This is a genomic window from Pedobacter sp. D749 (assembly GCF_019317285.1).
Classification (GTDB): Bacteria; Bacteroidota; Bacteroidia; order Sphingobacteriales; family Sphingobacteriaceae; genus Pedobacter.
On record NZ_CP079218.1, the window covers coordinates 1,211,097 to 1,268,767 of the forward strand.

Here is a 57,671-nt window from a genome sequence, read left to right on the forward strand (position 1 = left end):
CTTTTCTGATGGGCGCAGTTCGTGTTTTTCAACGCCCAATGAAATGGCCAGGGCGATTTTCTTGTCAGCTAATTTATACCCACTTTTGCTGCCATAGGCCCAGCCATGAGTGAGAACCTCATCCATCCATTTTTTTAAAAGTGCAGGACAATTGAACCAATAATAGGGGAATTGGAATACAATTTTATCATACTGTTCAACCAGTTTTTGTTCTGCTGATACATCAATATGTTCGTCAGGATAGGCCTCATGCAGTTGATGGACCAGATATTTGTCGGGGTATTTATTTAATTCTTCAATCCACCTTTTGTTAATTACGGAACTTTTAATATCGGGATGTGTGACGACGATCAATGTTTTCATTTTTACAGATTTTGATGATTATAAAGCACAAAAATAGATGCATAACCGCTTAATTTGTACATTAGCCACCAATTGTAAGGTACTATAAAAAATGTAAGTATGTCTAAAATCAAGGAAACCTCTACCAACTATGCCAATAAACAAGCTTTAGCTGATGAGTGTTTAGAAGTTTATACGGCCAACATTATCGGCGGCCAATGGGCTTTGGTGATCTGTTCGTGGTTAATGAATGGTAAACTCAGATTTGGAGAGTTAAGAAAAAATTTACCTAACATTACCGAGCGCATGCTCACCTTACAGCTCCGTAAATTAGAAGCAGCTAAAATTGTTAAGCGAACCGTTTACGCTGAAGTTCCGCCACGGGTGGAATATGAACTAACTGCCATTGGCCTTGAATTGAGGCCGATTATTAATGCACTCGAAAGTTGGGGTGTAAAACATAAAAATTTGTTAGGGGAGTAGCTAGCCTGGTTGTCATCTTGAGGTACGAAGGATCTTTTTATAACTGACCATTAAGATCATTTATTCACTACCGTTCATTTCTTTGCCCTTCGCGTAGTCTTGCCTCGGTTGGCCACCGAAGGGCTTTTACTTTTTCCTTGATGAAAAAGTAACAAACCTGAGCGCAGCGAAAGCATGCCTACCTTTAAAAACAACAAACACTAAGGCATAACTGAAAGGCTTTGAACTGATGTCGGATAAATTCGTCAAAGCTTTTTTGGTCGCCAGCACAAGCCCCCGATGAAAAATCGGGGAGGGCGTGCTGCCTAGGGGTAGTGGTTGGTTGAAAGGAGGTGCTAAAGCTTTAACGTTTTCTCCTTCCATCATTTCCCAGGCCGGATAGCATGGAGCAGATAGCATGATGCAGATAGCGAGGCGCCTATTGCAGGGTGCAATAATTTGTTTTTTAGCCTTTTCCCTTTCAGGGGAAAGGTGCCAATAGGCGGATAGGGTTAAGGCGCTCGCTATAGTAAGGTCGTCATTGCGAGGCACGAAGCAATCTTAATGCGCTCGCTATTTTCTAGCCCTTCGCGCAGTCTTGCCTCGGCTACCGATGAAAAATCGGTACAGGTCCGCCGCCGCCGAAGGGGCTCTTACCTTTTTCTTGATAAAAAGGTAACCAAAAATCAAGGCTTGGAACTGATGTCGGATAAATTCGTCAAAGCTTTGAGGTCGTCAGCACAAGCCCCGATGAAAAATCGGGGAGGGCGTGCTGCCTCGGGGTAGTGGTTGGTTGAAAGGAGGTGCTAAAGCTTTAACGTTTTCTCCTTCCATCATTTCCCAGGCCGGATAGCGAGGGGCCTATTGCAGGGCGCGATAATTTGTTTTTCAGTCCTTTCTCTTTAAGGGGAAAGGTGCCGATAGGCGGATAGGGGGTTAAGGCGCTCGCTATAGTACGGTCGTCATTCTCGCGCATGCGGGAATCTTAAACGGTTGTTATTCTCTTTGTCTACCTGCGAAAATTTCCTAGGCCGGATAGCATGATGCAGATTGCAATGAGCAGAGACAACATCCATGGATTGATCCCTTTGAAACTATGAGGGGAACTCCCCTCCTAATTTAGGAGGGGTGGGGGTGGTATGAGGAGAATTCTCTTTGATTTCTATTCCCTTAGGGTAAGGTGCAGATAGGCGAATAGGGGCTCTGTGCCTCTCTGTGTTTACTTGGTGTCCTCTGTGGTTAAATTGTCTTCTGTAGTTAATTCCTGAGTTTTAACCGATTTCAAAAACACAAAACCCACCACACCCGAAAGGATAGAAGCCGTTAAAATTGCAAACTTCGCTTCTGATACATGCAGCACTTCGCTAAAAGAAAGCAGGGCAATAAAAATCGACATGGTAAAACCGATTCCGGCGAGCATGCCCAAACCTAAAATGTGTTTCCAGCCTGCTCCGGTAGGTAAATCGGCCCATTTCAGTTTCACGGCTAACCAGCTGAAAAAGGTTACACCAATGGTTTTCCCTACAAATAAACCCACGATAATGCCGAGACCTAGAGGAGAAATCAGCCCCGTAAGCATTTCTTTCTGGAAAGTGATATTGGTATTGGCCAACGCGAAAACCGGCATAATGAGGTAATTCACAGGTGTGGTTAAAAAATGCTCCAGTTTTTCTAAAGGCGATTCAACATCGGTTTCGTTGGTAGGGATGGTGAAAGCCAGTAATACGCCTGCAACGGTGGCGTGGATGCCCGAGTGGTGGATGAAATACCAGAGGAATATGCCCGGGATAAGATAAAACACAAGTTTCTTTACGCCGAAATAGTTCATTAGGGTTAGAAGAACAAGGATACCTCCGGCCATTACCAGGTATTCGAAATGAATCTGGTTGGTATAAAAGATTGCGATGACCAGGATGGCGCCAAGATCGTCGACAATGGCTAAAGCCGCCAGGAATATTTTTAAACTGGTTGGTACGCTTTTACCTAACATGGCGATAATGGCGAGGGCAAAGGCAATGTCGGTAGCCATAGGGATGCCCCAGCCTCCGGCGGTTTCTGTACCTTTATTAAACACTGAATAAATTAAAGCTGGAACCAGCATGCCGCCCAGGGCGGCAATTACGGGTAAGGCTGCACTTTTAACAGAAGATAATTCGCCTTCGAGCAGTTCGCGTTTGATTTCCAATCCTACCAATAAGAAGAAGATGGCCATTAAGGCGTCGTTTATCCAGGCTAAAATGCTGTAGTTGATGGCACCAAAGCCTAATTTGGTTGCTAAAAAGGTTTCGAAGCTTTCTTTTGAAGCAGTATTGGCGATGATTAAGGAAATGGCTACGCAGATCAGTAATAGGAAACCGCCTACTTGCCCCGAACGGAAGAAACGCTGAAATACTTCTAGGTTGATGAGTTTAGCCATAGCGGTAAAAATAGGAAAAATGAAGGGGGAAGGGGAAGTTTTTGTGAGGAAATCTTTATTTTAATGGTATGAATTTAGGTTCTATTGGAAGTTATTTAATATGGTTGCCATTCTACTACAACAATAAATCCGTCATTGCGAGAAGGCTTTTTCAGCCGACGAAGCAATCTTACAACGATTGCTACTAGCGTGCGCATTAAGATTGCTTCGTTCCTCGCAATGACGATTTTTCTATTGGAGTCTGTTTACGGTAGGCACGAAGGATCTTTTACCGAAAGATTCTTCACTGTGTTCAGAATGACAATTGTAAGTTTTTACCCTTGCTCGGGCTTGCCTCGGCTCACCGCCGCCGAGAGGCTCTTTCTTTTGGCTTGGCCCAAAAGAAACAAAAACCCAAGGCTTGCATCCTTCCTTGTAAAAACCTACGGAAATCTTAATTGCGACAGCATCGAGGCTTTTACCCTTGCCTTATCCCACCGCTCCCGCTTGATCCTGCCTTGGGCTGTGGGGTAATGAGGGGAACTGCACAGATTTCCGTGCTTTTTCCGGCGGAAATATGCGAGGCCGGATAGCAGGGAGCAAATAGCGAGGGGCCTATTGCAGGGTGCGATAATTTGTTTTTTAGTCCTTTCCCTTTCGGGGTAAAGGTGCCGATAGGCGGATAGGGGGTTAAGGCGCTCGCTATAATACGATCGTCATTCCCGCGCAGGCGGGAACTTTAAAGCAGTCGCTATTCTTATCCTACGCGCGGTCTTGCCTCGGCTCGCCGCCGCCGAGGGGGCTCTTTCTTTTGGCTTGGCCCAAAAGAAACAAAAACCCAAGGCTTGCATCCTTTCTTGTAAAAAGCTACGGAAATCTTGATTGCGACAGCATCGAGGCTCTTACCCTGGCTTATCCCAGCGCACCCGCTTGATCCTGCCTTGGGTTGTGGGGTAGTGAGGGGAACTGCACAGATTTCCGTGCTTTTTCCTGCGAAAATCTGCTAGGCCGGATAGCATGATGCAGATCGCATGGAGCATATTGCAGGGTGCGGTAATTTGTTTTTAGTTCTTTCCCTTTCAGAGGAAAGGTGCCGATAGGCGGGTAGAGGTAAGGCACAGAGCAATAAAAAGCCACAGATTTTTTAAATCTGCAGCTTTTCGTTTTTCGTTATCTATTGCATTAAGATCCCCGCCTGCGCGAGGATGACGAACGTTCTTTAAAACTTAAACGAGTTCAGTATAACGCATATTGTTGCATTAAGATCCCCGCATGCGCGAGGATGACGGAAAATCGCTTAAATTATGGTTTCTTGCCAATGTTTACACGGATATTGACTTCGAAATCGCCATCGGTATAACCGCTGATGGCGGATGTTGCAGTATTGTAATAAGCCATGAAATATAAGGTTGATTTGTAATTCATGCCAAAACCAACGGTAGCGTTTTGCGTATTGTGGTACATGGCCATTACGTACAATTTATCGTTGGCAAAATTGGCATTCAAGCCAGCATCCCATAAATTATCGTAATTTTTAATTCCCCTGAAAACACCTTTGGGCTCCAGACTGATTCCGTTAATGCCCGATCCCAGCATGAACTTATAACTTACCGCCGAATAAAATGTAGGTTTGTTGGCAAAGTTTAAATCGTCTTTTCTGAAAACGGAACGCATGTTTGGAACGGCACCCTCTACGGTTAATCCTTTCGAGGTATAAGAGATCCCGAAATCACCATCTAAGTAATAACCCCGATCGTTAAAACGGGCGATGGATGGATCGTTAATATCGCTGTTTTTTACACTGTTCAAATCCAGTTTATCCTGACTTGCACCGAATGAAATCCCAAAGTTTAGTTTCTGATCGTCACTGTTCAAGGGAAGGTGATACGCAAAGGTTCCAACGGCTTTGGTGCGCTGGATCCCTCCTGATTTCTCGTTGTAGATGTTTACGCCCCAACCCACTTTGTTTACCTGCTGATCTAAAGTAACACTCTGGGTAATGGGTGCACCGGGAATGTTAGACCACTGCTTGCGGAAACTTCCGTTGATGTTAAAGCCTTCGGTAATACCCGCCATTGATGGATTAACCAGATAGCGGTTCTGGAAATATTGTGCGTTAAGTGGAAGGATCTGTGCTTTTACCGACCCTAAAAATAATGTGCTGGCTGCAAATAGAAACGTTACGCGACGCATTTGCTTTATGTTTTTGGTAATTGCTCTCATGTCTGTAATTAGTCTCTAATGATGTTGATAAAACCTTTGAATGTACCGATGCCCTTACCGAGATCGATGATGTAGTAATAGGTGCCTTCGTTTAGCGGGCTTCCGTTTATAGTTCCATCCCAATCATTGGCATAAGTTTGCCTGGTATATAAAACCCGCCCGGCCTTATCAAATATTCTTAAGGTATTGTTTGGATAATAATCGATGTTTTTTACGATAAATTTATCATTATACCCATCACCATTAGGTGTGATTACTGTACTGGCTTCTAACTTATAGTCTTCGGTTACGGTAATTGAAATCGTTTGATCGCTTACGCAACCACTGGCATTGGTAACGGTTACTTTATAGGTGCCGCTTTGTTTAGGCCTGATGGTTACCGATGCGGTGTTTTGCCCGCTGGTAATTTCTGCACCTGTCCAGCTGTATTGTACTCCGCCTGCAGCGGTTAAAACCAGGGCATCGCCTTTAGAGATGCTTACGCCTTTATTGCTGCTGATGGAAACTACAGGTAAAGCATTTACGGTTACAGTAGCGGCCCCTGTTTGCGCCTGACCACAATTTGCATCTTTAACGTTTACTAAATTATAAGTAAAAGTTCCTGCTACATTAGTGGGTGCCGAAACAGTTACCGATGTGCTTGTTGCGGTTGTTGTTGCCGTTTTACTTGTTCCGCCGTTAATGTTATAGGTAAAAGTATAAGGTGCAGTTCCGTTTGCCCCGGTAAAGGTGATGGTTTGAGCGGCTCCGTTTAAGCAGACTGCTGATGTGCCGGCAATACTTGCTGTAGCGGTTGAAGTAACCGTTAATTTGAACGTTTTAGTGGTTTTATCTACACCACCAAAATCTGTTCCGCCATTATCCATTACGGTAACGGTAATATTGGCAACACCGCTTGCATTGTTTTTTAAGTGATAAGTAATCGTTCCTTTATCGGCACCGTTTGCTGCTACGGTTAATACATCGAACAGGTTAGCGTTATCTGAAGTAACCGATAGTGTAGTGTTTTGTATGGTTTCAGGACCAGCAGAAATTCCGGTTAAGGCAATACTTTGGTTTTCTGGTGAATAACAAACTGCCTGGTTGGCCACTGCATCTATTGTGGGCGTACCATTGCCGAATAAATATCTCGTTTTAATCGGATAGTGATCTGTTGTGGTAGAACTGTAATTGGTCACCAGGTTTTTAACGGCATCTAAAACCTCGGCCGAGGCGGGTATGTAGTTGAGGTTTAGGTTTTTCGTGATGATGACGTTATCGATTACGGTATTAAATCCGGCGGTAGATTGTTTTCCTGCCAAACTTAGTGGTAAGGTTACAGGGAAATAATTAGCTGCATCCTGGGTGAAATCGGAATATGAAGTGCCGGTACCTGCAGGCATTGGCGCGATGGTTTTATCAGCATCCAGTACATCGTTAAAATCGCCAAGAATAATTACTTTTTTACCAGCGAGGTTAGCGTCAAGCCAATCTTTCAATTGTTTATTTCCGCCTTTTCTACGGTTATAGGCATCAATCTGATCGGCTGTTGGTCCTGTGTTTGCTTTGGCATGAATTTCGACAAAATAAACCGTATCCAATTTATTGTTGATTTTCACCTGCGCCTGCATCATGTAAGGGAAACGGCCTGACGACCAGTTTTTGTAGGCGGTACCATCAACACTGGTTGCGGGTACAGCAGGGTTATAGGTATCTCTTAAAATGCCTAAAGTAGAAATAGGCTTAATGAGATCGGTGCGGTACATAAAAGCCAGTTTTTGTGCCAATGGATAATCGGCATCGGCTTTATTATCGGCATAGGATCCGAACTCGCTGAATAAAACATTGTATCCGGCGGGTAAAATGGTGTTTCTGAACAAAGTGGTATCTACTACCTCTGCAAAACCATAAATATCTGCATTGAGGTTGTTCACTACGGTTTTAACGTTAGCAGCCTGTAATACATCGTTCGATGGATCCTGAGCCGGACTACCAAACCATTCGATGTTCCAGTTCACTACTTCTAAAGTGTTGGCAATATCGAAGGTATTTCCGGTTAAGGCCACGGTTTTATTTGCCGAACCGGGAGTAGCAATGCTTACATTGCCGTTATAACTGGTGTTAACCACCGTTGGCGAAAATTTAGCATAAACTGTTGGCGAAGTATTGTTGATGTCGGCTTTTGGGTAAGTGATGCTACTGCTATAGGTTCCGGTACTTGTTTTTGATAAGGTAAAATTAGCCGGAGCAGTTAAGGTGACATCGCCTGTTAGGTTGCCCGCAGAGAAACCAAAGCTATTTGCAGCAGAAGTAGTATTAACTGCCTGGAAACCGAAAGCAAGGCTTGATGGCGAAGTGGTGATGTCAACCGCTGGTGGCGTGCTCGAATTGGTTACCGCAAAATCATCAACCGTCCAACGGCTGGCTGATGAAGTAGTAGAATTATACACAATGGCTACATAAACCGGTGTGCCCTTGTATGCCGATAAGTCTATATTGTCTGATTTGGTCCATTTATCGCTACCTGTTTCAGGGAATTTACCATCTAAACTGGTCCATGTGGCCAGTGCAGGGTTACCCGAGCCGGTATAGTTTGTAGAAATTTTGAGTTGTAATTTATCTCCCGCGAAAGCTGATCTCGTCCAGAAAGATAAAATGGCATAATTAAATGAAGCAATATTTAAGGCCGGCGAAATCAGCCAATCCTCATTTAAAATATTACCACCCGCATAACCATTAATCTGGAGGGCGTTTCCTGCGCTGGCTACACCAGTCGGGTCGCTGGCATCATGTCCGAAAGTAGTGGTACAGCCCCAGGTTTGTGCACCGGCTACGCTGTATTGATAAAAGCCATCAGACAAGGCAGAACTGCCTACTGTTGTACAGTTCTCAAAGCTGAAAGCCGTTTGGTTAGGGTCAACGGCTGCACCGGTTAACGAAAGTGAAACCGAAGTTGCGCCAGCACTGGCATGTAAAACGGCGCCGGTTGAATTGCCCACAGCGGTTGGACTAAATTTTACGTACACCGTTTGGTTGGTGGCTAAATCGGCTACGCTATAACTTAATGTAGTAGAAAAAGTAACATTATCTTTAGAAATAGAATAAGGAGCTGTTGTTGTTAAAGTAGTGGTATTGGTTAAGTTTCCGGCAGAGAGTACATAACTTTTTGAAGCTGATGTGGTATTTAATGCCTGGTTGCTGAAAGCCAGGGTTTTTGGCGTAACAACTAAATAGGGGCCGGTGGTTGAAGCAGGCTCGGTTACCGAGCTGTTTTGTGGATTTGGTGCCCTCACAATAAAATCTGACGAATTTTCATCGCTATCGTATCCATTACCTGCAAATTCTTCTGTACCACCAATGCCCATGGTGGTGGCGTTTGAAGTTGCACTTGCTTTTCTTTCAATTGATGTGGTGTTGGTTGTAGCAGGTGCAGGGGCAGTACCTTCGTAGCCATTTGCCGTTCCAAAGCCAACTTTATCAATAATATTTGCATTAACCGGGTTTGCACCTGTTTGTGGGGTAGCCGAATTGCTTAACAATATTTTTCCGGTTGTACCCGATAAAGTGAGCGTGCCAATTTTATCTGGTGTTGGTAAATCTAATGTACCACCTGTGCCCGCTGATTGTTGGATGAGGTAAAAACCTTTGGGAGCGATAGAACCCGATAAGGTGGTTGCTGCCCAGCTGCCTATACCGGTAGCACTTGCATACTGAACGCTCCAGCCGGTTAAATCTACAGCTGAAAGGGTTGGGTTATATAATTCGATAAAGTCGTTTTTATAGGTAGCGCCGCTGTTGCCACCACCACCATAAACTTCAGAAATGACCACATGGTTTGCTCCTGTTGGTTCTTTTATCGAAGTATTTTGTGGATTTGGGGCCGTAACTACAAAATCGGTACTGTTGTTGTCGGTATCGTAACCGTTTCCATTAAACTCTTCGGCACCCCCAACGGCTAAAGTTGCCGCTGTTGAAGTTGCACTTGCCTTACGTTCAATTGAAGTTGTATTGGAGATTACGGGGGTAGGTGCGGTTTCGAAACCGGTGGCTGTTGGGCCAAAGCCTACTTTATCAACTACCACAGTGGTTGATGGGTTGGCACCGGTTAAAAGCACATTTGAATTGCTTAAAATTACTTTTCCGGTTGTACCGGATAAGGCTAAAGTCCCGGTAGCATCGGGTGCAGGCAAATTAACGGTTCCGCCGGTTCCTGCAATCTCCTGAACCAAATAGAAACTTTTTGCAGGGATACTGCCTGTTAAATCTGTTTTTGTCCAGTTGCCTGTTCCGGCAGCATTTAAATACTGCACACTCCAGCCTGTTAAATCTACTGTAGTGTTACCTGGGTTGTATAATTCGATAAAATCATTTTTGAATGTTGCACCAGTATTTCCGCCACCACCGTAAATTTCGGAAATGACCACGTGGGTTAGGGTAGCAGGTGGTGTTGTGCCCAGGCCTGTAAGCGCAATGTTCTGCGTGCTTGCGCCGGTGCTTGCAATACTGATATTGCCCGAAACTGCTGTAGGTGTTGTTGGACTAAAACGTGCCGAAACTGTTTTGCCTGTGGCAAGCTCTGCTACGGTGTAAACCAAAGAAGTGCTGTAGGTCACATTATCTTTCGAAAGCGTAAAAGGTGCTGTTGTGGTAATATTTACCACATCGGTTAAGCCTGTTGCACTGAGGTTGAAAGTTTGTGCTGCCGAATTGGTACCTGTATTTTGGGAGCCAAAATCGAAAGCCGTTTGGTTTACCGTTAAAATGGTTGATAATCCATTTCCGCTTACCGCAACATTAACAGGGCTGGCACCAGTGCTGGTATTGGTAATATTGCCACTGGCATTGCCGCCTGCAGTTGGACTGAAACGTACATAAACCAATGGAGATGCAGCAACCTCGCCTGAAGTATAACTGATGGAATTGCTGAAAGTAGTATTGTCTTTAGAAACAAAGAAAGGTGCTGTTGAATTTACAGAAACAGCAGCCGTTAAATTGGCTCCTCCTAATGTATAACTTTGAGCTGTAGCATTTGAATTGATGTTTTGATCGCCGAAAAGCAATGAAGTATTTGATGCCGATAAAACAGGGGTAGCTGTAGTACTGCCTTTTGGTGTGATGCTAAAATCGTCGACAGTGTAAGTGCCGTCACTCCCTAAATCGTCGGTGTCTGTCCAGCGGATATAAAGCGTAGCGCCCTCTGCCCAGGTAATTGTGGTGATGCTTCCCGAAATAGCGGTTTGATTTGCAGGTAAGTTGCCATCAATGCCGGCTGCTGTGGTAGTTGTAGTTAATTTTTCGTTAAGGTCCATACCGGAGAGTGGGAGCCAGGTGGCCGATGCATCGGCAATACTTGTGGCATTGAAACTGTATTCGAAGTTTAGTTTTTCGTTAACAGTAGCATTTGAACCAGTTCTCCACTGCTCCATTACGCCCGATAAATCAATTGAAGTTACGGTTGCACCAGTGTTGTTTTGGAAACCAGCGCCAAACCTCGGCGTTAACGAACCAGAGGCGAGACTTCCTAATGACCGGTCGGCCGCTCCGGCTGTACCCGCGTTATAGGCAGCGCCACTATTTGACGAAGCGGTGTAAACCGTTAATGCTAAAGCTGAGCCAATGGCTGCTGTGTTTGTGCCGCTCGCTTTAACGGCACTCCATCCGGCAACTATAGAAGTTCCTGTTGCGGTGATGCCGTCAAAATTTTCTGATTTTGCGGTATTTAATGCAGTTAATGAAACCTGTGCAGATAAATAGTTTGAGAAAACCATAAAAATTAAAATGAGAAGTAAAGGTCTTTTCATATGGTAAGTTTTGTTTATAACAAATGTATAGGCAAAAGCCTTATAATCAGATTAACTTAATGTTAATTTGAATGATTGTGGAAAAATAGATGTGATAAGGAATAATTTTTTGATTCTGCAGACGTTGTTGCGCTTTTTTGAATTTCGGTTTAAAGATTCTTCAGGAGAAATCATTAAAGAAAGGTCGTCATTGCGAGGAGGAACGACGAAGCAATCTTTCGTGCCGGTAATCCCTGCCATAAAGATTGCTTCGTCGGCTGAAAGAGCCTTCTTATAATGACGTTTATGTAAATAACTGATATTTAGTGTTATTTTTTTGACCATATAAGACACTTAAGGACCATATAAGCTTACATGTTCTTATATGGTGTGAAAGCCTAAAGGATTATTTAATGAATTAGATGTTCTTAGGTGTCTAAGGTGGTTAATTAAACAGCGTAGTCTTTAATTTTTATGACCACCTTAGACATCTTAGCTCAATGAGTTTTGCAGGATGCAAAATCTTAAACCTAATACGTTAGAAAGCGTATATAGGACGTCATTCCTATTTTTTTCAGGCCACAGACCTGATGGTTACTCGTAATGACGACAATCAGGAGGTTTATTGTTTAAATTCTCCTGTTATTTATATCGTTTTTATGAAACAAACCATCATCATGGCTTTGGTTGATGGCATACTATTGATGTTTCCCGCTGATTTAAGCGGGTAAACGCAGGTCTTATCATCTAAAGGTTTGCGCCTGGTGGTAACAGACTTTGTTATTAAGCCTGATTGAAACGAAAAGCCCGCAATCCGATCCTTTATCGGATGAGGACTTGAAGAGTAAAGCAGGGCAGGAGGCTGCCACAGCGCACCAGAACCTTCACTTCCAAAAAAAATAACGCTAATATATGCCTGATAGACAGGTTGTCTACTTTATAATGCAGAAGATCTACAAATACTCTTCAATATTTCCTTTACCCTCACGGATGATTTCAAACTCACCTGTGGTACAATCAATTACAGTAGAGGCTTCGTTATCGCCAAAACCACCATCAATTACCAGGTCGACCAGATTTTCGTATTTTTCGTGAATCAATTCCGGGTCGGTAGAGTATTCAATAACATCATCATCGTCTTTTATGGAGGTTGATAGGATCGGATTGCCGAGTTCTTTCACAATACAACGGGCAATGTTATTATCGGGCACACGGATACCGACCGTTTTTTTATTCGAACTCAACAACTTGGGTACATTGTTATTGGCGTTAAAAATAAAGGTAAATGGTCCTGGTAAAGCTTTTTTTAATACCCTAAAAGTAGTGTTATCAATTGGTTTGATATAATCAGAAATGTGCTTTAAATCATGACATATAAAAGAGAAATTAGCTTTCTCTGGTTTGATACCCCTAATGCGGCAAATTTTTTCGATCGCTTTCGGATTGGTAATATCGCAGCCCAAACCATAAATGGTATCGGTAGGGTAGATGATTAAACCGCCTTTTTTCAGCACTTCAACAACTTGTTCAATAGCCCTTTCGTTGGGATTCTCTGGATAAATCTTAATAAGCATAGCGTAAAAATAACAAATTAATGGTGTCAGTTGTTTAATAATCCTAATCTTTGTACCAACAAAACATACGCTAATCTATTATTATGAGAAAAGCTTTCGTCGCGATTGCCGCATTTTTAATTGCCCTAACCATTATGCTGGGCTTATATCATCCCTTTTTATGGTGGACCTTCATTTTTACAGGTCCTTTTGTAATTCTTGGTATTTACGATTTGTACCAGCCCAAACATAGTATTGTAAGGAACTACCCGGTTTTTGGCCGTTTAAGGTATTTTATGGAAGAATTGAGACCGAAAGTTTACCAGTACTTTGTAGAAAGTGATACCAACGGTACGCCTTATAACAGGTTAAACCGTTCTTTAATTTACCAACGCGCTAAAAAAGATAACGATACGATTCCTTTTGGAACGCAGTTAAATGTTTACGATAATGGCTACGAATGGTTAAGCCATAGTATTGCTGCTATTTCTCACCACGAATTAAATTTAGATCCGCGTGTTACCGTTGGCGGACCAGATTGCAAAAAACCTTACTCAGCCAGTATTTATAATATTTCGGCCATGAGTTTTGGCTCCTTAAGTCAGAATGCCATTTTAGCTTTAAACGGTGGCGCTAAAATGGGCAACTTTGCGCATAATACCGGTGAAGGCGGAATCAGCGATTACCACCGTAAGCCAGGAGGCGATTTAATCTGGCAGATTGGCACCGGGTATTTTGGCTGTCGTAATGCCGATGGTACCTTTAATTATGATGCTTACGCCGAACGGGCACAAACCGATCAGGTAAAAATGATCGAAATTAAACTTTCTCAAGGTGCCAAACCAGGGCATGGTGGGATGTTGCCAGCTAAAAAAGTGACTTCGGAAGTCGCCAGGATTCGTTTGGTGCCCGAAGGTAAAGATGTATTGTCGCCACCGGCGCACTCGGCTTTTAATACACCTATCGGTTTATTGGAATTTGTTAAAAAACTTCGCGATTTATCAGGTGGTAAACCCGTAGGATTTAAATTGTGTATCGGTCGTAAAAGCGAGTTTTATGCCATTTGTAAAGCTATGATAGAAACTGGAATTTACCCCGATTTTATTACTGTTGATGGTGGTGAGGGTGGTACAGGTGCCGCACCACAGGAGTTTTCGAATTCGGTAGGTATGCCTTTGCGCGAAGGTGTGGCTTTTGTATATGATGTTTTAAATGGCTTTGATCTGAAAAAGCACATTAAAATTATCGCCTCTGGTAAAGTGGCAACAGGTTTCGATCTGGTTAAAAATATCGCCCTGGGTGCTGATATGTGTAATGCTGCCCGCGGAATGATGTTCGCTTTGGGCTGTATTCAGGCTTTAGAATGTAACAGCAATACCTGCCCAACAGGTGTAGCCACACAGGATCAGAGTTTAATGAAGGGCCTTGTGGTAGAAGATAAAACCGTTCGTGTTAAAAATTTCCATAACTTAACCGTAGCCAGTGCGGTAGAATTATTAGGTGCTGCGGGTTTAAGAGAAACGCATCAGTTAAGCAGGGCGTACATCAACAGGCGTGTAAGCCCAAGTGTAATACAGAGTTATCTGGAGACTTTTCCTTATATCCCGGCAGGTAGTTTGTTACAAACACCTTATCCAACCCGTTACGAACTAGGCATGGCGCTGAGTACTTCAGCCAGTTTTGCGCCAACAGATTATAAGGTCTCGGCGGTAGATTATGCACATGCCAATCCGTACGGAGATACGATGCATGATGATGGCAGATAAATGTAGGATGACTTCCGAAGTTTAAAGAGGCTGAGTATAGGCAGAACTTCGTAAGTCTTTCCATGGCACTAAAAGAAGTCAAGCTTTTAAAGCTTGACTTCTTTGGTTTTGGGCTATTTTTTTAGAAAGGCAGGCTAGTAGTGCTTTGTTTGTTCAGTCCTGCTTTTTGCTACAAGTCCTCTCCCGATGAAGAATCGGGATGCGGGCTTTCCGCGTCAATCAGGTTTAGGTGGCCAGTAATGAAGAGGTATTAATGGTTTAATCACCAAACGTTCCTACGGAACGAAAACGCCGATTGTACAATCGGCTACCCATCAGGCGTCCCGCTGGGACGATTGTTCAAAATCCTTGAATGATGTAGGTTTATATTGATCCGGTCTGTCACCCTGAGCTCAGAGTCTTTGTGCCGAAAAAAGTTGCCATTCACATAATCCAATAAAAAAATCGTTATTGCTGAGGAATGAAGATAACCGAACGAAGCGAGATCATGAATGCCTTTAAAAACATATGCAAAAATGAATAATCTTAATGCACACGCTAATAGCGATCGTTGTAAGATTGCTTCGTCGGCTGAAAAAGCCTTCTCGCAATGACGATTTCTTATATTGGAATCTTTCAATGGTAGTTTATCTCAGGGCCTTATAACGCAAAAGAAGTCAAGTTTTTAAAACTTGACTTCTTTGATAACGGGTTATTTGTTTTCCCTAAACCCTAAACCCTAAACCCTAAACCCTAAACCCTAAACCCTAAACCCTACTAAAACTCTGCGTTTTTCGGGAATCTTGGGAAAGCGATTACGTCACGAATGTTGGTCATTCCGGTTACGAACAATACCAGTCGCTCAAAGCCTAAACCAAAACCCGAGTGTGGTGCTGATCCAAAACGGCGGGTATCTAAATACCACCAAAGTTCGTCTTGTGGAATGTTTAAATCTTCCATACGTTTGGTTAAACGGTCTAAACGTTCTTCACGTTGCGATCCGCCAATCATTTCGCCAATACCCGGAAATAAGATATCCATAGCTGCAACGGTTTGTCTGCCTTCAGCATCTGGTTCATTCTGGCGCATGTAGAACGATTTAATATCAGCAGGATAATCGGTTAAGATTACCGGTTTTTTAAAGTGTTTTTCTACCAGGTAACGTTCGTGCTCACTTTGTAAATCAGCACCCCATTCATCAATCAGGTATTTAAACTGTTTCTTCTGGTTTGGTTTAGAAGATTTTAAAATCCTGATTGCCTCCGTATAAGTTAAACGTTCAAAATCGTTGGCTAAACAGAAATCCAGTTTCTCTAACAAGCTAAATTCGCTGCGTTCGTTCTGTGGTTTTTGTTTATCCTCTTCAGTTAAACGGGTATTTAAGAAATCTAATTCATCTTTGCAGTTGTCTAAAGCATATTTTATAACATACTTCATCATGTCTTCTGCAAGCTGCATGTTGTCTTCTAAATCTGCAAAAGCAACTTCAGGTTCAATCATCCAGAATTCGGCCAGGTGACGTGTAGTATTCGAGTTTTCTGCCCTGAAGGTAGGACCGAAAGTATAAATCTGTCCGAAAGCCATTGCTGCCAATTCGCCTTCCAGTTGTCCGGATACGGTTAAGTTAGTTGCGCGTGCAAAGAAATCCTGTGAGAAATCTACTTTACCGTCTTCCGTGCGTGGTGTATTGTCGAAATCTAAAGTAGTTACCTTAAACATCTCACCAGCACCTTCTGCATCACTTGCAGTAATTACAGGGGTATGCATGTACACAAAACCACGTTCGTTGTAGAATTGGTGAATGGCAAAAGCCAAGGCATGGCGTACTTTAAAAACGGCATTAAAAGTATTGGTACGGAAACGCAGGTGAGCAATCTCACGTAAAAACTCTAAACTGTGTTTCTTTGGTTGTAATGGAAACTTTTCAGGATCGCTATCACCCAAAATTTCTACCGTTGTTGCCTTAATTTCAACAGATTGACCTTTACCTAAAGACTCGATCAATTTACCTGTTGCAGAAATGGCCGCGCCGGTTGTTATTCTTTTTAACAGCTCATCAGGTAAATTATTAAAATCGATCACAACCTGGATATTGCCCATGCAAGATCCGTCATTTAAGGCAATAAACTGATTATTACGGAAAGTTCTAACCCATCCCATAACCGTTACTTCTGTGTCAAATGCTGTCGACTTTAATAAATCTTTAATTTGCTGTCTCTTAATCATATTGTTATTTGTAAAAGGCGCAAATTTAGAAAAAAAATGTATCAGTTAGCAGTTTTGGGTATACAGTTTTCAGTTTTTTAAGATGAATCATTTGCCAAATGAAGATTGCCGACTGTTATTTGGAAACTGAAAATTGTCAACTCTCATCGTAAATTCTTATCTTGAAAAGATTTATAGATAAAACAATTTTAGCATATCCATCCTACAGCGCCTCATGAATAAGTTTGATATAGATAAACAAACCCTAACTGATTTAAACATATTTGAGGTTCATGGCTTAAATAAAAGTATTTTTTCGCTGTTCAACTTTACTTTCACCATTAAAGGCAATGATAAATTATCTGAAATTTTCAGAATGCCTTCCACAGATATTCAGATCATTACCGAAAGACAAAGGTTAATCAGATATTTATCCAATTATAGCGACGATTTAAATTTTGACCATACGAACATAGACTTTATTGAAAGTTATCTGGTGCAAAATGGCAAAATCAAATTCTATTCAAAGATTTCTGCATTAACTAAGTCTATCAATTATTTCTTTTATCCAAATCAGGCATATTATGTAAAAGAAAAAGGCATAAAAGAAATTATTTCTTTGCTTAAAAAGCTTAGAAAAGTTTTTGCAGCTTTAGATCAGGAGGTTAAGCCAGTGCTGGTTAAAGAATTTAATGAGATTGTTGGAATTTTATTTAAAAAGAAACTAATTAAAGCTATTGTTGAGCGGGATGAGAAAAAGATTAACTTATTCGAATTAGAAGCGCTTGATTTTATGTTTAGGGGAACTGAGCTCGGGATAATCAAACATTTTTTAGATTTAGTCTATCAGATTGATGCTTATTATGCTGTTGTTAAGGCAGCCAGGAAATACAATTTGACCTTGCCAAACGTAAATGCAAAAGAGTGCCATCTGCGTATTAATGGTGTCTTTCATCCTTTTTTAAATCATCCGGTTGCTAATGACATTGAATTTGAAATTGGTAAGAATGTCTGTTTCCTAACGGGAAGTAATATGGCTGGGAAGTCTACCTTTTTAAAATCTGTTGGGGTTTCTGTCTATTTGGCTCATTTAGGTCTTCCGGTTCCTGCAGCATATATGGAAACAGGAATCTGGCAAGGATTGGCGTCGACCATAAACTTGCCTGATAATTTAAATGAAGGGTTTAGTCATTTTTACAATGAAGTTTTAAGGGTAAAGCATGTTGCAGAGAAGATTAAAGTTTCTAAAAATATTTTTGTAATTTTTGATGAGCTGTTTAGAGGTACAAATGTTAAAGATGCATTTGATGGATCTTTATCTGTGATTAAATCATTTTCTGCAATAAAAGACTGCTATTTCATGATTTCAACTCATATTATTGAGGTTGCCGAAATATTAAAGGAGAATGAAAGTATCATGTTTAAATATCTATCGACCAAAATGGAGCATAACAAACCTACATTTACCTATAATCTTATGAATGGAATTACCGATGAACGGATAGGCATGTGGATTATTGAAAATGAGAAAATCGATGAAATTTTAAGCAGCAGAGCTATTGGGTAAGGCCCTGCCACTTTATTTTTAGTCGATTGAACAGTTAACCGCCAACTGGAAACTGCCTACTGTTGTTGCTGCTGTTGTTGCTGCATGGCTTCCATGTATTGCTGATAGCTATTTTTGGTTCTCTCGGTAGTTATTGTTCCTGTGGGCTTGCTATAATTCACTTCTTTAGGCTGGAAATACGTTTCCTGATCGTTAAAGTCTTCATCGTTATAACCTACAGATACATTTACTTCCATGATATGTTCGAAACCACCTTTGTAAACGCCTTTTACAGGAGAACAGTCGGTGAAGTTTCGTCCAACGGCCAGGCGCACATGGTTTTCGTTTACAATGCAATTGTTGGTCGGGTCTAAACCTAACCAGCCATACTCCGGTAAATAGGCCTCGGCCCAGGCATGTGTTGCGCCTTCACCCCGCATGCCATCTCTGTTGGGGCAGATGTAACCGCTCACATATCTGGCAGGAATCCCTGTTAAACGCAACATGGCTGTTAATACATGAGCAAAATCCTGACAAACCCCGGCTTTTAGTTTTAAAATTTCATCAATAGTGGTATCAACTGCTGTTACCCCTTTAATGTAGTCGAAATTGTTGAACACATGAGCACAATATTTTATAGCGGTTTGGTAAGGCGTATCTTCAGTGTGCTTAATGTTTAAAGCTGTCTCTTTTAATTGAGCGATACCCTCAAAACTTTCCTGTCTTACATAATCGATATAAGGCACTTCGAATTTCAGGACGCTTAAACTGTTCCACTGCTCGCTGCTAAACATATCATCCTGTGGCAATGGCTTAGGGAAGGTTTCTACGCTTACTTTGGAGAAAATTTTCAACTGTGTATGTGGCTCGTTTTGGGTAAAAGTACCCACTTCATTGCCGTAATAATCGATAAAGATCTCAATTTCCGGACTTCCGGAGATATTTAGGTCGTGTTTAACAACCTTTTGGAAATCATCTTTAATGGGGAACAAGATAATCTGGTTTGCACTATCCCGAACAGGTAATTCGTATTTATAATTGGTGATATGTTTGATTTTGAAAATTGGCATATAGGCTATTGTTATGTTTGCGCACAGTATTAAGGATCAGTTAAAGAATAATATCTGTGTTAATCTGTGTCTATCTGTGGTTAAAAATTATGAGTTTGCAAAATAATATTCATTTAGCAGGTTTCCGATGCCGAAAAGCTCTGCCCTGATCTCTGTAAGGTAATGATGCAACTGCTCTTCGTTCATGGTGTTAACAGAACTGTAAGTAATCATACTTTTTAAACGGCCGATTTTAAAAGACAGGTTATTGTAGTGTTCGATATTACTTTCACTCTTTAGTCGGTTAAAATACCGTTCAATGTTGTTCATGGCATATAATGCTGAACGTGGAAAATCGTTATTGAGCATCACCAGTTCGATAATGTTTTTCGCATCAAATCCTTGCCGATAAGTTTTTAGGTATAATTCATAGCCCCCCAATGATAATAACAAGTGTTTCCAGTAGGCGATATCGGTCAACAGATCAGGATTGCTGCTAACCGAACTGAATTTAATGTCGAGGATATCGATAGATTGAATACTTCTTTCCAAATGTTTACCGATTTTCATGAAACTTCTGCTTTCCCCGCGTTCCATTACGCTGTCGGCTGTGCCATGGTACAGCATTACCTGTTTAATCAAAACATCCAGGGCTGTAACCGGATCATCTTTTTGGACGTACCACAATAATTTTTCGTCTTTTACCGCATGGTAATATTCGTTTAAACATTGCCATAAGTCTTTTGGGATATGCTCCTGCACGCTCCTTGCATTCTCACGTGCAAGGGTAACGATGTTTAAAATCGAATTTGGGTTTTCACGGTTTAACAAGAGGTATTCGATCACTGCGCGACTATCGTGCTGGATATTCAATAGTTCATTTTCATCATCGGATGAAAAAATCCTGATCACGGGTTTCCAGGTGAATTCCTGTATGGTATCCTGTGAGGAAGCGTAATTTATTTTTAACATGCGCAGCATACCGTCGCTGCGCTCAACGTACCTGCTTAGCCAATATAGGCTTGATGCCACTCTACTTAACATATGCTGTATTTCTAAGAAGTTAAAACCCATGTATCTTTACTGCCACCACCCTGCGAACTGTTTACCACAAGTGAGCCTTCTTTTAAGGCTACCCGGGTTAAGCCACCAGGAACAATCGAAATACCGTCTGGTCCATTTAAGGCGAATGGACGAAGATCGATTCTGCGCGGAGCCAGTTTTCCGTTAATAAAACACGGAGCAGAAGACAGGCTGATGGTAGGTTGGGCAATAAAGTTGCGGGGATCTTTCAATACCTCAATTTTGTATTCCTCTGTTTCCTGTTCATTTGCCGCATGCCCCATTAACATGCCGTAACCACCACTTCCGTTAGTTTTTTTGATGACCATCGTATTAATGTTTGCAAAAACATAATCCAGTTCATCCTGGTTGCTGAGCTGATAGGTGGGTACATTCTTTAATATGGGTTCTTCGTTCAGGTAATACCTGATCATATCCGGTACATAAGTGTAAACTGCTTTATCGTCGGCTACACCATTACCTACTGCGTTAATAATAGCGACATTACCTTTACGGTAAGCGCCCATTAAGCCGGCAACACCTAAAACACTGTTGGGATTAAATACCAGTGGATCGAGGTAATCATCATCTACCCGGCGATAAATCACATCCACCTGCTGCAGGCCTGTAGTAGTTTTCATAAATACCTTTTGGTTTTTAACCACCAGATCACGCCCTTCTACTAATTCTACCCCCATTAAGCGGGCCAGGGTAGTGTGTTCGTAATATGCAGAATTATACATGCCCGGACTTAACAGTACAATTGTTGGATTCGAAACCGCTCTGGGAGAGAGACTCATTAAGTTTTTATATAATATGGCAGGGTATTCGGTTACGCTCCTTACGCCGCATTGCGGAATAAGATCAGGAAAGAGTCTTTTGGTGATTTCCCTATTTTCGAGCATGTAACTTACGCCTGAAGGGGTACGAAGATTATCTTCCAGTACGTAGAATGTGCCATCATGATCTCTGATCAGATCTATCCCAGCAATATGGATGTAAATATCGTGTAATACATTTACATTGTGCATCTCCCTTAGAAAATGCGGACAAGAATAAATTACATTTATGGGTACAATCTGGTCTTTTAAAATAAATTGATTGCTATAAATGTCTTTTAAGAAAAGATTTAATGCTTTTAGTCTTTGTTTTATTCCTTTTTCTATAAAAGACCACTCTGTTGAGGTGATAATTCTGGGGATGATATCAAAGGGAAAGATTTTTTCGATGCCTTCGCCGCTATCATATACAGTAAAGGTTATTCCCTGACTCATAAATAACTTTTTAGCGAGTTCTTCCTTTTTGTTTAGGTTTTCGAGCGACTCTTTAGAGAAATTGCTGATGAAGTTTGCGTAGTGATTTCTGTAATTGTCACCATTTAGAAACATCTCATCGTAAGTTTTGGGATGATTAAAGTAATTTTTTATAAAATCTTCTATCATTTTTCTTGAATATTCCCTTAAATTATAATTTTTTGAGTTAAAAACTAACTTTTATGTAGTAATATTTGTTTTTATCGTTAATTATCTACGTTTATTTGAGTTATTTGTGTCTTAATATTAGTGTTTTAGCTTTTTTTATGATAAATTTTAATTTTTTTAATCAAATTGTTTGCTGATATGAATAAAATTTGTACTTTTGTAATGCTCGTTAATTATTATTATATATTTGGTTTAAAAAAAGCGCTGGCAACGGCGCTTTTTTTATAAAAATTTCAAGACTTATTCATAATCAACATAAACCAAACAACCTAAACCAAGAAGCTCCAGCAAAACTGGGGCTTTTCTTTTTTGGTGTATCATTACAACCCAATATCTACAAGGATAAAGCGTGATGGAAAGGGTAGTAGTTTGGGAAATCTTAATGCGATATGCTTTTCCTTTATGACTTAGTAAAATCCCTCTAGATTTGCGGCCCTTTTCTGCGTCATCAGCGGGAAACAAGTGATTAGCCGATTAAGGTTTTTCCCGCAGATTCAAAGGGATAAGAAGCGCAGATTTAACAGATATTGAGTTAAGGATTAGAAATGTCGTCATCCTAGCGTATGTGTGGATCTTAATGCTATATGACTTAATAAATCCTTTAGATCAGCGGTGCTTTTCTTCGCTATAGCGGGAAACAAATGAATTAGCCGTTTAAAGTTTTTCCCGCAGATTTAAGAAGATAAGAAACGCAGATTAAACAGATATTGAGTTAAGGATTAAGAAATGTCGTCATCCTCGCGCATGCGGGGATCTTAATGCATTAGCACTAATACTTCGTCAAGTTTTTAATACAAAAAAAAAGCTACCCTTTTTAGGATAGCTTTTCAATATATGTTTTGTTGTTGTTATGCTTCTGAATAAGTGATTTTATTCACATGTTTATCGATTTCCCATCTTCCGGTACCTTCTTCGCCAATTACTTCGAATAATTCTAGCGCCCTGCGTGCTTTATATTCTTCTTCGCGTTGCTCTTTCAGGAACCAGTTTAAGAATTCCATGGTTACAAAATCCTGCTCTTTATGGCATTTTGCCGCAAGATTTTTGAAACTCTGGGTAATCGCAATCTCTGCTTCCAAAGCATCTTCGAAAACTTCTCTAAATCCGGCGAAGTCGGTTTTAATACCCGAAACTTCAGGAGATATCGCGTTTCCACCCATATCCAAAACATATTTGAACAATTTCAATTGGTGTACTCTTTCTTCTTCAGATTGCTTTAAAAAATAATCTGCTGAAAAATCGAATCCATTTTGGTCACACCAGGATGACATTGATAAATATAGTGATGAAGAGTGAGCTTCTTTTTTGATCTGCTGATTTAATAACGTTTCAATATCCTGTGATATTAAACATTTAATGCGCATTAAGTCTTTCATAATTTTCTTTGCTTAACTAATGATACAAAGATAACAGCAAATTAGCCAGATTGTGTGATTTATTTGCTATATGAAATTAGTCTAAATTGCTGATAATTAGTTATTTGTAATCAGTTTAAATAAGGAGGAGGGATAGGATGGATGATGGAAAATGGATGATGTAAAATGGAAGGATAACGCAGAACGGATAATGGTTGATACTCAGTGCATAATGGTCGGTTTTCAATTGGGAATTTTCAGTTAACAGTTTTCAATTGGCAGTTTTCAATTGATTAAGTTCATGCGAATAACTGAAGATTAGAGAATGGCGTAGGATATTGAATCCAACTCGCGGTCGTCATCCTGAGTTTATCTCAGGATCTTCCCAACGGTGATAGATACTGAAACAAGTTCAGTATGGCGCATCGAATGGAATAACCAATGAACTAATGACTAGTGAACCACTGAACTAACGACTAATAAACCAGCCTGTAAAGGCAGTCGCTGATGATATGGTTGAGTTTGAACATGGTGAAAGTACCATGCAACAAATCTTTTAAAGCGATAATTTCTAAAGCACTTAACAAATAGATGTGTTCGCAACCATTAAAGGTTACCAGTTCGAAATCGGCTTTGTGGGTATTTAAAAGGAGCGCTTCAATATCAATCTGTTCTACAACAGCTTTTAATTTTTGAAGCGACAGGCAGTTGTAACGCGCAAACTTGCCGCCAAAATCTACATAAAAGCAGTTTAATTTATCTGATTGATAAACGGAACCCTGGGTATTTGAGAATACGTTAACCAGTTCGTTGATATCGATACATGCTTTTTCCATCGGTTACAAAAATTGGTATTATTTAGATTAAATACAAATAAAAATGGAAATAAATTTGGGGAGCGGTTGGGGTTAGGCGTTTGGCGGTGCAGAGTTGATGCCAGAGGCTAATTATTTGATTTTAAAAACCATGTGATGGTATAATCCTCCCATAAATTGTTTTTCGTTCTGGATAACGAAATTCATTTTTTCGTAAAGCCTTAATGCATTTGGATTGTTTTGTTCTACCAATAGCCCAATTTTATGGTGACCAAGTTTTTCAGCCCAGTCTATACCCGCTTTAATGAGTTGTTTTCCAATTCCTTTTCCCTGAGCTGAAGGGTTAACGCTGATGCTATCGAGGTAAAACTCTCCATTTTCGGTTTCAGTGCCTTGATTAATGCCGCTTGAATGGTGGTGTTCGGTCACATAATGAAGAAATGGTTTGCGGAGTTCGGGCAGTTTTGCTCCATCATAAGCGTTCAGTGATCCCAGAACTTTACCTTCTTCTTCAAAAACCAGTGTATTTTCATAACTGTATTGATTGCCCTGCTGCATAAAGAAGTGTTTTAAAATTTGATTGATCACATTTTCATCTTCAACATTGGTTAGTTTTTGTGCAAGTTTGCCCATCGCCTGGATAATCAATGGCACAACTGCTGTAGCATCTGAAGGGCTTGCTGGTCTGATCATTATATTTCAGTTAACTTAAAGGTTTCTGCCACACGGATTCCCTTTTCGGTACGTTGCAGAGTACAACACTCGTTAATGGGATCGTGCTCTAAGTATAATATATAGTTGTTGTTAACAGCTTCTTCTAAAAAGGCTTGTTTTTCTGTCAATGTTTTTAAAGGGAACATGTCATAAGCCATAACGTAGGGCAGGGGCAAGTGACCGACTGAAGGCAGAAGATCAGCCATGTACACAATGGTTCTATCTTTGTAATTGATTTTAGGCAACATCATGGCATCAGTATGGCCATAAGCAAAACTGATAGTGATATCCTTTTGCCATTCTGTATTTTCTGCTTCGGCTACAAATTTTAGTTGTCCGCTTTCCTTGATCGGTAAAATGTTTTCTTTTAAAAATGAAGCTTTTTCCCTTGCATTTGGTTCTACCGCCCATTGCCAATGTTTTTCATTGCTCCAATAGTGTGCATTTTTAAAGGCTGGGATCAGTTTGCCGTTTTCTCTTATTATTGCTCCACCCACATGATCAAAGTGCAGATGTGTAAGAAAAATATCAGTAATATCGGCTGTATTAAAGCCCAAATGTGCCAGGGATTTTTCCATCGAATCATCCCCATGCAAATAATAATGACTGAAAAACTTTTCGTCCTGTTTGTTTCCAATTCCGGTATCCACTAAAATCAACTGGTTGCCTTCTTCAATTAACAGGCAGCGCATGGCCCAGGTACAAAGGTTGTTCGCATCAGCAGGATTGGTTTTTTGCCAGATGGCCTTGGGTACAACGCCAAACATAGCGCCGCCATCTAATTTAAATAAGCCTGTGTTTATGGTGTGGAGTTTCATTTTTGTAGTATCAGGTAATTAGTATCAAGAAGCTAGTATTAAGTATTGAGATTGGAATTGGGCTAAAATAAGAAAACCCTTTAGAATTAACTAAAGGGTTTTTAAATGATATTGGTTTTACTTATCGATGTGGCACCTTATGCCTTCCACTTTTAAACCCTCTACCTTATAAGTGGATCACTTCGCCGTAGGCATCAGCAGCAGCTTCCATAATGGCTTCGCTCATGGTAGGGTGAGGGTGAACAGATTTAATCATTTCGTGACCAGTAGTTTCCAGTTTACGGGCAACTACTATTTCAGCAATCATTTCAGTAACATTGGTACCGATCATGTGTGCGCCTAATAATTCGCCGTATTTAGCATCGAAAATTAATTTTACGAAACCATCTTTAGCGCCGGCAGCACTTGCTTTACCTGATGCAGAGAATGGAAATTTACCGATTTTTAATTCGTAACCAGCTGCTTTAGCTGCTTTTTCAGTATAACCTACTGAAGCGATTTCCGGAGTACAGTAAGTACATCCCGGAATGTTATTGTAATCTAATGCTTCAACATGCTGACCAGCGATTTTTTCTACACAGATAATACCTTCTGCCGAAGCAACGTGTGCTAAAGCTTGCCCGCCTACTACATCGCCAATGGCATAATACCCTTTAACTGAAGTATTGTAGAATTCGTCGGTAACAATTTTACCTTTTTCCGTTTTGATACCTGTTTCTTCTAAACCAATGTTTTCGATGTTGGCTACAATACCGGCTGCTGAAAGTACGATGTCGGCCTCGATAGTTTGCATACCAGAAGCGGTTTTAACAGAAACTTTACAACCTGCACCGCTGGTATCAACCGATTCAACACTTGCCGAAGTCATTACGTCGATACCTACTTTTTTAAGGCTGCGCAATAATTGTTTAGAAACGTCTTCGTCTTCAACCGGAACAACGTTATCCATAAATTCTACGATGGTTACTTTGGTACCCATAGTCGCGTAGAAATAAGCAAACTCTACACCAATTGCACCAGAACCTACTACTACCATGCTTTTTGGTAATTCAGGTAGTACCATTGCCTGGCGGTAGCCGATAATTTTTTTGCCATCCTGTTTCAGGTTAGGCAATTCTCTTGAACGTGCACCTGTAGCAATGATGATATTTTTAGCGCTTAGTTCCTGTTGAGAACCATCAGCACCTTTAACTTCTAGTTTGTTTCCTGGTTTTACTTTACCAGTACCCATAATGACGTCAATTTTATTTTTCTTCATTAAAAATTGAACGCCTTTGCTCATGCCGTCTGCAACACCACGGCTGCGTTTTACCACAGCAGCAAAATCTGCAGTTGCACCCGCAGTAGTAATTCCGTAATCAGCAGCATGATTAATATATTCGAAAACCTGAGCACTTTTTAAAAGTGCTTTAGTAGGGATACAGCCCCAGTTTAAACAAATACCACCTAATGATTCACGCTCAACAATTGCAACTTTTAGTCCCAATTGAGAAGCTCTGATTGCAGCTACGTAACCACCTGGGCCGCTGCCTAAAACAATAACGTCGTAATTCATCTGTTTTTTAATCTATTTTAAAGAGATTTGTTTTTAATTGTTTTATACCTGTAATCTGCTTCATTATCCCTTAATATGGGTTGCCTACAACCGGATTACAAAAGTTAAAAGATTTTCATCCCGCAACAATCGCTCAAAACTAAAAAAAAAATGTCAATTGGCTTAGGTGAATCTTGAGATAACCATTAAAATTTACAATGAGTGAATATTGTTGACTCAAATCTATGGTTCTATGCTGATTTGGTATTTGTGCTTCTTGCTAGAAAATTAAAACATTAACATAAGTTTAATTATAGGGTATTTTTGCTTGAAAACGTATTGTTAACAGGTGTTATTGGAAAAATACCAACATTACCGTGTCTTTTCTGCGTAAATTATAATCGATAAGGAGTTTTATTACTAATAATCTGATTAGACGATCAAAGTGTTGATAAACTGAAAGTTATAATCTGCGCAATATGTGTTAAATGTTGAAAAGTTTTGTCTGACTTAATAATTATTTAACATTGAATGTTAAAATGTGTTAAATTTTATTGGGTACATTTGCGGCATAATATCATTAATTAGATTACTCAACAACAAAAAAACATTTAAAAAAACAAAGTATGAAGAAATCTTTACTTTTAAGATTAGTACTGGTTATTGTTGCATTTGTAGGTATTACCATCGGTGCTAATGCACAGGTAACCACATCGTCAATAACAGGAACAATTAAGGACGCCAAAGGCGCCTTACCTGGTGCAAGTGTTAAAGCAACGCATACGCCAACGGGTACTGTTTATTCGGTATCTACAAATAGCGATGGTCGTTTTACCATTGGTGGTACTCGCGTAGGTGGGCCTTACACCATTGAAATTAGTTTTGTTGGTTACAATCCAGAAAAATTAAATGATGTTTATTTAAAACTGGGTGAACCTTATTTATTGAACGTAGTATTATCAGACAATAGTTCTACTTTAGCTGAAGTTAAAGTTGTAGGTCAGAGTACCAACAGTATTATGAACTCAAGCAGAAATGGTACTTCTACAGTTATTACAAAACAACAGATTCAAAGTTTACCATCCATTACCCGTAGTGTTAACGATTTAACCCGTTTAACACCACAAGCTAATGGTACTTCAATTGGTGGGGGTAACTATCGTTCAAACAATTTTACTGTAGATGGTGCTAACTTTAACAATCAATTCGGTATTGGTCAGAACATTCCTGCTGGTGGTTCTCCAATCTCAATTGATGCATTGGAGCAAATCTCGATCAATGTTACCCCTTTTGATGTTCGTCAAACTGGTTTTACTGGAGGTTCAGTAACTGCAGTTACCCGTTCCGGTACAAACACTTTTACCGGAAATGCATTTTATACAATGCGTGGTGAAGAACAGCAGGGCAAAAGAATTGGTGAAACTTTTAGATTATCAACCCTTCAAAAGCTTGATGAGAAAAATTATGGAGCTAGTTTTGGTGGCCCAATTGTTAAGGACAAATTGTTCTTCTTCGTGAATTATGAGAAGAAACACACTATTCAGCCAGGAACAAACAAAATTGCTTCAACTCCACAGCTTAATTTTGGTGGAACCGGAACACCATCTTATGTAGCAAAACCTACTGAAGATTTCTTAAATACAGTTTCATCTTATTTGCAATCTAAATACGGTTATGAAACAGGTCCGTATCAGGGATATTCTAATATCAGTGATAACGAAAAAATGTTTGCGCGTTTAGATTGGAATATATCAAAATCTCAACGTTTCAGTGTACGTTATAATCAAGTAGAAAGCCAGTCGCCTTCACCTTTAAGTAACTCTACAACTGGATCTGGAGCAACTTTCTCAACAGCAAATAATAGAACTGCAAACACAGCATTATCATTTGCAAATTCAAATTATTACCAAGCTGCAAACTTATATTCTGCAGTTGCTGAATTAACCTCATCTTTCGGAAGTAGAGTAACAAACGTTGCTAGGGCAACTTATTCTCATCAAAATGACCCTAGAAAATCAGATAGCAGCCCATTTCCTTTAGTAGATATACTTGATGGTCCTGCAGTTGCAACTTCTTTTGGTTACGAGCCATTTACTTATGGTAACTTACGGGATGTTAAGGGATACACTTATTCTGATGATTTAAGTATTGCTTTAGGAAAACATAACTTAAGTTTAGGACTACAAGCAGAATTTAGTACTACCAAAAATGGTTTTCAACGTTTCGGAACAGGTTATTATATCTTTAACTCCTGGGCTGATTTCGTTAATGGAGCAAAACCTGCTAACTATGCTGTTACCTATCCTTTAACAGCAGATGGTTCTCAGGCTTATCCTAGCTTCAAGTTTAACCAGTATTCAGCATATTTACAAGATGAATTTACTGTATCTGACCGTTTAAAATTAACTGCTGGTTTACGTGTTGAACAAGCTACTTATCCTGATGTTTCAGAAGTAAGAACGCATCCATTGGTTGCTGGTCTTTCTTTCGCAGGTCAAAAAGTTGATACAGGTGTATTGCCTGAAAATAGAATTTCTTATTCACCTAGATTTGGTTTTAACTGGAATGTTTTTGGAGACCGTTCGTTCCAAGTTAGAGGTGGTACAGGTATTTTTACAGGCCGTATTCCTTTTGTATGGATTGTTTCGCAATCAGGTGATGCTGGGTTATTACAATATACTCAAACATATTCTGGACAAGCTAATACTCCTTTCTTCAATCCAAGTATAGCTCCAAATTTATTAAGCTCAGCACCTGCAGCAGGATCATCAATTCCTAGTAGCATAAGTGTTATGTCTCCTAATTTAAAATTACCACAAACTTGGAAATCAAGCTTAGCATTTGATATTAAATTACCATGGGGTGTGGTTGCTACTTTAGAAGGTATTTATGGTAGAGATTTAAATGTAGCGGTTGCTCAGAATATAAACTTAGTTAATCCAACAGCATTAAATATCAGCGGTTACGGAGACACTAGATTGATGTTTCCTTCAGGTGGTCAGTTACCAACAACATCGACAGGTGCATTTGCTAGACAAAACGTTTCATTAACAAGTGGTGGTGCAGTTACAACTTCTGCAGCTACAACCAGTTCTTCTGGTTTTAACGTTATTCAAATGACTAATGCTAAAGGAGGATATAACTGGCAAGCTACTGCTCAATTGACTAAGCAATTTCAAAGTGGTTTGGCAGCAATGATCGCTTATACCAGATCTGATCAACGTAATTATGGTGACGGTGGTGGTGATCAGTTATTGAACTTATGGTCAATCCCTGCAACTGCTGGTAATCCAAATAAACCAACATTGAGTTATTCTCAAAACTTAAACCCTGATCGTGTTATTGCGAATATTTCATATAGAAAAGAATATTTTGGAAATTTAGCAACTTCGTTCTCGTTATTCTACGAAGGAACTCAACAAGGTAGATTCTCATATACTTATAGTACTGATTTTAACCGTGATGGTCAATCAGGAAATGATTTAATTTATATTCCTAAACCAGGAGAAATGACTGCTGCTTCATTTGTGGCTATTCCTGCCGGAACAACAAACTATAAAGGAGCATATAGCGCTCAACAACAGGCAGATATTTTCGAAGCTTATGTTCAGCAAGATGCTTATTTAAGTAAACACAGAGGTGAATTTGCACAACGTAACGCCGCAACTTCTCCATGGAGAAATCAGTTTGATTTTAGGTTAACTCAAGAGGTTTTCAAAAACTTTGGCAAGGCTAAAAATTCTTTCCAATTTACAGTTGATATCTTTAACGTAGGTAATTTGTTAAACCGTAAATGGGGTAATGTAAATTTTGTAAATAGTTCTTCTATCTTAGTTCCACAAAATGCTGGAGCTATAAATAATACTACTAAACCAACTTTTAGGCTTAATAATAGTCAAGGTGATATTACTAAAGAAACATTTGGTACATCTCAAACTATTTCTTCTACTTATTATATGCAGTTTGGTGTTCGTTATAACTTTAACTAATATTTAAGAAATATATAATATTAAAGCCCCGATCATTCGATCGGGGCTTTTGTTTTTTACTACCATTTTAAAACAAGCTCATTATCTATTCAGGGAAGTATTTCGTGTAATAAACTAACTACTTCATGTAAAAAATAATAGTTGCTTAATAGTAGATACGTATTTTTATTACGGAAAACAAAAAACTATTATGAAACGCACGCTCTCTACGAAAATATTCCTTTTCGCCAAATAGATTATAATGTTTTGCTTTTAAGCAGTTCATCCCTCCTAATCTGATTCAATTTTAATACCTAAACTTTTGTGCCTTCTATAATAGATCATCCATTGTTTTACCTAACGATTAAATCTATATGAATTAAAACAGCTAAACATGAAAAAAATCTATTACGCTATTGCAGTGCTCATTATTTTTTTGAGTGCTTGTAAAAAGGAATCTTCAATTAAGGAAGACCAACATGAAACTCCAGGGAAAACGATTACCTATCATTTAAAAAATGGTGGAGAAGTCACTGTAGCGATTAACAAAAAAGGCGAATATGTAGTTGGTGGTGACGTTATTTTATCAAAAGATCAAATTGCCTATTTGGAGTACAATAAGGTTGGTGATGGTAAAGAGACTACTCCAAGAAGTACCTTTACCGGAGAGTATCAAAAGTTATGGCCTGGTGGAATCATTTACTATGTGATTAATGATGCCAGCCATAGTTCAGATATCTTAAATGCGATGAGCGATTGGGAGGCCAGCACGCCAATACGTTTTGTGCAACGAACTAATCAAGCTAATTATGTGAATTTTCAAGGAGCTCCATCCAATGGGGGAGGAGATTCTCAATTGGGTATGGTAGGTGGGCAGCAGCTCATTAGATTATCCGCCGGTGCAGATAAATCTACGGCCATCCATGAAATTGGACATGCCGTGGGATTAATGCATGAACAAACCAGAACTGACCGCGATCAATATATAAATATTAATTACAATAATATTAGTACCGCTAGTTGGAAAGCTCAATATGATAGATATGATGTGCAGGGTAGGCAAGGAGGGCAATTTGGGACTTTTGATTTTAACTCTATAATGTTATATCGTTCTTATGCAAGTGAAGTAGGGTATCCTGGGAACAGTTCTCCGCAGATTACGAGAAAGGATGGAAGTACTTGGGGTGATAATTACAGCTTATCTCAAGGAGATATTGAAGGTGTAAATTACCTTTACCTAAAAAATCCAAATGGATTAGTGTGTGCTAGAATAGAAGTTGACAATTTGCAGCTTTATCCAAATGATGCTCAATTCCAAGAAAAGGGTGATTTCTATATTGCATTTTATACCGATTATACTTACACAACGCGTGTAGTGCCTAGTGCCTCGATTAGTTTTAAATATCGTTCGAGATTTAATATCGCAAATTATTTTGGCGGTGGCGATTTAGATTGTCCTCAATGCCCTGTAGAATATACTGTTAGTAATATTAATTCGCTTAATAGAATATATATTGGGACAAACTATTATAGAGGGTCTAGAGAATTAGAAGATCCACAATGGGGGTATTTTACAGAATACTATACTAATGATTATTACGTTATTTCGGCCAGTGGATATAATCCACAATTGGAATATTTAGCACATCTTGTTAGTCCCTAAAATAAGATTATTTTAAATAAAAAAGGCTACCAACATAATGGGGGGAATTGAAAGCCCAGTACGAAAATGGGGCAGTTCATAAATTATTAATTGCCCTATTTTCTGAAATCTGTAAAGAGTTTTCTCAACTAAAATTTTCTATATCTGATTCCTGAAGACTTCAAATTCAATTATTGCATAACTTTATTGCTAGAAGATTTTTAAGTTACATTTTTAGTGCCCTTATAAAATTTTATACTTTTTTGCCTAATTATAAACGAAAGTTCTTTTTTCACTTTCTATAGTTAGCTATTTCTGCTCACCTTTTTCTACGAACCCATTAAGCATGTATCAATATTGCAGCTTTAGAAATTTTGATAATTTTTTCATAACCTTCTGAAAGGCCTAAAGCCCCCATTCGGTACTCTAGTTAACACCTTAGACATTCCTTCCAATCAGAATCTGATTGTTCTTGCCGATTTGTAATATGGGCTGAGAATATCATAAAGTTACTAGATAAGTAGCTTTTTTATTATAATCAAAACCATTTCTGCATAAATACGATTTTAATATTAATCTATTTATTAAAAAACTAATTATAAAACAATGAGCAGTTCAAAACGAACCCATGATCATGCTGCTATAAAAGCATGGGCAGAGGAACATGGCGGTGTACCGGCAATAGTTGCAGATACAGATAAAAAAAATGGTGGTGGTATTTTAAGGATACACTTTCCAAAACACAGCGATAGTTCTTCAGACTTAAAGGAAACCGATTGGGATACTTTTTTTAAGACCTTTGATGACAACAAACTTGATTTTTTGTATCAGTATAAAAAAGCAGATGGTGAAGAAAGTACCTTCCATAAGTTTGTAGAACGTGAATAAAAAAAAGCCTGCTGAAATTTAATTTCAGCAGGCTTTTTATATTGTATCTTAATTCTTAATTATAAACAAAAGTTCCTTTTTCGCTTTCGATAGTTACCTGTTTCTGATTGCCTTTTTCTACGCGACCGATAATTTGCGCATCGATGTTAAAGCTTTTAGAAATTTCGATAATGTGATCTGCAATTTCTTGCGGTACATAAAGCTCCATACGGTGACCCATATTAAATACCTTGTACATTTCTTTCCAATCGGTGCCCGATTGTTCCTGTATCAATTTAAATAGCGGCGGAATAGGGAAGAGGTTATTCTTGATGACATGGATATCATCATTGATGAAATGTAATACTTTTGTTTGTGCGCCGCCACTGCAATGTACAATTCCATTGATCTGGCTGCGGTAGCTTTCTAAAATCTTTTTAATTACAGGTGCATACGTGCGCGTTGGCGATAATACCAGTTTACCTACAGTGGTTTTGCCGAAACCTTCAATCTCTATTTCTTCTTTTAATTGTTTCTTTCCAGAGAAAACCAGGTCGAAAGGTACTGCCGGATCGAAGCTTTCAGGGTAGTTATTGGCAACAGCTTTTTCAAAAACATCATGGCGGGCAGAGGTTAATCCGTTCGATCCCATACCACCATTGTATTCGGTTTCGTAAGTCGCTTGTCCGGATGAGGCTAAGGCCACTATTACGTCGCCAGGTTTAATGTTATCATTGCTGATGATGTCTTCGCGCTTTAAGCGACAAGTCACCGTAGAATCGACGATAATGGTTCTTACCAAATCGCCAACATCAGCCGTTTCACCACCTGTTGAGTAGATGGAGATACCTTGCTCGCGTAAATCGGCCAGAATCTCTTCTGTTCCGTTAATTACAGCCGCGATTACTTCGCCTGGAATCAGGTTTTTATTCCGCCCAATGGTTGAGGATAACAAAATATTATCGGTAGCACCCACGCAGATTAAATCGTCGATATTCATGATAATGGCATCTTGTGCAATGCCTTTCCATACGGAAATATCACCGGTTTCTTTCCAGTAAACGTAAGCTAAAGAAGATTTGGTACCGGCACCATCGGCGTGCATGATGTTGCAATATTCCTCGTCACCACCTAGAATATCGGGGATGATTTTGCAGAACGCTTTAGGGAAAATTCCTTTGTCGATGTTTTTGATGGCATTGTGCACATCTTCTTTTGAGGCAGAAACGCCGCGTTGATTGTACCTGTTATCACTCATGTTGCCGCAAAGATAGTTTTTTAAGGTGGAAGGTAAAAGGGTAGAAAGTAGAAAGTCCAAAGTCTGGAGTCAGAAGTCCGGAGTCGATAGATCGAATATCGATATAGCGTATAGGTTTATTTTTATAGGGTTGGTTTAAATATATAATTTGAAGAGGTTTTGGAAGTGAAAGTTAGTTTTTCATTGGAGCCTGCAGCCCCGCTTTCCTCCTGCTGTCTCTACTTTATATAGAGTGAAAGCAAATATTTAATTATTTTTTTGCTCCTATGCCGCAGGGCATCAAACTTTTGAGGCATCAAAAGTATGCAAAAATGCTTTGTCAATCCGGCAAGGTGGCTTCTCAATACCCACGCTCATCAAAAAAACAGCGGTACTTCGTTTAATCAGGTATTGTTGTGTTTTATTTGGTCTGATTGAGCCCTGCGGGGTTTGTGTTCAATTTATATTAAACTTTGATTCATTGCAAATGAACACAAAACCACTGCGTTTCAGGTTTGGTACTGCCGTTTGTACTATTGAGCACCTGTTTTTTTGATTCTACTGCCACTTGGGATTGACAGCGTCCTTCGGTAAAGCCTGTGGTTTTTCAAAGTGGGTCAGCATAATGCCCAAAACTATTCGTAAAAAGTTATCCATAAACGGTAGGACTTTATATAAGGACAGTAAAATCGGGCTTAGGTACAGCGGGCTGGTTCCTTGTGGCTGGTTTTTTCCCTGCACAGGCTTATCTGAAATAAACCTGATTGCATGGATGCTGTAAACGATGAATTAAAAAGTCGAAGAAAACTTTACAGCAGAAAGGAAAGCAGGACTGTTTTAACCGATGAGAACAGGTATTGCTTTCCAAAAAAAAGCCTTTGCCAACGTAAAGCAATTTCGATTATATCCTGACCACGAAGTAGCTATTAGACCTTTGAAAATATAAAGAATGCTAATAAAACAAGTTTAGGAGGACGCTACTTCGGAATTGCTGTTGATGGACTTGCGTAGTAGCGATCGTTGTAAGATTGCTTCATCGTTCCTCTTCATAATGACGGATTTATGAAAACAAAAAAGGCGTAGAGTGTAAACCCTACGCCTTAAATCTTTTAGCTTAGGCCTTTCTTATTTCATGAATAATAATTCTCTGAATTTTGGTAAAGGCCAAACGCTATCGTCAACAATTTGCTCTAATTTATCAGCATGGTAACGGATGATATCGAAGTAAGATTTAACTTTCTCATCGTAGGCAATCGCTTTTTCGCGGGTATCTTCGATTTTGTTGGTTACTTTACGTTCTTCTAACATCGCATCTATATTGGTTTTTACAATTTCTAAATGCTCAGTTAGTTTTTTAACGATATCAATAGAAACTTTGCTATCTACACCAATTGCTTTTAATCCCTGTACGTTGGCGATTAAAGAATTTTGGTAAGCAATTGCAGCAGGAATGATAGCGGTGTTCGCTACTTCGCCCATTACACGTGCTTCGATCTGAAGTTTTTTATAGAAGTTTTCTAACATGATTTCATGACGGGCATGAATCTCACGTGCACTGTAAATACCAGTTGTAGCAAATAAATCAGCAGATTTCTCTGTTAAATAAGCATCTAAAGCTTTTGGTGTAGTTTTGATGTTTGATAAACCGCGTGCTGCAGCTTCATCTTCCCACTCCTGGCTATAACCATTTCCTTCGAAACGGATGTTTTTAGATTCTTTGATGTATTTTTTGATCACGGTTAATAAAGCGATGTCTTTTTTATCACCTTTTTTGATCAATTTATCAACTTCAACTTTAAATTTAACCAATTGCTCGGCCATAATTGCGTTTAAGATCGTCATTGGAGCAGAAGAGTTTGCTGAAGATCCAACAGCCCTAAGCTCAAATTTGTTACCTGTAAATGCGAAAGGAGAGGTACGGTTACGGTCGGTATTATCTAATAAAATCTGAGGGATTTTAGGAATACCTAACCAAAGTGCGTTATCTTCTTTGATTTTTTTGCTGATACGTGAGTGCTCAATCTCATCTAATACATCGTTCAATTGTGAACCTAAGAAGATAGAGATAATTGCAGGTGGCGCTTCGTTAGCACCTAAACGGTGATCGTTACTTACTGATGCAATACTTGCGCGTAATAAATCGGCGTGCTCGCTAACTGCTTTGATGGTATTTACAAAGAAAGCAAGGAACATTAAATTGTTTTTAGGTGTTTTGCCTGGTGCCAATAAGTTTTTACCTGTATCGGTAATTAGCGACCAGTTGTTGTGTTTACCTGATCCGTTGATACCTGCGTATGGTTTTTCGTGTAACAAAACACGGAAGTGGTGACGACGGGCAACTTTTTCCATCAAATCCATCAACAATTGGTTGTGATCGATTGCTAAGTTGATTTCTTCGTAAATTGGCGCACACTCAAATTGAGATGGTGCAACCTCATTGTGACGGGTTTTTAAAGGGATACCTAATTTTAAAGCTTCGTTTTCGAAATCTACCATGTAGCTGAATACACGCTCAGGGATAGAACCGAAATAGTGATCTTCTAATTGCTGACCTTTAGCAGACATGTGTCCGAATAAAGCGCGACCAGTTAACAATAAATCCGGGCGGGCGTTGAATAACGACTCATCAACCAGGAAATATTCTTGCTCAATACCTAAAGATGCATTTACTTTAGTGATGCTTTTATCGAAATACTGGCAAACATCAACGGCAGCTTTATCTAATGCAGCTAATGCTTTTAATAAAGGCGCTTTATAATCTAACGCTTCCCCTGTGTAAGATACGAAAACAGTAGGGATGCAAAGGGTTTTACCTGCTTTACTTTCCATAATGAATGCTGGAGATGATGGATCCCAGGCAGTATAACCACGGGCTTCGAAAGTATTACGGATACCACCGTTAGGGAAACTAGAAGCATCTGGTTCTTGTTGAACTAATGCGCTTCCTGCAAATTTCTCGATAGCTCCATCGCCACTTGGCTCAAAAAATGAATCATGTTTTTCAGCTGTTGTACCTGTTAACGGCTGGAACCAGTGCGTATAATGCGTTGCACCGGCACTCATTGCCCACGCTTTCATAGCGGTTGCAATTTGGTTGGCATCGTCTGAATTAATTAACTCACCCTGGTTGATAGATGATATTAATTTTTCATATACGTCCTTAGATAAGAAATCTCTCATTTTTTTCTTATCAAATACATTAGCGCCAAAAAAGTCAGAAATTTTTGCCGCTGGTGCTTTAACTTCTGGTGAAATTCTGTTTTGAGCCTCTTTTAATGCGATGGTTCTTAAGCTTTTCATTAATTCGTTATGTTTTTTGTCAAAAATAGTATATTTTATTAATTCTCGTAAAAGAATCGTGTTGTTTTTATGAATTTTATTGAAAATGAAATAAAAAAATGTTTTTCGGGTGAGAAATTTCATTTTTTGTAAAGAAAATAGATTTTTCGAATGTTTTGTGGAATTGAAGATTTCGCTGCATCATGGTATAAAAATAAAAGCTATGTTCAACTCTTCAATTAACGTATACAAAACCGAGTGGCTCGATCTTGTATTTGCAAACCGCAACAAAAACTATGGTGCTTACGATTTAAGGTCTAAATCTTCGAAGATTATGACAAGGGCACTGTTTGTATCAGGTAGTTTATTTGTACTTGCCTGTTTCTCTCCCTTAATTTATGCAAAATTGGTTCCTAAAGAAAAAGCGGTTGTAGAAACGGCAAAAATTATAGACTTAACGGATGTGATTCACCAGATGAAACCGGATCTGCCTAAACCAGAGGAAAAACCTGAACCCAAAAAAGCAGAACCGGTTAAGGTTAAAACGGTAGCCTTATCCAATAATATAGTTGTTGTAAATAAAGTAAATCTTCCTGATCCGCCAACAATTAAAGAAATTGAGAATGCTGTGATCAGTGATAGAACACAAGATGGGCTTGTAGCTCCAAATTTGGTTATTCCAGATACAAAAGGTAATGGTGATGGAACAGGAACCGCTAAAGAAGGTAATGGAACCAATGAAGATAAAGAGATTTATTTAGGAGCTGATGAATACCCTGAATTTACCGGCGGTGCCAAAGCCTGGTCTAAATATATGGAGCGTAACTTAAGGTATCCATCAAGAGCTCAGGATGAAGGCGCAGCCGGAAAAGTATTTGTGAGTTTTGTGGTAGAAAAAGATGGTTCTATTACTGATGTATCGGTAATTAAAGGAATCGGTTTTGGCTGCGATGAGGAAGCAATTAAAGTGATTAAAAAATCGCCGCTTTGGAAACCTGGGAAAAATAAAGGTATTCCGGTGCGTGTAAGGTATAATATGGCCATTAACTTTCAGATTTCTAACTAGAAAGGATGGAAGATGCAGGATGGAAAATGGATGATGGGGGACTTTCTATTAACGCTCTTGGTTTTTAGGGAGATGTAGGGTTAGGTGAATTGAACGGTTTGGGCGTTGTCCAAACCGTTTTTTATGTAATCTGATTTAAATAGTTGCGTCATTTCGAGCGTAGAGCAACGCAGTCGAGAAATCTATTATAGATCTCTCCATTTCGCTTCGCTTCAGTCGAGATGACGGCGCTATAAGGCACTCCGCTCGAAAGGATAACTAATAAATAAAAAATGGATGATGGTTTTTTAATTCCATCATCCATTTTACATCATCCATCTTTACATCATCCATCTTTACATCATCCATCAACTCTTATCCCTTGTTCTCAATCCACTTGCGTGCATTTACAAAGGCTTCCATCCATGGAGAAACTTCATCTTTACGGCCTTGCGGATAATTTGCCCAGTGCCATTGGAACAATGAACGCTCAATGTGCGGCATCATCACGAGGTGGCGACCACTTTCATCGCACAACATTGCGGTGTTGTAATCAGAACCATTCGGACTAGCCGGATAAGTTTCGTAAGCATATTTAGCTACGATTTTATATTTGTCTTCTGTGTATGGTAACGAGAATCTGCCTTCACCATGTGATACCCAAACGCCTAAAGTGCTTCCAGCAAGGCTTGATAACATCACTGAATTGTTTTCCTGTAAGGTTAAAGAAGTGAAAATACTTTCGTGCTTGCCACTTTTGTTGTGCAGCATTTTCGGTTTTTCTGCGTGGTCTTTATTAATTAAGCCCAACTCTACAAATAACTGGCAACCATTACAAACACCAACAGATAAAGTATCAGGACGGGCAAAGAATTTCTCTAAAGCTACTCTTGCTTTTTCGTTGTATAAAAATGCTCCTGCCCAACCTTTTGCTGATCCTAAAACATCAGAGTTAGAGAAACCACCTACAGCACCGATAAACTGAATATCTTCTAAAGTTTCTCTTCCCGTAATTAAATCGGTCATGTGTACATCTTTCACATCAAAACCTGCCAGATACATGGCATTTGCCAATTCGCGTTCAGAATTACTTCCTTTTTCGCGGATAATGGCTGCTTTAGGTCTAGGTTTAGTTTCGTCGATTACCGGTTTTTTACCATCGAAAGTAAGCGGGAAAGTGTAATTTAAAACGTGGTTTTTATAATTGTCGTAACGTTCTTTCGCCAAACCGTTACCTGTTTGTTTGTTATCTAACAGATAAGAAGTTTTAAACCAAACATCACGTAAATGGTCGATATCAAAACTGAAACTATCTGTATCATTTTTAACTTCCAGCTTAGCTGATGTATTGACCTCACCAATTTTATGGAAAGTAACGCCAGCCTGAGCAAAAGTTTCTTCAACTGAAGCATCAGCCTGGAAAACAATGCCGATATTCTCTGCAAATAATACTTTAATACTATCCGCTTCTGCTAAAGAAGACAAATCGATCGAAGCGCCTAAATCGCGGTCGGCAAAACACATTTCCAATAGGGTTGTGATTAAACCACCACTACCAATATCGTGACCAGCTTGTATTTTATCAGCTTTAATTAACTGCTGTAATGTATTAAAAGCCGTTTTAAATTGATCAGCTTCTTTTACATCTGGTGTTTCTGTACCTATTTTGTTTAAAATCTGTGCGAAAGATGAACCGCCTAATTTATAGCTGTCGTTTGATAAGTTAATGTAGTATATTGATCCGCCATTTTTCTGCAATACAGGTTCAACTACTTTGGTAATGTCATCGCAATTTGCCCCGGCAGAAATAATTACCGTTCCTGGCGCAATTACATCACCATCTTTGTATTTCTGTTTCATCGACAATGAATCTTTTCCGGTTGGGATATTGATTCCTAAATCGATGGCAAAATCAGAACAGGCTTTAACTGCTGCATATAACCTGGCATCTTCGCCTTCGTTTTTACAAGCCCACATCCAGTTGGCAGAAAGTGAAACACTTTTTAAACCATCTTTTAAAGGCGCCCAAACAATATTTGATAGTGATTCTGCAATGGCATTGCGGCTACCTGCAGACGGATCAATCAAGGCTGAAAGTGGCGCATGACCTACTGAAGTGGCAATACCTTCTTTTCCCTGAAAATCTAAAGCCATTACACCACAGTTATTCAATGGTAATTGTAAGGGACCTGCACATTGCTGTTTAGCAACACGGCCACCCACACACCTGTCAACCTTGTTGGTTAACCAATCTTTAGCAGCCACCGCTTCTAATTGAAGCACTTGTTCTAAGTAGGTGTTTAATTGGGTAGCATCGTAATTAAGTGCACTGTATTTACGATCTACCGTGGTATCTTCCATTACAACTTTGGGCGAGCTGCCAAACATGTCGGCCAACTCAAAATCCATAGGTTTTAAACCGGTAGTGGCCGATTTAAAGGTGAAACGGTGATCGCCGGTAACTTTACCCACAGTATACATGGGTGAACGCTCGCGGTCGGCAATTTTTTGTAAGGTTTCGATGTGCTCGTTGCCAATTACCAAGCCCATTCTTTCCTGCGATTCGTTACCAATAATTTCTTTGGCCGAAAGGGTAGGGTCGCCAACTGGCAATTTATCAAGGTCGATTAAACCACCGGTTTCTTCAACCAGTTCTGATAAACAGTTTAGGTGACCACCTGCACCGTGATCATGGATTGAAATGATCGAATTGTGATCGCTTTCTACCATACCACGAATGGCATTTGCAGCACGTTTTTGCATTTCAGGATTGGAACGCTGGATGGCATTTAATTCAATGCCGCTTCCGTGCTGACCGGTATCAGCAGATGAAACTGCTGCACCGCCCATTCCGATTCTATAATTTTCGCCACCTAAGATCACGATATTATCGCCTTCCTGTGGTTTAAGTTTTTGCGCCTGACTGGCTTTACCGTAACCGATACCGCCGGCAAGCATAATCACTTTGTCAAAACCCAGTGTGCGGTTATCTTCTTCGTGTTCGAAAGTTAAAACCGAACCTGTAATTAGCGGCTGACCAAATTTATTACCAAAATCGGTAGCACCGTTTGATGCTTTGATCAGGATATCCATTGGTGTTTGATACAACCATTGTCTTTCTTCAACGCCTTGTTCCCATGGGCGGTTATCTTCTAAACGCGAAAGCGCAGTCATGTAAACTGCCGTTCCCGCTAAAGGTAAAGAACCCTGGCCACCAGCCAAACGGTCTCTGATTTCGCCACCGGAACCGGTTGCAGCCCCGTTAAAAGGCTCAACAGTTGTTGGGAAATTGTGTGTTTCTGCTTTTAAAGAGATTACTGAATCGAAATCGCTAGTGGTGTAATAATCGGGCTCATCTGCACGTTTAGGTGCGAACTGCTGTACTTTCGGGCCTTTAATAAAGGCTACGTTATCTTTATATGCCGAAACAATATCGTTCGGATTTTCTTCTGATGTTTTGCGGATCAGCTTAAACAATGAAGTAGGCTGTTCTACACCATCAATTACGAATTTTCCGTTAAAGATTTTGTGACGGCAATGTTCTGAATTCACTTGTGAGAAACCAAATACCTCAGAATCGGTTAAAGGTCTTTCTAGTTTTTTTGCTAATGTATTTAAGTACTCAACTTCTTCATCACTTAAAGAAAGTCCTTCCTGTTTATTATAAGCCGCAATGTCGGTAATCTCTAAAATCGGTTCAGGTTTGATGTTAATGGTGTAAACTTCCTGATCAAGTTTGTCGTATTTTTGAGAAAGCATCGGGTCGTAATCTGCAAAGTTTTCGTCAACCTGCTTAAATTCTTCAATCCTGATGATTCCCTGCATGTCCATGTTCTGGGTAATCTCTACAGCGTTGGTACTCCAGGGGGTAATCATTGCTGCTCTTGGTCCAACGAAAAAACCTGTCAGGGCTGTTTCCTGCGAGATTTTGGCGCCGCCAAATAACCATTCAAGTTTAGTAATATCAGTGGTAGAAAGCGCTTTGTCTGTTTGTAAAACAAAAATCGCCTGCGATTGCCCTTCGACAGGCTCAGGATGACAATAGAAGAAATGAATCATGCTTTTTTTTTGAAGTTGCAAAAATAGCTTTTTAAAATGAAAAAACTGGTGTGCTACAGTGATTGAATTAGTGAATTTTGAATGATTGAATGTCAAAATATAAAGATTGAATGAGAGAATTATTGAATGAGAGAATGGCCGATGATGGAATGAGTGAATTTTGAATGATGGAATGTTGAAATAATTATTGGTTAATTCAGTTAGAGAATGCGCATTTTTGTTAAACGCTAAGTCGCTCATTTAATCAGTCAAAATTCAATCATTATTTATGCTTCGCATCCACCACATCGCCATTATTTGTTCTGACTACGAAAAATCGAAAGATTTTTATGTGAATAAATTGGGTTTTACTGTTTTGGCAGAGGTTTACCGGACTGAAAGGAAATCGTATAAGTTGGATCTTGCCGTAAATGGTGTATATCAGATCGAGCTTTTTTCTTTCGAAAATCCACCTGCACGTCCATCGCGGCCAGAAGCTCAGGGTTTGCGCCATTTGGCTTTTGAGGTAGAAGATATTGAGAAGGAGATTTCTCGTTTAAGTGATCAGGGTATTGTGACCGAGCCGATCCGTATTGACGAATTTACGGATAAACGTTTTACTTTTTTCGCTGATCCGGATGGTTTGCCACTAGAATTATACGAGATTTAGGATGAGTATTTTCAAGTTCAAACAGTTTGAAGTCGATCAGACAGGTTGCGCCATGAAGATTAATACCGATGGGGTTTTAATTGGCGCTATGGCAAATCACCATGCGCCTAAAAATATATTGGATATTGGAACGGGTACCGGTGTGATTGCATTGATGTTGGCTCAACGTTTCCTTGACGCACATATACATGCGGTAGAAATAGACGGACAAGCTGCGAAAACAGCGGGAAGGAATTTCCAGTCGTCAGTTTTCAGTGAGCGGTTAAGTATTAACCATATCGCAATTGAACAATATAACAATAATGAAAAATTTGATCTGATTGTTTCCAATCCACCGTTTTTTGTAAATGATTTAAAGAATGAAGAATTTAGAAAGGGTATCGCCCGGCATGCAGGTGAAGATTTCTTCAGCTTATTGGTTGAAAAATCAAACTCACTTTTGGCTGATGATGGGCAGATTTGGCTTGTTTTGCCGGTTAAACAAGCTGATGAAGTGATTGCGATCGCAGCCCAATATGATTTATCGCTTGCTGAACGGATCCATATGCATTCCGATGAAAATAAGCCAACCTTCAGGCAGGTGATCTGTTTGAAAAAGGGCGAAACGCTTTTAAAAGAAAGTGATTTTAATATTTACCAATCTTTAAGGGAGCATACCAAAGCATATAAACTTTTACTGAAAGATTTTTTTCTGGCTTATTAGAGTTGGTTTAAAATTAGATAAAATTATTTCGTTTGTCAGTTTATAAAGATTCTTCTAGCGCTCTATGCCGCGGGGCATGGTACTTTGGAGCGCCAAAGTACCCAAAGCGCTTTGTCAATCCAGCAATGTGGCCTCTCACCTTCCCACGCTCATCAAAAAAACAGCGGCACTTTGTTTGTGTTCAATTCTTCTTAAAATTAAATTATCGCTTATGAACACAAAACCACTGCGTTTCAGGTTTGTTGGTGCCGTTTGTTTTATCCTGCAACTGTTTTTTTGATTCTTCTGCCACTTGGGATTGACAGCGTGCTTCGGTAAAACCTGTTTGTTTTCGAAAGGAAGTTAGCATAATGCCACAAAATCTATAAAAAAAATGTCCTAAGTAAATATGGGAACCACGGAATGTTCTGCCAAGCTAATTTTAAGCTTATTGCATAACGGATCGGAATTAATTCTCGATGACGACTCCTTGTAGCCTATCAATCCAAAAAACTCCCCAGTCATTTTAATTGATTTTTATGAAAAATTAAATAGGCTAATTTAATGGCTGAAAATTATGCCCTTTCTGATATAATTACAAATAATCTCATTATCATTTGTAATTTAGGAGGCATAATCTCACCTAAATTAAAATGAAACGTATTCTAAATGTGTTCTTGCTGTGTTTCATGGCACTATCTTCTTTTGCTCAATCCAAAAAACAAAAAACCGGCGATCCTTTAGCCGGGATTGATACTTTGCTAAACAGAATCTTGAAAGATCAGCAGGTGGCTGGTTTTGCAGTAGCTGTGGTAAAAGGCGATCAGGTAATTTATAGTAAAGGTTTTGGTTACCGCGATGTAGAAAACAAAAAACCGGTTACGCCGAATACACTTTTTGCTATTGGTTCCAGTACTAAATCTTTTACCTCCGCACTCATTGGTTTGCAGCAAAAAGAAGGAAAGCTATCATTTGATGGCATTGCTACCTCTTATTTACCGCAGTTAAAGTTTTATAATGATAATATGAACAGCCAGATTACCGTGCGCGATATGATGTGTCACCGCACTGGTTTATCGCGTTATGATTTATCGTGGTTTATTTTTAATACTTCCAACCGCGATAGCATTATACAGAGGGTGCGTTACATGGAGCCAACCGCTCCTGTGCGTGAGAAATGGCAATACAATAACTTTATGTTTTTGGCGCAGGGTATGATTGTTGAAAAACTGACCGGAAAAACCTGGGAGCAGAACATTAAAGAAAAGTTTTTCGATCCTTTGGAAATGAACCGTTCCAATACTAATATTTTTGAATTCGAAAAGGATAATGATGCTTCTTTACCCTATACCATAAATGATAAAGGTGCTATTGAAAAGATCGATTATTTTAATATAGATGGAATGGGACCTGCGGGAAGCATCAATAGCAGTGTAAACGATATGACGCATTGGTTAAAAGTGTGGATCAACGGGGGATCTTATAAAGGAAAAGAGATTTTACCAACCTCTTATATCAGGGAGGCTGCAAGTTCTCAAATGGTGAGAGATGGAGGCCTGCCGGCAAAGGACAATGATATTTACCTGTCTACTTATGGTTTTGGCTGGATGATCAACTCCTACCGAGGCCATTATATGGTAGAGCATGGGGGTAATATTAATGGTTTCTCGGCTAGTGTATCCTTTTTTCCGACCGATAATTTGGGTATTGTAGTTTTAACCAATCAAAACACCTCAGGTGTTCCGGAAATCGTATACAGCAGTATTGCCGATAGGGTGTTAGGATTGAAAACTATCGATTGGAACGGGAGGACCAACAAGGAAAAAGCTATAGCGAAAGAAAGGGAGAAGGCAGCGAAAAAAACAGCTGAAAGTGCCCACGTTTTAAATACCAAACCTTCACATCCTTTAAAAGATTACGATGGGCTGTTTGATAATCCTGCTTATGGTGTAATCAATGTATCGTTTAAAAACGATTCACTTTTTGCTATGATGGGAAAAGAGAAACTTTTGCTTAGGCACTATCATTATGATGTGTTCAGTATCAGCGGTATCGATAAAAAAGGGAAGATTGATACTGCAGAAAGTAATCTGCGTTTTAATTTTATCAGCGGACAGGACGGCAAAATTGAAGGGATCAGCATTCCACTTGAGCGGGGAATGAAACCAACCATTTTTACATACAAACCAAGAACTGTTGAGTTAAGTGCTGCGGACTTAGAAAGTTATGTCGGTACTTACGGCGAAAAGGGGATGGCCAAGGTGTATTTAAAAGGCAAAATTTTATTTGTTTCAGTACCCGGTCAGCCAGAATATGAAACCATTTCAGTAGGAAACGATACTTTTAATTTTAAAAATCTAAAAGGCTTTAGTTTAAAATTCGATAAAAAAGAGGGCGTATCAAAAGCTTCGTCCGTTTCGTTTATACAACCCAACGGAACATTTAAACAGGTAAGACAAAACTAGAAAAACAACCAGATCATCTGGCTTAATTAGGATCTCTGTCCCATGATAATATCCTATAAATAAAAATGATAATTTATTGGGCTTTGTTTACCGCTTAAAGCTAAAAAGTATCTTTTTTATAGCTGTTTTTAAAAGGACGAAAAATAATTTACCCTTAAATAAAGGTGTAAAACGCAATGGGTATTAACTTTACATCATGAAAAAAATAGGATTAATTTCTGATACCCACGGTTTTTTAGATGATGCGGTTTTTAAACACTTTGATGGGGTAGATGAAATTTGGCATGCCGGAGATTTTGGACCCGATGTAGCCGGGCCTTTAGCAGCGTTTAAACCTTTGCGTGGTGTATTCGGAAATATAGATGATGGTGTAATCAGAGCGGAGTTCCCTGAGCAAAATCGATTTAGCTGCGAAGGAGTAGATGTGTGGATGACACATATAGGCGGTTACCCAGGTAGGTATTCAAGTTTTGTAAAACCAGAAATATACACTAACCCTCCAAAATTGTTCATTACCGGGCATTCGCATATTTTGAAAGTAATGTTCGATGAAAAGATTAAATGTTTGCATATAAACCCCGGTGCAGCGGGGAAACATGGCTGGCACAAGGTGAGAACCCTGATTAGGTTTTGCATTACTGATGAAAATATTCATACCTTAGAGGTTATAGAGTTATCGGGTAGATAATGTAAAATGTACACTAAGTATGGTTTGTGGCGTTAAAACACTAGGACAATTTATTATAGAAAAACAGGCAGATTTTCCTTATGCCAAAGGTGAACTCTCCAGGCTGCTAAGAGACATTGGTATTGCCGCAAAAATCGTAAACAGGGAAATAAATAAGGCAGGTTTGGTTGATATTCTTGGCGATATGGGCACTACGAATATCCAGGGAGAGGAACAGAAAAAATTAGATGTTTATGCAGATAAGCAGTTTATTGCTGCACTAACCAGTGGTGGTGAATGCTGTATAGTGGCAACTGAAGAAGAAGACGAGATCATTCATATCGAATCGCCGGTTTCGCAGAATGCCAAATATATTGTTTGCATCGATCCATTAGATGGCTCCTCAAACACGGATGTGAATGTAGCAGTTGGTACTATTTTTTCCATTTACAGAAGGAAATCGCTTGAGGGGAGGGCCAGTTTGGAAGATGTATTGCAAAAAGGTACACAACAGGTTGCTGCCGGTTATATTATTTATGGCTCATCAACCATGTTGGTGTACACCACCGGAAAAGGTGTTAATGGTTTTACATTAGACCCATCAATCGGCGAGTTTTGCCTTTCGCACCCGCAGATGAAAATACCAGAAACAGGCTATATGTATTCGTTAAACGAAGGTAATTATGTGCATTTTCCTGATGGGGTTAAAAAGTATATTAAATATTGCCAGGTTGAAGATGAAGCGACCAAACGGCCATATACATCCCGTTACATCGGATCGATGGTAGGCGATATTCACCGGAATTTAATTAAAGGCGGGATTTATATTTACCCTACAACCTCACGTTCGCCCAATGGAAAATTAAGGTTGTTGTACGAATGTAATCCAATGGCTTTTATTATTGAACAGGCTGGGGGCAAGGCCAGTACAGGTTTTGAGCGGATCCTCGATATTAACCCAACTGAACTGCATCAAAGGGTGCCGATTTTTATCGGATCAAAAAAAATGGTTGAAAAAGCCGAAGAAATGATGTTGCTATATACGGCTAAATCGATCTCTGTTGAGGCTAAAGTGGAAGCTAAACTGGAAGATTTAAATATTATTGGTGGATTGGATTAAAGCTGTGCTTTACTTCTTTCTACCTCAAAAAAAGTATCAATCGCTAAATTTTGCTTGTCTTGCGAAGCAAAAACAGCTAAACGGTCGCAACGCTCATTCTCCGGATGATCGTTGTGACCTTTAATCCAGATGAATTTAACTTTGTGAAGTTTATATAATTCAAGGAAACGCATCCAAAGGTCTTTGTTTTTTTTGTCTTTAAAACCTTTGCTTGCCCAGCCGAAAACCCATTTCTTTTCAACGGCATCTACTACATATTTCGAATCTGAATAAACGGTTACCTGCTGGTTCAAGCTTTTTAATGCCTCTAATCCTTTTATTACAGCCAACAATTCCATGCGGTTATTTGTGGTCATTCTAAAGCCGCCACTTAATTCTTTATAGTGTTGTCCTGCTCTTAAAATTGTACCCCAACCACCTGGTCCGGGGTTACCGCTAGCTGCTCCGTCTGTATAAATTTCGATCATAAACGCCGTAAAGTTATGTTTTTAGGTTCAAAATAGCTTGTTTTATCTGCTGCTGAATATTTTTTTCAATTTCAAATAATTGAATGTTAAGGAATTAAAAATTTGTTGTAAAAACATTGAAAAAAATATTTGCAAGGAATATTTAAAGTCGTACTTTTGTGACATCAAAAACACGGTGGTTGTAGCTCAGTTGGTTAGAGTATTGGTTTGTGGTGCCGAGGGTCGTGGGTTCGAGCCCCATCAGCCACCCCGAGTTTTAAAGCAGTTCTGAAAAGAGCTGCTTTTTTTATGTAATAAACTACTTATCAATTAGTTGGGATCAAGCGTAAAAGTTGGGGAGGTTGAGAGTAGGTATCTTTTCTCTTCAACGCTGGAATTTTCATAAAATAAATCAAGATCCGTTAAATTTTTAATAGCGCGCTCTGCAATTGGTCTGATATTCAGGATAGTCTTATTTTTTGTATTGAGTTCGGACAGTTTAGATTCAACAAAATAAAAAAAACTGCTCAATAATTGCTATCTTTCGCTCTAATCCTCAATGGAACGTGAAGTCTAACAACCTTAACTATTCATCGAAAAATGTCATTTAACACGCTGAAATTGCTACAAAAACAAAAAAATAACATCCTGGAGATTTGGATGAAGAACCAACTAACTGATGAGGGGCTTCGCGAAGACCTGATCAGCAATGAAGATCTCAGGGACCAATCAGATGAGCTGGTTGGCGCATTGATTACAAATCTTTCAAACGATGATTTGGATGATATGGACGGTGATAGCTGGAATTCAGTTATTGAAATCCTCGGCGGAATAGCCATAACCAGGGCAAGGCAGGGCTTTTCTCCTCGTGAGACCGGACGTTTTGTTTTCAGTTTAAAAGAAGCTATTCTAGAAGTTTTACAGACTGAGATAACAGATCCAAAACAGCTGTTTTCAGAAAGCCTAAAAATCAATAGGGTGATGGACAACTTAAGTGTTGTGACCTTTGAGACTTTTATTAAAGGAAGAGAAGAGGTTATCCTGAGACAAACCGATGAAATAGCCGAAATCTCTACCCCTGTTATCCGGGTTTGGGACGGAATATTAGCGCTTCCTATTATTGGTACGCTGGACAGCTCAAGGACTCAGGTCGTTATGGAAAATCTGCTTCAGGAAATAGTGGAAACCGGCTCAAGTATTGCCATTCTGGATATTTCCGGCGTTCCCGCTGTCGATTCCCTTGTAGCTCAGCATTTAATCAAAACAGTTAGTGCAACCAGGTTAATGGGTGCTGAATGTATCATCAGCGGCATCCGGCCAGAAATAGCACAAACAGTCGTTCATTTAGGTATCGATCTTTCGAATATTATTACAAAAGCAACCCTTGCAAGTGCATTGGCTTATGCTTTCAAGATTTTGAGACTAGAGGTGAGAAAATCCGGTTCAATCAGTAAACCTAATCACTTTTAACTATGGATAAAATTCCTATTCTGAGGATGGGAAACTTCCTGCTTGTAACCATTCAGGTTGACCTTTATGACAGGCTTGCTTTAGACCTCGAGGCAGATTTGGTTCAAATGGTGAACAAGACAAGTTCAAGAGGAGTGTTAATAGACATCTCTGCTGTTTCCATTGTCGATTCATTTATGGGGCGCATCATTGGCAATATTGCCAGCATGTCCAAGATTCTTGATGCTGAAACAGTAGTTGTTGGCATGCAGCCTGCTGTTGCCATTACCCTCATTGAACTCGGACTTCCTTTAAAGGGTGTACATACTGCACTGAATGTTGAAAGGGGGATGAACTTATTGAAATCTATGATCGGTTCAGATATCCAGGACGAGGAAGAAAACCAGGATGATGATACTTTCTCTGAGTAAGGACAATATCCAGGTTCAAAAAGAACAGGACGTAGTCCTATTGCGCAACCGCGTTCGGGAGGTAGCCGTAAAGATAAAAATGGGACTGGTCAACCAAACCAAGCTGATTACCGCTGCAAGTGAGCTTTTGAGAAATATGCTGCGATATGGGGGAGGTGGCGAATGCCTGATTGAGGTGGTAACACGTGGAAGAGATAACGGGGTACGCTTAACTTTTAAGGATAAGGGGCCAGGGATTCCTGACATTGCAGCGGCAATGAAAGATGGCTTTTCCACTGGTAAAAGTTTAGGTCTTGGCCTTCCTGGCGCCAAGCGGTTAAGTAATGAATTCGATATTAAAAGTAAGCCCGGAGAGGGAACAGTGGTGATGATTTTAAAATGGGCAAATGGTTGATGCGACACATATAAGCCTGCAGGCTGATGATAGAAGTTATTTTTCTTTGTTAAAAAAGGAAATACACCAGCGGTTGCTTAATGTAGGCATGGATGCGGCCCGGATTGCCGAGGTGGATATCATTACCGCAGAAATGACGAGCAACCTTTTCAAATATGCTGATGGCGGAGAAATCCTGTTTGGTACTTTTAACGAAAATGGTACGCCATACGTTGAACTTATCTCTATCGATAAGGGCCCGGGGATGCGAAATCCATCCAGGATGATGCAGGATGGAATGTCGACCAGCAATACCCTTGGGGCAGGACTGGGAAGCATCAAGCGCTTGTCTGACACTTTTGACCTTTATTCCATTGTGGGGTGGGGAACAATTGTGCTGAGCAGAATATATGTTGGTACAAAGCCCTCGCAGAAAAAGGGACTCCTGATTCGTCCTATCGTGGTCAGCAAGCCTGGGGAGCATACCAGTGGAGACGGATTTACTTTTAAGATTAACACAAAAGGCTTCAAGGTAATGCTTGGCGACGGCCTCGGTCATGGACCTGCTGCGAACCTGGCGGTGAACGAAGGTGCGAAAGCCTTTCGAATCTTCCCTGATGCCAGCCCTGTTGAAACATTGCGCTTTGTTCACTCTTCAATAAAAAAAACAAGGGGAATGGTCGCCAATGTGACTACCTTCGATAATGAGAAGGGAGAATGGTCAACGGCCGGGATAGGCAATATTGCTTCGAAATGGATCTGCCCATCCGGTTCGAAGAACCAGATGTCATATAACGGAATCGTGGGGCATAACATTCCAAATACCATGAATGACCAGAAGTTTTCTGTATCGGAGTATAACCAGCTTGTGCTTTGCTCTGACGGAATAAAGACCAGGTGGGAAATCTCGAAATATCCTGGAGTTCTCCATCATGATCCTTCGATACTTGCAGCGGCTATTTATAAGGACCATGCAAGGCAGACAGATGATATGTCTGTAATAGTTATAAAAATCCATTAAGATGAAACAAATTATCGGGATTTCACTCGAAAATGAAATGGATCTGATACTCGCCCACAAGCGTACCATGCAGGTTGGCGAGCAGCTGGGCTTAACTGTTGCTACGCGTACAACGCTTGCCACTGCCGTGTCAGAAGTAGTAAGAACGGTTATTGACCTGACCAATAATGGCAGGCTGAATATTGTGATTTATGGGAAATTCCCGCGTTATTCACTTAATGCGGAAGTTGGCTTTAAAAGCGATCTTAGCTTTCGTGAGACAGATGAAGGATTCTTTTACGCGAAAAAGCTTTTGCCTGATTTTAATTTTGAGGTTTCTGAAAATTCCTATCATGTCCGAATGGGACTCGGCCTGCCACGTTCACTTAAACTGGATGAGGGCAAAATTTCTTTATTGCAGTCCTATTTTAAAAAATCCTCACCTTTAAATTCCTATGAGGAAATAAAAAACAAGAATAGTCAACTCAACCAGCTTACTGCGGAACAGGAAAAAGAGATTCAGTTTGCCAGGGACCTTGATGAGCGCAAAACAGAATTCATCTCGGTTGCAAGTCATGAACTAAAAACGCCCATCACGATTATAAAAGCCTATACTCAGATGTTAATGCTTTTGAAAGACCAATATTCGGAGAAGGTAGGCAGCGTGATATCAAAGCTTGAAACTCAAACGAACAAACTCTCCTTGCTTGCCTACCAGCTAATGGATGTGTCTAAACTGGAAAACGGAAGATTGCAGTATGATTTGGTCCGGATAGATATAAACTCTTTTTTGCGGGAAACTATATCGATATTATCGAATGTCCATTCGGAAAATAACATCGATTTGCAGTTGAGCGATGACTGTGTCGCAATGGCAGATCCTCTTCGTCTGGAGCAGGTGATTACAAACCTTATTGGAAACGCTTCAAAATATTCTGAGAAAGGCTCACACATCACTGTTTCAACAAGCATTTCAGATGAGAAAAAATCAGTTAGCATCCAGATTGCTGACCACGGGATAGGCATGTCAAAAGAAGGCATTGCACGGATTTTTGAAAAGTTCTACCGCATGGATGAAGTCACTGTATCTCATCCAGGACTTGGAATGGGGCTATATATTACCTCGAGAATAGTGACCGATCACGGTGGAAAAATCTGGGTTGAAAGCGTTGTAGATGAGGGATCAAAATTTATTTTCACGATGCCTCTTCTTGAAGATGCCTGTTAGGCTTGATTCAAATGAAGCATTTTCAAGACAATCTAAATTAGTAACGATGTAATGTGTTGGCTAGTAAGTTTATTAATTTCAAACTTGGCTGTTAATTTCACTTTCTTAGATTTATCATAATTAATTGTATGCAGAAATTGATTTACATTCTTGAGGATAATGACGAAATAAGAGAAATTCTCGAATTGCTTCTTGTGGAAGATGATTACAGGGTATCTGCTTTTGCGAACGTTTCTTCTTTTCTAATTGGACTTTCTTTACAGGTTCCGGATACCTTTATTCTGGATGTTATGCTTCCCGATGGAAACGGTATCGACATCTGCCGCAAATTAAAGGAAGATGCGCGGACCAGTAATGTTCCTGTGGTCATGATGTCGGCCAACTACAATCAGGAGCAACTGGCCAGTTCATGTCCAGCACAGGATTTTATAAGTAAACCTTTTGATATTGCGGATTTTTCTAACAGGATTGCTATTCAGACACGGGCAAATGTGAGGTAACTTAAAATAGTTTAATATTTCGGATTAATTGAGTTTGGTTAATCCTTTATAAAACTAAATATTGTAGCGTCTTTAATATTTGCTAGCTCTTTTCACTAGGTTTTAAATGTTAATTTAAGACCTTTTTTTATATCAAAATTTTTTAAGTTAGGGTAGCTATTTTCGGGATCAAGCGGAAAAGTTTTCTATCCTGGATAATCAATAAATACCAAGGTTAAATCAAATCGCAAATTTAGTCCGGGATATCGCTTTTTTTTCGTCGCAGGATTCGATACATCTGAGGCGAAACCCTCATGCTTTTCTTAAATAGCCTTGAAAAATGGAAAGCATCTTCATAGCCTAATCCACTGGCAATATCGCGGATTTTTATTTCAGTACTATTTAGCTGTGCACATGCCTTCCTAACTTTGAGGTGGATAAAATAGTCCATGGGCGGCATTCCAGTTGATTTTTTGAAAAGGCTTGAAAAATAAGATACCGATAATTGATTGTATTCAGCGAAATGCTCAACAGAAACTTTTCTTGATAATCCCTGTTGCATGTAGTTGATTGTCTTTTTGATCATGTCCCGCTCATCCTGGGCTTTAGTGTCAGTATGTTTTTCAGGATAAAAGAAGGTCGCTAAAAAATGATAAAGGCATAAATTAACATTATTTAAATTTTCCCTGCCATAACCCAATTGAAGGTTTTCATACATCGATTCCCAAATCTGGATTCCTTTTTCATTAAGGTGAATCGGTTTGGCACCCTCATAAAGACCTAAATTAAAACCCTCATTAAAGCCCTTTAAGTTCTCACCGCAAAAGTGAACCCAATAAATCGACCAGGGATCGTCCTCATCTGCACCATAACTCATTCTGGCTTTTGTGGTTGGCACAATAATGAACTCATTGGCGGATACCTCCATTCTATGACCATCAATTGAAAACCAACCTTTTCCCCTCAGGCAGTAGATAAGGATATTTTCGCTGCATCCATCCGGCCGTTCCCGGTAATGAAATGTCGCATTTGGAAAATAACCCATTGATGTTATATAGAGCTGGCTCATGATTACATTACTGTCTGCTGCCGCCTTCCAGGCCGACTCAGGAACGTAAATGTGTTTTTCACCCTGAAACCCATCTTTTCTTTTCATTTTCTATCTGGTTAGCAAACTGTAAATATAAAAAAAATAAAGAACGGAATTGTATTTTCAATACATGTTAAATAGTTGAATAGTCCATCATAATAGATGAATATACTATTTCAGTCTACTCACAATAGCATTAGTTTTGATTATATAAAGCAAATCAAACAGATTTCAGTTTTTCATAATGTAAACCGGAGATCAGGATAAGTTTTACTAACCAAATAATCTCAAATAAAGTATGAGCCAAACTCTACAAAAAAAATGTAAGCATCTTTATGGGCTGGTGTTTTTGCTACTTTTATTTATAGGCAATTCGTCCGACGCTCAAAGCCAGGTCAAAAAAACAATCACAGGTAAGGTAACTGATTCACTAGGTGTTGGCTTACCGGGTGTTGTAGTCGCAGCAGTTAATCAGGCGAATGTGGGAACACAAACTGATAATAACGGTAAGTTCGTATTGGATGTCAGTCCGGGACAATTGATCAGATTTTCTTTTGTGGGCTATAAAGAACAACGTGTTACTGTTGGCGAAAACGCTGTAATCAACATTAAACTAATTGAGGATAATATTCTCGCCGACGAAGTTGTAATTACAGCCCTGGGGCAACGTCAAAGGAAAGAAGCCCTGGTGGGATCAGTAACAACTGTTAAAGTAGCCAACCTTAAAATTCCGTCAAGTAATTTAACAAATGCACTATCCGGGCAAATTGCAGGTGTGATTGGCTACCAGCGCAGTGGCCAGCCCGGGCAAGACAACTCTCAGTTTTTTATTCGCGGGGTAACTACTTTTGGTTACAAACAGGATCCACTTATACTGATCGACAACGTGGAACTGACTTCGTCTGATCTGGCCCGTTTACAGGTTGACGACATTGAAAGTTTCTCTATTTTAAAGGATGCAAGTGCTACCGCACTATATGGTGCCCGTGGAGCAAATGGTGTAATTTTGGTTTCTACAAAATCAGGCAAGGTTGGAAAGGCGAAAATCAGTTTCCGTTTGGAGCAATCAGCCAGTCAATCTACTCAAAATCTTGAACTTGCAGATCCGGTTACCTATATGAAGCTCTTTAATGAAGCAGCCATCGGGCGGAATATGGATCCGGTATTCAATCAAAATAAAATCAACAATACGATCAATACAGTTAACCGTTCACAGGGATACAATGAATATGTTTATCCCGCAGTAGACTGGCTTGATATGCTTTTCAAAAAGCGTACATCGACCCAAAGGGCCAATCTTGGGATAAGCGGCGGAGGGGGAGTAGCCCGATATTACGTGGCCGGTTCCTATAACCTGGATAACGGCGTGTTGAAAGAGGATGAACGAAATAACAATGATAATAATATTAAATTCCGCAACTACCAGCTGCGCTCGAACGTAAATATAGATTTGACCAAAACTACCGAAATGGTTGTGCGCCTTTCAGGTAATTTCAGTGAATATAACGGTCCTATCGCATCGGACGGTGGTTTCTCTACTGACCTTTATAACGCGGCCGTACATACCAGTCCGGTGTTGTTTCCTGCTTATTTTCCAGCTGATCAGGCAAATCAGAATGCCCAGCACATTCTCTTTGGTAACACGGTAGGCAATGCTGCTAATGACATACGGAATGTAAACCCTTATGCAGCAATGTTGATGGGACATAAAAATTCTTCAGAATCAAGAATGTCGGCTCAGTTTGAAGTGAACCAAAAACTGGATTTTTTGACAGAAGGCCTAACTTTTCGGTCGATATTTAGTACCAACCGATATTCTTATTTTGATTCATCAATGGCTTACTCACCTTTTTATTACAATGTGAGTTCCTATGACAGGCAATCTAATCAATATACACTTAACTGGTTAAATCCTTCGGTAACGGCACCTTTGAACGTTGCCCGTGAATACTTAACTTACTATCCAGGTTCTCCAACAGTTAATACATTTCTCTATGCACAGGCGTCGATGAATTATGACAGGACTTTTGGAAGTCATACTGTAAGTGGCACATTAATCGGGACTGCGCAGCAGACTCGTTATAATAATGCAAGAGATCCGAAAAATAACCAGCCTACTTTACAATATTCATTGCCTTATCGCAATATCGGTTTAGCTGGCCGTTTAACTTATTCCTACAAAAACCGTTATTTCTTAGAAACCAATTTTGGCTACAACGGCTCAGAAAGGTTTTCAGAGAATCACCGCTTCGGTTTCTTCCCGACAATTGGCGGTGGATGGATCGTGTCAAATGAAGCGTTCTGGAAGGGCGGAATCGCCAATGTTGTTAACCGCTTAAAACTGCGCGGTAGTTTTGGTATCGTGGGTAATGATGCCATTGGATCGCAGCGTTTCTTTTATAAATCAGATGTTAATCTGAATGGTGGAGGAAATTAT

Annotated in this window: 39 protein-coding genes and 1 tRNA gene (2 of these 40 cut by a window edge); 20 read left to right on the plus strand and 20 right to left on the minus strand. The window is 39.7% G+C overall.

Annotated features, from left to right (window positions below):
• Positions 1–363, minus strand: partial view of an NAD(P)H-dependent oxidoreductase gene (locus KYH19_RS05055; RefSeq protein ID WP_219077816.1) — the 5' portion only. It extends 168 nt beyond the left edge of the window; 363 of the gene's 531 nt are visible here — the first part of the coding sequence; the start codon lies at positions 361–363; its stop codon lies off the left edge, out of view.
• A 99-nt stretch (positions 364–462) separates the two neighbouring features.
• Here KYH19_RS05055 and KYH19_RS05060 point away from each other — a divergent pair, with 99 nt between their 5' ends.
• Positions 463–825, plus strand: coding sequence for a helix-turn-helix domain-containing protein (locus KYH19_RS05060; RefSeq protein ID WP_219077817.1), 363 nt, complete (start codon positions 463–465; stop codon positions 823–825).
• A 126-nt stretch (positions 826–951) separates the two neighbouring features.
• Here the strand turns inward: KYH19_RS05060 and KYH19_RS05065 are convergent, their stop codons facing one another.
• The 5 genes from KYH19_RS05065 to KYH19_RS05085 form a co-directional block, all read right to left on the minus strand.
• Positions 952–1,191, minus strand: coding sequence for a hypothetical protein (locus tag KYH19_RS05065; RefSeq protein WP_219077818.1), 240 nt, complete (start codon positions 1,189–1,191; stop codon positions 952–954).
• Between the two features lie 832 nt (positions 1,192–2,023).
• Entirely contained in the window at positions 2,024–3,220 is a 1,197-nt protein-coding gene (nhaA, locus tag KYH19_RS05070; RefSeq protein WP_219077819.1) for a Na+/H+ antiporter NhaA, read from the minus strand.
• 1,281 nt (positions 3,221–4,501) lie between these two features.
• Entirely contained in the window at positions 4,502–5,422 is a 921-nt protein-coding gene (locus KYH19_RS05075) for a type IX secretion system membrane protein PorP/SprF (RefSeq protein ID WP_219077820.1), read from the minus strand.
• Between the two features lie 8 nt (positions 5,423–5,430).
• Positions 5,431–11,202: a lamin tail domain-containing protein gene (locus tag KYH19_RS05080; protein WP_219077821.1), complete on the minus strand. Its 5,772-nt coding sequence runs from the start codon at positions 11,200–11,202 to the stop codon at positions 5,431–5,433.
• Between the two features lie 932 nt (positions 11,203–12,134).
• Positions 12,135–12,755 carry an L-threonylcarbamoyladenylate synthase gene (locus KYH19_RS05085; RefSeq protein ID WP_219077822.1) on the minus strand — a complete coding sequence of 207 codons (621 nt, stop codon included), beginning with the start codon at positions 12,753–12,755 and terminating at the stop codon, positions 12,135–12,137.
• Between the two features lie 83 nt (positions 12,756–12,838).
• Between KYH19_RS05085 and KYH19_RS05090 the strand changes: the two genes are divergently transcribed.
• Positions 12,839–14,500 carry an FMN-binding glutamate synthase family protein gene (locus tag KYH19_RS05090; protein WP_219077823.1) on the plus strand — a complete coding sequence of 554 codons (1,662 nt, stop codon included), beginning with the start codon at positions 12,839–12,841 and terminating at the stop codon, positions 14,498–14,500.
• 756 nt (positions 14,501–15,256) lie between these two features.
• Here the strand turns inward: KYH19_RS05090 and asnS are convergent.
• A complete protein-coding gene (gene asnS, locus KYH19_RS05095; RefSeq protein WP_219077824.1) occupies positions 15,257–16,705 on the minus strand; it encodes an asparagine--tRNA ligase in 1,449 nt (482 codons plus the stop codon).
• 214 nt (positions 16,706–16,919) lie between these two features.
• Between asnS and KYH19_RS05100 the strand changes: the two genes are divergently transcribed.
• Complete coding sequence (locus KYH19_RS05100) at positions 16,920–18,251, plus strand: hypothetical protein (RefSeq protein WP_219077825.1); 1,332 nt, start codon at positions 16,920–16,922, stop codon at positions 18,249–18,251.
• A 56-nt stretch (positions 18,252–18,307) separates the two neighbouring features.
• Here KYH19_RS05100 and KYH19_RS05105 read toward each other — a convergent pair whose 3' ends face one another.
• The 8 genes from KYH19_RS05105 to lpdA all read right to left on the minus strand — a co-directional run bounded on the left by KYH19_RS05105 (position 18,308) and on the right by lpdA (position 27,079).
• Positions 18,308–19,300 (minus strand): transglutaminase family protein, encoded by a 993-nt coding sequence (locus tag KYH19_RS05105; RefSeq protein WP_219077826.1) that lies wholly within the window; start codon positions 19,298–19,300, stop codon positions 18,308–18,310.
• 87 nt (positions 19,301–19,387) lie between these two features.
• Positions 19,388–20,353, minus strand: a complete 966-nt coding sequence (locus KYH19_RS05110; RefSeq protein WP_255562557.1) for an alpha-E domain-containing protein — start codon at positions 20,351–20,353, stop codon at positions 19,388–19,390.
• Positions 20,335–21,783 (minus strand): circularly permuted type 2 ATP-grasp protein, encoded by a 1,449-nt coding sequence (locus tag KYH19_RS05115; RefSeq protein WP_219077828.1) that lies wholly within the window; start codon positions 21,781–21,783, stop codon positions 20,335–20,337. The genes KYH19_RS05110 and KYH19_RS05115 overlap by 19 nt, the downstream gene beginning before the upstream one ends.
• An 887-nt stretch (positions 21,784–22,670) precedes the next feature.
• Positions 22,671–23,198 (minus strand): ferritin, encoded by a 528-nt coding sequence (locus KYH19_RS05120; RefSeq protein WP_132396501.1) that lies wholly within the window; start codon positions 23,196–23,198, stop codon positions 22,671–22,673.
• A gap of 455 nt (positions 23,199–23,653) precedes the next feature.
• Positions 23,654–24,013, minus strand: a complete 360-nt coding sequence (locus KYH19_RS05125) for a hypothetical protein (protein WP_132396499.1) — start codon at positions 24,011–24,013, stop codon at positions 23,654–23,656.
• Positions 24,014–24,124: 111 nt separating this feature from the next.
• Positions 24,125–24,685, minus strand: a complete 561-nt coding sequence (locus KYH19_RS05130; RefSeq protein WP_219077829.1) for a GNAT family N-acetyltransferase — start codon at positions 24,683–24,685, stop codon at positions 24,125–24,127.
• Positions 24,685–25,524: an MBL fold metallo-hydrolase gene (locus KYH19_RS05135; RefSeq protein ID WP_219077830.1), complete on the minus strand. Its 840-nt coding sequence runs from the start codon at positions 25,522–25,524 to the stop codon at positions 24,685–24,687. The genes KYH19_RS05130 and KYH19_RS05135 overlap by 1 nt, the downstream gene beginning before the upstream one ends.
• A 166-nt stretch (positions 25,525–25,690) precedes the next feature.
• On the minus strand, positions 25,691–27,079 hold the full coding sequence (gene lpdA, locus KYH19_RS05140) for a dihydrolipoyl dehydrogenase (RefSeq protein ID WP_219077831.1): 1,389 nt from the start codon (positions 27,077–27,079) through the stop codon (positions 25,691–25,693).
• Positions 27,080–27,684: 605 nt separating this feature from the next.
• On the opposite strand from lpdA, the gene KYH19_RS05145 reads away from it, so the two are divergent.
• From KYH19_RS05145 to KYH19_RS05155, 3 genes are all read left to right on the plus strand, one after another.
• A complete protein-coding gene (locus tag KYH19_RS05145; RefSeq protein ID WP_219077832.1) occupies positions 27,685–31,047 on the plus strand; it encodes a carboxypeptidase regulatory-like domain-containing protein in 3,363 nt (1,120 codons plus the stop codon).
• A 373-nt stretch (positions 31,048–31,420) separates the two neighbouring features.
• The gene (locus KYH19_RS05150; RefSeq protein ID WP_219077833.1) at positions 31,421–32,689 is read left to right on the plus strand and encodes a M12 family metallopeptidase; all 1,269 of its coding nucleotides are present in this window, start codon (positions 31,421–31,423) and stop codon (positions 32,687–32,689) included.
• A 585-nt stretch (positions 32,690–33,274) separates the two neighbouring features.
• Positions 33,275–33,556, plus strand: a complete 282-nt coding sequence (locus KYH19_RS05155; protein ID WP_219077834.1) for a hypothetical protein — start codon at positions 33,275–33,277, stop codon at positions 33,554–33,556.
• A gap of 55 nt (positions 33,557–33,611) precedes the next feature.
• Here the strand turns inward: KYH19_RS05155 and KYH19_RS05160 are convergent, their stop codons facing one another.
• Both KYH19_RS05160 and KYH19_RS05165 read right to left on the minus strand, forming a co-directional pair.
• Positions 33,612–34,793, minus strand: a complete 1,182-nt coding sequence (locus KYH19_RS05160; protein WP_219077835.1) for an AIR synthase-related protein — start codon at positions 34,791–34,793, stop codon at positions 33,612–33,614.
• Between the two features lie 1,104 nt (positions 34,794–35,897).
• Complete coding sequence (locus tag KYH19_RS05165; protein WP_132396485.1) at positions 35,898–38,072, minus strand: glutamine synthetase III; 2,175 nt, start codon at positions 38,070–38,072, stop codon at positions 35,898–35,900.
• 202 nt (positions 38,073–38,274) lie between these two features.
• Here KYH19_RS05165 and KYH19_RS05170 point away from each other — a divergent pair, with 202 nt between their 5' ends.
• The gene (locus KYH19_RS05170) at positions 38,275–39,117 is read left to right on the plus strand and encodes an energy transducer TonB (protein WP_219077836.1); all 843 of its coding nucleotides are present in this window, start codon (positions 38,275–38,277) and stop codon (positions 39,115–39,117) included.
• 354 nt (positions 39,118–39,471) lie between these two features.
• On the opposite strand, the gene purL is transcribed toward KYH19_RS05170, so the two are convergent.
• Positions 39,472–43,155, minus strand: a complete 3,684-nt coding sequence (purL, locus tag KYH19_RS05175) for a phosphoribosylformylglycinamidine synthase (RefSeq protein ID WP_219077837.1) — start codon at positions 43,153–43,155, stop codon at positions 39,472–39,474.
• A 268-nt stretch (positions 43,156–43,423) separates the two neighbouring features.
• Here purL and KYH19_RS05180 point away from each other — a divergent pair, with 268 nt between their 5' ends.
• From KYH19_RS05180 to fbp, 5 genes are all read left to right on the plus strand, one after another.
• Positions 43,424–43,804: a VOC family protein gene (locus tag KYH19_RS05180; RefSeq protein ID WP_219077838.1), complete on the plus strand. Its 381-nt coding sequence runs from the start codon at positions 43,424–43,426 to the stop codon at positions 43,802–43,804.
• A 1-nt stretch (position 43,805) separates the two neighbouring features.
• The gene (locus tag KYH19_RS05185) at positions 43,806–44,507 is read left to right on the plus strand and encodes a tRNA1(Val) (adenine(37)-N6)-methyltransferase (RefSeq protein ID WP_219077839.1); all 702 of its coding nucleotides are present in this window, start codon (positions 43,806–43,808) and stop codon (positions 44,505–44,507) included.
• A gap of 632 nt (positions 44,508–45,139) precedes the next feature.
• Positions 45,140–46,951 carry a serine hydrolase gene (locus KYH19_RS05190; protein ID WP_219077840.1) on the plus strand — a complete coding sequence of 604 codons (1,812 nt, stop codon included), beginning with the start codon at positions 45,140–45,142 and terminating at the stop codon, positions 46,949–46,951.
• 196 nt (positions 46,952–47,147) lie between these two features.
• Positions 47,148–47,639 (plus strand): metallophosphoesterase, encoded by a 492-nt coding sequence (locus KYH19_RS05195; protein ID WP_219077841.1) that lies wholly within the window; start codon positions 47,148–47,150, stop codon positions 47,637–47,639.
• A 19-nt stretch (positions 47,640–47,658) separates the two neighbouring features.
• Complete coding sequence (fbp, locus tag KYH19_RS05200; RefSeq protein WP_219077842.1) at positions 47,659–48,738, plus strand: class 1 fructose-bisphosphatase; 1,080 nt, start codon at positions 47,659–47,661, stop codon at positions 48,736–48,738.
• Here the strand turns inward: fbp and rnhA are convergent.
• Entirely contained in the window at positions 48,735–49,205 is a 471-nt protein-coding gene (gene rnhA, locus KYH19_RS05205) for a ribonuclease HI (protein WP_132396469.1), read from the minus strand. The genes fbp and rnhA overlap by 4 nt on opposite strands.
• A gap of 175 nt (positions 49,206–49,380) precedes the next feature.
• On the opposite strand from rnhA, the gene KYH19_RS05210 reads away from it, so the two are divergent.
• From KYH19_RS05210 to KYH19_RS05240, 7 genes are all read left to right on the plus strand, one after another.
• Positions 49,381–49,454, plus strand: a tRNA-His gene (locus tag KYH19_RS05210).
• A gap of 330 nt (positions 49,455–49,784) precedes the next feature.
• Entirely contained in the window at positions 49,785–50,654 is an 870-nt protein-coding gene (locus tag KYH19_RS05215) for an STAS domain-containing protein (protein WP_132396463.1), read from the plus strand.
• A 26-nt stretch (positions 50,655–50,680) separates the two neighbouring features.
• Positions 50,681–51,064 carry an STAS domain-containing protein gene (locus KYH19_RS05220; RefSeq protein ID WP_227256299.1) on the plus strand — a complete coding sequence of 128 codons (384 nt, stop codon included), beginning with the start codon at positions 50,681–50,683 and terminating at the stop codon, positions 51,062–51,064.
• Positions 51,042–51,458, plus strand: coding sequence for an anti-sigma regulatory factor (locus KYH19_RS05225; protein ID WP_227256298.1), 417 nt, complete (start codon positions 51,042–51,044; stop codon positions 51,456–51,458). Before KYH19_RS05220 ends, KYH19_RS05225 begins: the two co-directional genes overlap by 23 nt.
• Positions 51,451–52,458 (plus strand): SpoIIE family protein phosphatase, encoded by a 1,008-nt coding sequence (locus KYH19_RS05230; RefSeq protein WP_219077843.1) that lies wholly within the window; start codon positions 51,451–51,453, stop codon positions 52,456–52,458. The genes KYH19_RS05225 and KYH19_RS05230 overlap by 8 nt, the downstream gene beginning before the upstream one ends.
• Before the next feature lies 1 nt (position 52,459).
• On the plus strand, positions 52,460–53,665 hold the full coding sequence (locus KYH19_RS05235) for a sensor histidine kinase KdpD (protein WP_219077844.1): 1,206 nt from the start codon (positions 52,460–52,462) through the stop codon (positions 53,663–53,665).
• Positions 53,666–53,793: 128 nt separating this feature from the next.
• Positions 53,794–54,165 (plus strand): response regulator transcription factor, encoded by a 372-nt coding sequence (locus tag KYH19_RS05240; protein WP_132396455.1) that lies wholly within the window; start codon positions 53,794–53,796, stop codon positions 54,163–54,165.
• Positions 54,166–54,397: 232 nt separating this feature from the next.
• Here KYH19_RS05240 and KYH19_RS05245 read toward each other — a convergent pair whose 3' ends face one another.
• Entirely contained in the window at positions 54,398–55,300 is a 903-nt protein-coding gene (locus KYH19_RS05245) for an AraC family transcriptional regulator (RefSeq protein ID WP_219077845.1), read from the minus strand.
• A gap of 232 nt (positions 55,301–55,532) precedes the next feature.
• Between KYH19_RS05245 and KYH19_RS05250 the strand changes: the two genes are divergently transcribed.
• Positions 55,533–57,671, plus strand: partial view of a TonB-dependent receptor gene (locus KYH19_RS05250; protein WP_219077846.1) — the 5' portion only. The gene runs 1,155 nt beyond the window's last position; the window shows 2,139 of its 3,294 coding nt (coding positions 1–2,139); it begins with the start codon at positions 55,533–55,535; its stop codon lies off the right edge, out of view.

Excerpts from the sequence above, each read along its gene's own strand:
- KYH19_RS05160 (WP_219077835.1), bottom strand. The coding sequence starts at position 34,793 with ATGAGTGATAACAGGTACAATCAACGCGGCGTTTCTGCCTCAAAAGAA.
- KYH19_RS05060 (WP_219077817.1), top strand. The coding sequence starts at position 463 with ATGTCTAAAATCAAGGAAACCTCTACCAACTATGCCAATAAACAAGCT.
- KYH19_RS05190 (WP_219077840.1), top strand. The coding sequence starts at position 45,140 with ATGAAACGTATTCTAAATGTGTTCTTGCTGTGTTTCATGGCACTATCT.
- KYH19_RS05110 (WP_255562557.1), bottom strand. The coding sequence starts at position 20,353 with ATGGGTTTTAACTTCTTAGAAATACAGCATATGTTAAGTAGAGTGGCA.
- KYH19_RS05145 (WP_219077832.1), top strand. The coding sequence starts at position 27,685 with ATGAAGAAATCTTTACTTTTAAGATTAGTACTGGTTATTGTTGCATTT.
- KYH19_RS05220 (WP_227256299.1), top strand. The coding sequence starts at position 50,681 with ATGGGAAACTTCCTGCTTGTAACCATTCAGGTTGACCTTTATGACAGG.
- KYH19_RS05150 (WP_219077833.1), top strand. The coding sequence starts at position 31,421 with ATGAAAAAAATCTATTACGCTATTGCAGTGCTCATTATTTTTTTGAGT.
- KYH19_RS05120 (WP_132396501.1), bottom strand. The coding sequence starts at position 23,198 with ATGAAAGACTTAATGCGCATTAAATGTTTAATATCACAGGATATTGAA.
- KYH19_RS05170 (WP_219077836.1), top strand. The coding sequence starts at position 38,275 with ATGTTCAACTCTTCAATTAACGTATACAAAACCGAGTGGCTCGATCTT.
- KYH19_RS05075 (WP_219077820.1), bottom strand. The coding sequence starts at position 5,422 with ATGAGAGCAATTACCAAAAACATAAAGCAAATGCGTCGCGTAACGTTT.
- KYH19_RS05130 (WP_219077829.1), bottom strand. The coding sequence starts at position 24,685 with ATGATCAGACCAGCAAGCCCTTCAGATGCTACAGCAGTTGTGCCATTG.
- KYH19_RS05135 (WP_219077830.1), bottom strand. The coding sequence starts at position 25,524 with ATGAAACTCCACACCATAAACACAGGCTTATTTAAATTAGATGGCGGC.
- KYH19_RS05085 (WP_219077822.1), bottom strand. The coding sequence starts at position 12,755 with ATGCTTATTAAGATTTATCCAGAGAATCCCAACGAAAGGGCTATTGAA.
- fbp (WP_219077842.1), top strand. The coding sequence starts at position 47,659 with ATGGTTTGTGGCGTTAAAACACTAGGACAATTTATTATAGAAAAACAG.
- KYH19_RS05080 (WP_219077821.1), bottom strand. The coding sequence starts at position 11,202 with ATGAAAAGACCTTTACTTCTCATTTTAATTTTTATGGTTTTCTCAAAC.
- KYH19_RS05065 (WP_219077818.1), bottom strand. The coding sequence starts at position 1,191 with ATGATGGAAGGAGAAAACGTTAAAGCTTTAGCACCTCCTTTCAACCAA.
- KYH19_RS05155 (WP_219077834.1), top strand. The coding sequence starts at position 33,275 with ATGAGCAGTTCAAAACGAACCCATGATCATGCTGCTATAAAAGCATGG.
- purL (WP_219077837.1), bottom strand. The coding sequence starts at position 43,155 with ATGATTCATTTCTTCTATTGTCATCCTGAGCCTGTCGAAGGGCAATCG.
- KYH19_RS05230 (WP_219077843.1), top strand. The coding sequence starts at position 51,451 with ATGGTTGATGCGACACATATAAGCCTGCAGGCTGATGATAGAAGTTAT.
- rnhA (WP_132396469.1), bottom strand. The coding sequence starts at position 49,205 with ATGATCGAAATTTATACAGACGGAGCAGCTAGCGGTAACCCCGGACCA.
- asnS (WP_219077824.1), bottom strand. The coding sequence starts at position 16,705 with ATGATTAAGAGACAGCAAATTAAAGATTTATTAAAGTCGACAGCATTT.
- lpdA (WP_219077831.1), bottom strand. The coding sequence starts at position 27,079 with ATGAATTACGACGTTATTGTTTTAGGCAGCGGCCCAGGTGGTTACGTA.
- KYH19_RS05125 (WP_132396499.1), bottom strand. The coding sequence starts at position 24,013 with ATGGAAAAAGCATGTATCGATATCAACGAACTGGTTAACGTATTCTCA.
- KYH19_RS05240 (WP_132396455.1), top strand. The coding sequence starts at position 53,794 with ATGCAGAAATTGATTTACATTCTTGAGGATAATGACGAAATAAGAGAA.
- KYH19_RS05165 (WP_132396485.1), bottom strand. The coding sequence starts at position 38,072 with ATGAAAAGCTTAAGAACCATCGCATTAAAAGAGGCTCAAAACAGAATT.
- KYH19_RS05225 (WP_227256298.1), top strand. The coding sequence starts at position 51,042 with ATGATGATACTTTCTCTGAGTAAGGACAATATCCAGGTTCAAAAAGAA.
- KYH19_RS05090 (WP_219077823.1), top strand. The coding sequence starts at position 12,839 with ATGAGAAAAGCTTTCGTCGCGATTGCCGCATTTTTAATTGCCCTAACC.
- KYH19_RS05245 (WP_219077845.1), bottom strand. The coding sequence starts at position 55,300 with ATGAAAAGAAAAGATGGGTTTCAGGGTGAAAAACACATTTACGTTCCT.
- KYH19_RS05115 (WP_219077828.1), bottom strand. The coding sequence starts at position 21,783 with ATGATAGAAGATTTTATAAAAAATTACTTTAATCATCCCAAAACTTAC.
- KYH19_RS05195 (WP_219077841.1), top strand. The coding sequence starts at position 47,148 with ATGAAAAAAATAGGATTAATTTCTGATACCCACGGTTTTTTAGATGAT.
- nhaA (WP_219077819.1), bottom strand. The coding sequence starts at position 3,220 with ATGGCTAAACTCATCAACCTAGAAGTATTTCAGCGTTTCTTCCGTTCG.
- KYH19_RS05185 (WP_219077839.1), top strand. The coding sequence starts at position 43,806 with ATGAGTATTTTCAAGTTCAAACAGTTTGAAGTCGATCAGACAGGTTGC.
- KYH19_RS05105 (WP_219077826.1), bottom strand. The coding sequence starts at position 19,300 with ATGCCAATTTTCAAAATCAAACATATCACCAATTATAAATACGAATTA.
- KYH19_RS05100 (WP_219077825.1), top strand. The coding sequence starts at position 16,920 with ATGAATAAGTTTGATATAGATAAACAAACCCTAACTGATTTAAACATA.
- KYH19_RS05235 (WP_219077844.1), top strand. The coding sequence starts at position 52,460 with ATGAAACAAATTATCGGGATTTCACTCGAAAATGAAATGGATCTGATA.
- KYH19_RS05215 (WP_132396463.1), top strand. The coding sequence starts at position 49,785 with ATGTCATTTAACACGCTGAAATTGCTACAAAAACAAAAAAATAACATC.
- KYH19_RS05180 (WP_219077838.1), top strand. The coding sequence starts at position 43,424 with ATGCTTCGCATCCACCACATCGCCATTATTTGTTCTGACTACGAAAAA.